This window comes from Aestuarium sp. (assembly GCF_023253315.1).
Taxonomy (GTDB): domain Bacteria; phylum Pseudomonadota; class Alphaproteobacteria; order Rhodobacterales; family Rhodobacteraceae; genus Marivivens; species Marivivens donghaensis.
The window spans coordinates 1-57,671 of record NZ_JALRGW010000013.1 but is presented as its reverse complement, the minus strand read 5'-3'; the positions used below and the strand labels follow the sequence as shown (position 1 = coordinate 57,671).

Annotated in this window: 55 protein-coding genes and 1 tRNA gene (1 of these 56 running past the window's edge); 42 read left to right on the top strand and 14 right to left on the bottom strand. The window is 58.9% G+C overall.

Going from position 1 to position 57,671, the window contains the following annotated elements; translation table 11 throughout:
- The 15 genes from ureG to folD form a co-directional block, all read left to right on the top strand.
- A protein-coding gene (ureG, locus tag AC1QQ2_RS08540; protein ID WP_105235555.1) for an urease accessory protein UreG crosses the window boundary here: on the top strand, positions 1 to 75 show its 3' portion. It extends 558 nt beyond the left edge of the window; 75 of the gene's 633 nt are visible here — the last part of the coding sequence; its start codon lies off the left edge, out of view; its stop codon occupies positions 73 to 75.
- A gap of 39 nt (positions 76 to 114) precedes the next feature.
- On the top strand, positions 115 to 735 hold the full coding sequence (locus tag AC1QQ2_RS08535; protein ID WP_479712821.1) for a hypothetical protein: 621 nt from the start codon (positions 115 to 117) through the stop codon (positions 733 to 735).
- Entirely contained in the window at positions 732 to 1,133 is a 402-nt protein-coding gene (ybgC, locus tag AC1QQ2_RS08530; RefSeq protein ID WP_479712820.1) for a tol-pal system-associated acyl-CoA thioesterase, read from the top strand. Before AC1QQ2_RS08535 ends, ybgC begins: the two co-directional genes overlap by 4 nt.
- Positions 1,134 to 1,292: 159 nt before the next feature.
- Entirely contained in the window at positions 1,293 to 1,967 is a 675-nt protein-coding gene (gene tolQ, locus AC1QQ2_RS08525; protein ID WP_067549662.1) for a protein TolQ, read from the top strand.
- Positions 1,968 to 1,970: 3 nt separating this feature from the next.
- Entirely contained in the window at positions 1,971 to 2,441 is a 471-nt protein-coding gene (tolR, locus tag AC1QQ2_RS08520; protein WP_067549661.1) for a protein TolR, read from the top strand.
- Between the two features lie 4 nt (positions 2,442 to 2,445).
- On the top strand, positions 2,446 to 3,615 hold the full coding sequence (locus tag AC1QQ2_RS08515; RefSeq protein ID WP_479712819.1) for an energy transducer TonB: 1,170 nt from the start codon (positions 2,446 to 2,448) through the stop codon (positions 3,613 to 3,615).
- Positions 3,616 to 3,753: 138 nt separating this feature from the next.
- Complete coding sequence (gene tolB, locus AC1QQ2_RS08510; RefSeq protein WP_479712818.1) at positions 3,754 to 5,070, top strand: Tol-Pal system beta propeller repeat protein TolB; 1,317 nt, start codon at positions 3,754 to 3,756, stop codon at positions 5,068 to 5,070.
- A gap of 79 nt (positions 5,071 to 5,149) precedes the next feature.
- Positions 5,150 to 5,677, top strand: a complete 528-nt coding sequence (gene pal / locus AC1QQ2_RS08505) for a peptidoglycan-associated lipoprotein Pal (protein WP_105235550.1) — start codon at positions 5,150 to 5,152, stop codon at positions 5,675 to 5,677.
- Between the two features lie 24 nt (positions 5,678 to 5,701).
- Positions 5,702 to 6,523, top strand: a complete 822-nt coding sequence (ybgF, locus tag AC1QQ2_RS08500; RefSeq protein ID WP_479712817.1) for a tol-pal system protein YbgF — start codon at positions 5,702 to 5,704, stop codon at positions 6,521 to 6,523.
- Complete coding sequence (gene tilS, locus AC1QQ2_RS08495; RefSeq protein WP_479712816.1) at positions 6,514 to 7,785, top strand: tRNA lysidine(34) synthetase TilS; 1,272 nt, start codon at positions 6,514 to 6,516, stop codon at positions 7,783 to 7,785. The genes ybgF and tilS overlap by 10 nt, the downstream gene beginning before the upstream one ends.
- A 79-nt stretch (positions 7,786 to 7,864) precedes the next feature.
- Complete coding sequence (gene ftsH / locus AC1QQ2_RS08490) at positions 7,865 to 9,769, top strand: ATP-dependent zinc metalloprotease FtsH (protein WP_105235547.1); 1,905 nt, start codon at positions 7,865 to 7,867, stop codon at positions 9,767 to 9,769.
- Between the two features lie 59 nt (positions 9,770 to 9,828).
- Positions 9,829 to 10,551, top strand: a complete 723-nt coding sequence (locus AC1QQ2_RS08485; protein ID WP_479712815.1) for a methyltransferase domain-containing protein — start codon at positions 9,829 to 9,831, stop codon at positions 10,549 to 10,551.
- Positions 10,552 to 11,136, top strand: a complete 585-nt coding sequence (locus tag AC1QQ2_RS08480) for an MOSC domain-containing protein (protein WP_479712814.1) — start codon at positions 10,552 to 10,554, stop codon at positions 11,134 to 11,136. It abuts the gene before it with no gap.
- 127 nt (positions 11,137 to 11,263) lie between these two features.
- Positions 11,264 to 12,940 (top strand): formate--tetrahydrofolate ligase, encoded by a 1,677-nt coding sequence (locus AC1QQ2_RS08475; RefSeq protein ID WP_105235545.1) that lies wholly within the window; start codon positions 11,264 to 11,266, stop codon positions 12,938 to 12,940.
- A gap of 49 nt (positions 12,941 to 12,989) precedes the next feature.
- Positions 12,990 to 13,883 carry a bifunctional methylenetetrahydrofolate dehydrogenase/methenyltetrahydrofolate cyclohydrolase FolD gene (gene folD, locus AC1QQ2_RS08470; RefSeq protein WP_067549642.1) on the top strand — a complete coding sequence of 298 codons (894 nt, stop codon included), beginning with the start codon at positions 12,990 to 12,992 and terminating at the stop codon, positions 13,881 to 13,883.
- Positions 13,884 to 13,904: 21 nt separating this feature from the next.
- Here folD and pdeM read toward each other — a convergent pair whose 3' ends face one another.
- From pdeM to AC1QQ2_RS08445, 5 genes are all read right to left on the bottom strand, one after another.
- Positions 13,905 to 14,552: a ligase-associated DNA damage response endonuclease PdeM gene (gene pdeM, locus AC1QQ2_RS08465; RefSeq protein WP_479712813.1), complete on the bottom strand. Its 648-nt coding sequence runs from the start codon at positions 14,550 to 14,552 to the stop codon at positions 13,905 to 13,907.
- 42 nt (positions 14,553 to 14,594) lie between these two features.
- On the bottom strand, positions 14,595 to 16,985 hold the full coding sequence (locus AC1QQ2_RS08460; RefSeq protein WP_479712812.1) for a ligase-associated DNA damage response DEXH box helicase: 2,391 nt from the start codon (positions 16,983 to 16,985) through the stop codon (positions 14,595 to 14,597).
- A 47-nt stretch (positions 16,986 to 17,032) separates the two neighbouring features.
- Positions 17,033 to 18,145 (bottom strand): CaiB/BaiF CoA transferase family protein, encoded by a 1,113-nt coding sequence (locus tag AC1QQ2_RS08455; protein WP_479712830.1) that lies wholly within the window; start codon positions 18,143 to 18,145, stop codon positions 17,033 to 17,035.
- 74 nt (positions 18,146 to 18,219) lie between these two features.
- On the bottom strand, positions 18,220 to 19,221 hold the full coding sequence (locus AC1QQ2_RS08450) for a hypothetical protein (RefSeq protein ID WP_479712811.1): 1,002 nt from the start codon (positions 19,219 to 19,221) through the stop codon (positions 18,220 to 18,222).
- Between the two features lie 115 nt (positions 19,222 to 19,336).
- Positions 19,337 to 19,420 (bottom strand) — tRNA-Tyr (locus tag AC1QQ2_RS08445).
- 143 nt (positions 19,421 to 19,563) lie between these two features.
- Between AC1QQ2_RS08445 and rlmB the strand changes: the two genes are divergently transcribed.
- Complete coding sequence (rlmB, locus tag AC1QQ2_RS08440) at positions 19,564 to 20,337, top strand: 23S rRNA (guanosine(2251)-2'-O)-methyltransferase RlmB (RefSeq protein WP_067549636.1); 774 nt, start codon at positions 19,564 to 19,566, stop codon at positions 20,335 to 20,337.
- Positions 20,338 to 20,517: 180 nt separating this feature from the next.
- Entirely contained in the window at positions 20,518 to 20,937 is a 420-nt protein-coding gene (locus tag AC1QQ2_RS08435; RefSeq protein WP_479712810.1) for a CoA-binding protein, read from the top strand.
- Between the two features lie 15 nt (positions 20,938 to 20,952).
- Here AC1QQ2_RS08435 and AC1QQ2_RS08430 read toward each other — a convergent pair whose 3' ends face one another.
- Complete coding sequence (locus tag AC1QQ2_RS08430; RefSeq protein WP_479712809.1) at positions 20,953 to 22,326, bottom strand: M20/M25/M40 family metallo-hydrolase; 1,374 nt, start codon at positions 22,324 to 22,326, stop codon at positions 20,953 to 20,955.
- Positions 22,327 to 22,512: 186 nt separating this feature from the next.
- On the opposite strand from AC1QQ2_RS08430, the gene hemA reads away from it, so the two are divergent.
- The 11 genes from hemA to AC1QQ2_RS08375 all read left to right on the top strand — a co-directional run bounded on the left by hemA (position 22,513) and on the right by AC1QQ2_RS08375 (position 35,725).
- Positions 22,513 to 23,736 (top strand): 5-aminolevulinate synthase, encoded by a 1,224-nt coding sequence (gene hemA / locus AC1QQ2_RS08425; RefSeq protein WP_105235540.1) that lies wholly within the window; start codon positions 22,513 to 22,515, stop codon positions 23,734 to 23,736.
- Between the two features lie 113 nt (positions 23,737 to 23,849).
- Positions 23,850 to 25,064 (top strand): helix-turn-helix domain-containing protein, encoded by a 1,215-nt coding sequence (locus AC1QQ2_RS08420; RefSeq protein ID WP_479712808.1) that lies wholly within the window; start codon positions 23,850 to 23,852, stop codon positions 25,062 to 25,064.
- A 93-nt stretch (positions 25,065 to 25,157) separates the two neighbouring features.
- On the top strand, positions 25,158 to 26,279 hold the full coding sequence (gene ispG, locus AC1QQ2_RS08415; RefSeq protein WP_067549627.1) for a flavodoxin-dependent (E)-4-hydroxy-3-methylbut-2-enyl-diphosphate synthase: 1,122 nt from the start codon (positions 25,158 to 25,160) through the stop codon (positions 26,277 to 26,279).
- Between the two features lie 331 nt (positions 26,280 to 26,610).
- Positions 26,611 to 27,924, top strand: a complete 1,314-nt coding sequence (locus AC1QQ2_RS08410) for an NAD(P)-dependent oxidoreductase (RefSeq protein ID WP_479712807.1) — start codon at positions 26,611 to 26,613, stop codon at positions 27,922 to 27,924.
- Between the two features lies 1 nt (position 27,925).
- Complete coding sequence (preA, locus tag AC1QQ2_RS08405) at positions 27,926 to 29,227, top strand: NAD-dependent dihydropyrimidine dehydrogenase subunit PreA (RefSeq protein ID WP_479712806.1); 1,302 nt, start codon at positions 27,926 to 27,928, stop codon at positions 29,225 to 29,227.
- Positions 29,228 to 29,404: 177 nt separating this feature from the next.
- Positions 29,405 to 30,655: a Zn-dependent hydrolase gene (locus tag AC1QQ2_RS08400; protein ID WP_479712805.1), complete on the top strand. Its 1,251-nt coding sequence runs from the start codon at positions 29,405 to 29,407 to the stop codon at positions 30,653 to 30,655.
- Between the two features lie 15 nt (positions 30,656 to 30,670).
- Positions 30,671 to 32,125, top strand: a complete 1,455-nt coding sequence (gene hydA, locus AC1QQ2_RS08395; RefSeq protein WP_479712804.1) for a dihydropyrimidinase — start codon at positions 30,671 to 30,673, stop codon at positions 32,123 to 32,125.
- Positions 32,126 to 32,144: 19 nt separating this feature from the next.
- Positions 32,145 to 32,918, top strand: coding sequence for an ABC transporter ATP-binding protein (locus AC1QQ2_RS08390; protein WP_479712803.1), 774 nt, complete (start codon positions 32,145 to 32,147; stop codon positions 32,916 to 32,918).
- Entirely contained in the window at positions 32,911 to 33,858 is a 948-nt protein-coding gene (locus AC1QQ2_RS08385) for an ABC transporter permease (protein ID WP_479712802.1), read from the top strand. The genes AC1QQ2_RS08390 and AC1QQ2_RS08385 overlap by 8 nt, the downstream gene beginning before the upstream one ends.
- Positions 33,855 to 34,703: an ABC transporter permease gene (locus AC1QQ2_RS08380; RefSeq protein ID WP_479712801.1), complete on the top strand. Its 849-nt coding sequence runs from the start codon at positions 33,855 to 33,857 to the stop codon at positions 34,701 to 34,703. The genes AC1QQ2_RS08385 and AC1QQ2_RS08380 overlap by 4 nt, the downstream gene beginning before the upstream one ends.
- 41 nt (positions 34,704 to 34,744) lie before the next feature.
- Positions 34,745 to 35,725, top strand: a complete 981-nt coding sequence (locus AC1QQ2_RS08375; protein WP_479712800.1) for an ABC transporter substrate-binding protein — start codon at positions 34,745 to 34,747, stop codon at positions 35,723 to 35,725.
- Between the two features lie 39 nt (positions 35,726 to 35,764).
- Here AC1QQ2_RS08375 and AC1QQ2_RS08370 read toward each other — a convergent pair whose 3' ends face one another.
- Positions 35,765 to 36,076 carry a phosphoribosyl-ATP diphosphatase gene (locus AC1QQ2_RS08370; protein ID WP_211096447.1) on the bottom strand — a complete coding sequence of 104 codons (312 nt, stop codon included), beginning with the start codon at positions 36,074 to 36,076 and terminating at the stop codon, positions 35,765 to 35,767.
- Entirely contained in the window at positions 36,073 to 36,831 is a 759-nt protein-coding gene (gene hisF / locus AC1QQ2_RS08365) for an imidazole glycerol phosphate synthase subunit HisF (protein WP_067549611.1), read from the bottom strand. The genes AC1QQ2_RS08370 and hisF overlap by 4 nt, the downstream gene beginning before the upstream one ends.
- 88 nt (positions 36,832 to 36,919) lie before the next feature.
- Here hisF and AC1QQ2_RS08360 point away from each other — a divergent pair, with 88 nt between their 5' ends.
- Positions 36,920 to 37,672, top strand: coding sequence for an SDR family NAD(P)-dependent oxidoreductase (locus tag AC1QQ2_RS08360; protein WP_479712799.1), 753 nt, complete (start codon positions 36,920 to 36,922; stop codon positions 37,670 to 37,672).
- 4 nt (positions 37,673 to 37,676) lie between these two features.
- On the opposite strand, the gene AC1QQ2_RS08355 is transcribed toward AC1QQ2_RS08360, so the two are convergent.
- Positions 37,677 to 37,994, bottom strand: coding sequence for an arginine transporter (locus AC1QQ2_RS08355; RefSeq protein ID WP_105235527.1), 318 nt, complete (start codon positions 37,992 to 37,994; stop codon positions 37,677 to 37,679).
- Positions 37,995 to 38,172: 178 nt separating this feature from the next.
- Positions 38,173 to 38,379: a cold-shock protein gene (locus AC1QQ2_RS08350; protein ID WP_105235526.1), complete on the bottom strand. Its 207-nt coding sequence runs from the start codon at positions 38,377 to 38,379 to the stop codon at positions 38,173 to 38,175.
- Between the two features lie 281 nt (positions 38,380 to 38,660).
- On the opposite strand from AC1QQ2_RS08350, the gene AC1QQ2_RS08345 reads away from it, so the two are divergent.
- From AC1QQ2_RS08345 to AC1QQ2_RS08310, 8 genes are all read left to right on the top strand, one after another.
- A complete protein-coding gene (locus tag AC1QQ2_RS08345; protein ID WP_479712798.1) occupies positions 38,661 to 39,536 on the top strand; it encodes an AEC family transporter in 876 nt (291 codons plus the stop codon).
- A gap of 137 nt (positions 39,537 to 39,673) precedes the next feature.
- Positions 39,674 to 40,546, top strand: coding sequence for an NAD(P)-dependent oxidoreductase (locus AC1QQ2_RS08340; protein WP_479712797.1), 873 nt, complete (start codon positions 39,674 to 39,676; stop codon positions 40,544 to 40,546).
- Positions 40,547 to 40,601: 55 nt separating this feature from the next.
- Positions 40,602 to 41,564, top strand: coding sequence for a 2-hydroxyacid dehydrogenase (locus AC1QQ2_RS08335; protein WP_479712796.1), 963 nt, complete (start codon positions 40,602 to 40,604; stop codon positions 41,562 to 41,564).
- Between the two features lie 153 nt (positions 41,565 to 41,717).
- Positions 41,718 to 42,857 (top strand): TRAP transporter substrate-binding protein, encoded by a 1,140-nt coding sequence (locus AC1QQ2_RS08330; protein ID WP_479712795.1) that lies wholly within the window; start codon positions 41,718 to 41,720, stop codon positions 42,855 to 42,857.
- A 67-nt stretch (positions 42,858 to 42,924) separates the two neighbouring features.
- Positions 42,925 to 43,494, top strand: a complete 570-nt coding sequence (locus AC1QQ2_RS08325; RefSeq protein ID WP_479712794.1) for a TRAP transporter small permease subunit — start codon at positions 42,925 to 42,927, stop codon at positions 43,492 to 43,494.
- 59 nt (positions 43,495 to 43,553) lie between these two features.
- Positions 43,554 to 44,978 carry a TRAP transporter large permease gene (locus tag AC1QQ2_RS08320; RefSeq protein WP_479712793.1) on the top strand — a complete coding sequence of 475 codons (1,425 nt, stop codon included), beginning with the start codon at positions 43,554 to 43,556 and terminating at the stop codon, positions 44,976 to 44,978.
- The gene (locus tag AC1QQ2_RS08315; protein WP_479712792.1) at positions 44,962 to 46,320 is read left to right on the top strand and encodes an amidase; all 1,359 of its coding nucleotides are present in this window, start codon (positions 44,962 to 44,964) and stop codon (positions 46,318 to 46,320) included. Before AC1QQ2_RS08320 ends, AC1QQ2_RS08315 begins: the two co-directional genes overlap by 17 nt.
- A 4-nt stretch (positions 46,321 to 46,324) precedes the next feature.
- Positions 46,325 to 46,486 (top strand): hypothetical protein, encoded by a 162-nt coding sequence (locus tag AC1QQ2_RS08310; protein ID WP_167668775.1) that lies wholly within the window; start codon positions 46,325 to 46,327, stop codon positions 46,484 to 46,486.
- Positions 46,487 to 46,541: 55 nt separating this feature from the next.
- Here AC1QQ2_RS08310 and AC1QQ2_RS08305 read toward each other — a convergent pair whose 3' ends face one another.
- Complete coding sequence (locus AC1QQ2_RS08305) at positions 46,542 to 46,964, bottom strand: GlcG/HbpS family heme-binding protein (RefSeq protein ID WP_479712791.1); 423 nt, start codon at positions 46,962 to 46,964, stop codon at positions 46,542 to 46,544.
- Positions 46,965 to 46,976: 12 nt separating this feature from the next.
- Entirely contained in the window at positions 46,977 to 49,109 is a 2,133-nt protein-coding gene (locus tag AC1QQ2_RS08300; protein ID WP_479712790.1) for a malate synthase G, read from the bottom strand.
- An 89-nt stretch (positions 49,110 to 49,198) separates the two neighbouring features.
- Between AC1QQ2_RS08300 and AC1QQ2_RS08295 the strand changes: the two genes are divergently transcribed.
- From AC1QQ2_RS08295 to glcF, 4 genes are all read left to right on the top strand, one after another.
- Positions 49,199 to 49,969, top strand: coding sequence for an IclR family transcriptional regulator (locus tag AC1QQ2_RS08295; RefSeq protein WP_245918061.1), 771 nt, complete (start codon positions 49,199 to 49,201; stop codon positions 49,967 to 49,969).
- Positions 49,970 to 50,060: 91 nt separating this feature from the next.
- A complete protein-coding gene (locus AC1QQ2_RS08290) occupies positions 50,061 to 51,491 on the top strand; it encodes an FAD-linked oxidase C-terminal domain-containing protein (protein WP_105235517.1) in 1,431 nt (476 codons plus the stop codon).
- Positions 51,488 to 52,564: an FAD-binding protein gene (locus AC1QQ2_RS08285; RefSeq protein WP_479712789.1), complete on the top strand. Its 1,077-nt coding sequence runs from the start codon at positions 51,488 to 51,490 to the stop codon at positions 52,562 to 52,564. Before AC1QQ2_RS08290 ends, AC1QQ2_RS08285 begins: the two co-directional genes overlap by 4 nt.
- 3 nt (positions 52,565 to 52,567) lie before the next feature.
- Positions 52,568 to 53,842: a glycolate oxidase subunit GlcF gene (gene glcF, locus AC1QQ2_RS08280; RefSeq protein ID WP_479712788.1), complete on the top strand. Its 1,275-nt coding sequence runs from the start codon at positions 52,568 to 52,570 to the stop codon at positions 53,840 to 53,842.
- Between the two features lie 26 nt (positions 53,843 to 53,868).
- Here the strand turns inward: glcF and AC1QQ2_RS08275 are convergent, their stop codons facing one another.
- On the bottom strand, positions 53,869 to 54,603 hold the full coding sequence (locus AC1QQ2_RS08275) for an SDR family oxidoreductase (protein WP_067549741.1): 735 nt from the start codon (positions 54,601 to 54,603) through the stop codon (positions 53,869 to 53,871).
- A gap of 26 nt (positions 54,604 to 54,629) precedes the next feature.
- Positions 54,630 to 55,604 carry a quinone oxidoreductase family protein gene (locus AC1QQ2_RS08270; protein WP_479712787.1) on the bottom strand — a complete coding sequence of 325 codons (975 nt, stop codon included), beginning with the start codon at positions 55,602 to 55,604 and terminating at the stop codon, positions 54,630 to 54,632.
- A gap of 266 nt (positions 55,605 to 55,870) precedes the next feature.
- Between AC1QQ2_RS08270 and lepA the strand changes: the two genes are divergently transcribed.
- Positions 55,871 to 57,670 carry a translation elongation factor 4 gene (gene lepA, locus AC1QQ2_RS08265; protein WP_249946507.1) on the top strand — a complete coding sequence of 600 codons (1,800 nt, stop codon included), beginning with the start codon at positions 55,871 to 55,873 and terminating at the stop codon, positions 57,668 to 57,670.
- Position 57,671: the final 1 nt, after the last annotated feature.

The following is a 57,671-nucleotide window of genomic DNA, read 5'->3' as shown; positions in this document are numbered from 1 at the left end:
GGGATCGGACCGAAAGAAATCGCAGAGTTCATCATCCGCGAGGGTGGGATCACTTTGCGGGATGCGGCGGCCTAGCCCATTGATCCCAAAGACGGCTCAGGCTATCGACGGGGCATGACGCCAGACGATATCATCCCGCTCTTCACCCGTGCCGATGGCAGCTTTCTCTGCGCCCGTTGGGGGCGCCCGATCGTGCCTGTCATTTTCGGCGTCGAAGAAGAAACCCTCTCTGTCCTGAAAGGCGCGATTGAGGTCGTTGTCGCGATGTCCGGTCACAAAATGGCCGAGACAGATCCAGAATTGGGCGCGAACCTGATGATCTTTTTCTGCCGTGAGTGGGCGGAAATTTCGGGCGTGCCCAACCTTGAAAAGTTGGTCGATGGGCTGGACGGAATTGTTGAGCGCCTAGAGGCGTCGAACGCCAACCAGTTCCGCACGTTCAAGTTCGACGCTACGGGCGCGATTTCGGCCTGCGTGGTGTTCATCCGTATGGACGCACAGATGGCGAAACTACCCGCCGAGGATATCGCGCTGGCGCAGGCCGCGCAGATGCTGCTGACATGGGGTGACGGGGCCTTTGCCACGAAATCGCCGCTGGCGCTGGCGAATGGCGTGACCGTTTTGCGCCCTGACATCGCTGCGGTGATCGCTGCCGCCTATCATCCGGTCTTGCCTGCCTGCGACCGTGATCCCAGCCACGCCTACCGCCTTGCCGCCAGAACGGAGCTGTCATGACCCACCGTTTTACCTGCCGCGTTTATTACGAAGATACTGACCTCGCGGGGATCGTCTACTACGCGAACTACCTGCGGTTCATTGAACGGGCGCGGAGCGAATGGGTCCGTGGGCTTGGCATCGATCAGGCGCGCATGAAAGACGAGGATGGGATCGTCTTTGCCGTGCGTCGCGTTGAGGCTGATTACTTGCATCCGGCGAAATTCGACGACGAACTTACCATCGAAACGACGGTGGATCACATGGGCGGGGCGAGCATGGTTCTGCGTCAGGTCGTGACCCGAACGAATGACCCTAAAGCCGCCCCATTGTTCACGGCACTTGTAACACTTGTCGCGATTGGGCGGAACGGAACTGCGGTGCGATTGCCCGCAATTCTGCGGCGTCCGCTGCATTAAACCATATCTTTCCGTGGGTTGGGATCGCTGACCCCTGCCGTCCGCGTATTTCCGCCTGATACAAAGCCGTGATCGGCGGACCCTTGGCAGAATACCCGCATATGCTGTAAAGAGTTATGCAAATCGCGGAACGAACCGCGGCGGCAAACGAGCAGGCAGATGGAAGCAGCAACCGACTACACGATGTGGGCGTTATTCGCCCGCGCGACAATTCTTGTTAAACTCGTCATGATCATGCTCGTGATGGCATCGGTCTGGTGTTGGGCAGTGATCGTGGACAAAATCGTCCAATATCGCAAAGCACGCGCCGAGGCTGCTGTCTTTGACCGTTCGTTCTGGTCGGGTGAGCCGCTGAACGATCTGTTCGACCAAATCGGCACCAATCCCCAAGGCCCGAGCCAGCGCATTTTCGTCGCGGGTATGCTCGAATGGCAGCGCAGTTTGCGAGGGGACGGTGGGTTCATCGCCAACGCACATGCGCGGATTGACCGATCCATGGATGTTGCCATCGCCAAAGAAGCTGCCGCCCTGCAAAAAGGCCTTCCTGTTCTGGCAACCGTTGGGTCGACCGCGCCGTTCGTTGGCCTCTTTGGGACCGTTTGGGGGATCATGAACTCCTTCATCGAAATCGCCGAGGCGCAGACGACAAACCTCGCCGTTGTGGCTCCTGGTATTTCCGAGGCGCTATTGGCGACAGGTCTGGGCCTTCTGGCCGCGATCCCTGCAGTTATCTTTTATAACAAACTGTCCAACGACAGTGACCACGTCATCGCAGGCTACGAGGCCTTTGCCGACGAATTCTCGACCATCCTTGGTCGTCAGCTGGATAGCTGATCCATGGGTGCGGGCGTCATGAAAAAGGGCGGGGGCGGCGGGTCACGCCGTCGTCGTCGCGTGAGCGGCGGCAATGCTGCCATGTCAGAAATCAACATCACGCCGTTCGTGGACGTGATGTTGGTGCTTCTCATCATCTTTATGGTCGCGGCCCCGTTGATGACGGTGGGCGTGCCTGTTGAGCTTCCGAAAACGCAGGCCAGTGCGCTGCCGACGGACGACGAAGAACCGCTGACGGTGACAATCACCGCAGAGGGTGCCGTTGCCATCCAGAACAGCGAAACTGATGAGGCGGAACTGGTCACCAAACTACAGGCCATCGCGGCAGAGCGGACCTCTGACCGTATCTATCTGCGTGCAGATGGGGCCAACAATTGGGACCGCGTGGCGCATGTCATGGGACTGCTGAACGCGGGCGGATTTTCCAACATCGGTCTTGTGACCGACATCGCAACTCCGGGATCGGGCGGTTAAGGTCGTGAACCTACAACGCTACAGCATCGGCACTTGGGTGTCGGGGATCGGCCATACAGGGTTGATCCTCTGGCTGATTGTTGGCTGGGGCATGCACAACACGCCGATGGATTTCGAGGTCACGCAAGTGTCTGTCGTTTCTGGTGCGGAATACGAGGCGATGGTGGCGGCAACCTCGCCCAACCCTGTCGCTGAACCGATTGGCGAGATGGTGACGCCTGACGTTCCCGTGGACACGCCTGCGCCCGTCGCCGAAGAGGTCGCGCCTGTTACACCTGCGCCGACCCCAGCGCCTGAAGCCCCTGTTGAGGACACGCCGCCTCCGCCGCCACCTGCGCGGCCTGAACCTGTTGCGCCTCCTGCGGATACGGTCGTGGAACCGACACCGCCTGAGCAACCCGCTGGTGCCCCTGATATGCCCGTGAGCGATCGCCCCGTTGAGCGTCCCGCGGACCGTGTTGCATCGACTCCAACGCCGCCCCCACCGCCCGAGGCCGAAGTCTCGCCACAGGCGCAAACGGCTGTTGTTGAGGATGCACCGACCGAAACCACTGATCCGGTGGTCGAAGAGCAAACCCCGACCGCGCCCGAAGAAACCGCGACCCGCATCGTGTCCCCAGACGAAAAGCCGTCGTCTGCGCCGACATCGACCCCGCGTCCGCCATCGCGGCCATCGGCGCTTGTCCCGCCAACGCCTGCACCCTCGCAGACACCAGAGCCAGAGACACAAACCGCGCAGACCCCTGCACCTGCAGAGACGCCTGCGCCAAGCACCGACACTGAGGCTGCGAATATCGCGGCGGCCTTGGCTGCGGCCTCGGGTGCTGCGGTGAACGAAGGCCCCGCGACCTCTGGTCCGCCGCTCACCGGCGGCGAAGAGGACGGGTTCCGTCGTGCCGTCAGCAGCTGTTGGGTGGTCGACAACGGCGCACAATGGGCCAGTGTCACGGTCACCGTCGGCTTTAGCATGACCCAAGAGGGTAAAGTTGCAGGCGATGTGGAAATGTTGAACTTTACTGGCGGCGATGCAGCCACGGCACGTGCCGCGTTCGAGGCCGCACGCCGTGCGATCCTTCGTTGCCAGTCGTCGGGCTACCCGCTTCCGGCAGATAAATACGAACATTGGAAAGACGTCGAACTGACGTTTGACCCGTCGACAATGAGGCTCCGCTGATGGCTTGCGCGCTTCACTGCTCACGCTTGTTCACGAATTGGCGTCTTTCCGCGTATTTTTCCGATCTTTGTTACGGAAATCTGGTAAAGACAGCGCTAACACCCCAAGGCTGCGACATGCAGGCACATGAGGATACGAATGTTTAAGAAGTTTATGGCCCTTCTGCTGGTGGTTTTTCTGGGCGCACCTGTTGTGGCTGAACCCCTGCGTCTGACCATCACCGATGGTGTCATCGAACCGCTCCCCTATGCGATCCCGACATTCCAAGCGGAGATAGCTGGGTCCGAGGATATGGCCGCGAATATCACTCGTGTGATCGCAGAGGATTTGTCGGGCACGGGGCTGTTTCGTCAAATCCCGTCCTCGGCCTTTATCAGCCAGCACATCTTTGACACCACGCCCGCCTATCCAGATTGGCGCGCCATCAACACCCAAGCCCTGATCACAGGTGCAGTTGCGGTGCAGGGCGGTCAGGTCGTCGTGAAGTTCCGTCTCTATGACGTGTTCACAGGGGCTGAGATGGGCGAGGGGCAGCAGTTGGTCGCTGGTGTCGACGGCTGGCGTCGTCTGGCGCACAAGGTTGCCGATCAGGTCTATTCCCGTATCACGGGCGAGTCTGGCTACTTTGATAGCCGCGTGATCTATGTCGCGGAAAGTGGTCCGAAAGATAACCGCCGCAAGGTCATTTCGATCATGGACTACGATGGGCAGAACCCTCAATCGCTAACCCAAGGCAACTCGTTGGTGCTCGCTCCTCGGTTCTCGCCTACGGGGGATCGCGTTCTGTATACCTCTTACGAGTCTGGCAGCCCGCGCATCTATATGCTGAACGTGTCCTCTGCCGTTGCGCAGCCGATCACCACCGCTCCGGGTAACATGGCGTTTTCGCCGCGCTTTAGCCGTGACGGTCAGCGCGTGATCTATTCGCTAGAGACGGGCGGGAACACCGACATCTGGATGACCGACATCGCAACAGGCCAGCACAACCGCCTGACCAATGCGCCGTCGATCGAAACAGGTCCGTCCTTGTCGCCTGATGGCAGCCAGATCGTATTTGAATCCGACCGTTCGGGCACCCAGCAGCTTTATGTGATGCCAGTGTCTGGCGGTGAACCGCGCCGCATTTCCTTTGGCGAAGGGCGCTATGGCACTCCGGTTTGGTCGCCGCGTGGTGACCTCGTTGCCTTTACCAAACAGAACGCGGGTCGTTTCCACATCGGCGTTATGCGCACCGATGGCAGCGAAGAGCGCCTCTTGTCCTCTGCCTCTGGTGGCTTCCTCGATGAAGGTCCGACATGGGCACCCAACGGCCGTGTGATCATGTTCTTCCGCGAAGCGCTCGGCGCGGGCGGTGGTCCATCGCTCTACTCGGTAGATATTTCTGGTCGGAACCTGCGTCAGGTCCCCTCCAATGGTTTCGCATCTGACCCCTCGTGGGGCCCGTTGCTTCGCTAATATTATGGACGGATTCCCAATAGGGGTCTGTCCATGCTATACATGACCCAAGAGCAGTCAAAAACAGGATAGAAAATCCATGCAAACCCTTACCAAAGCGGCCCTTATCGTTCTGGCCCTGTCCACCGCCGCCTGTACCCGCCCCGACCGTTTCGGCGCTGGGAACTCGGTCGATCTTAACGCTGCTGGCGGTGCTGGTGGCATCGGCATGTCGGGCCTTGGCGATGTGAACGACCCAACAAGCCCAGCTTATTTCCAGCAAAACGTTGGTGACCGCGTTCTGTTCGCTGTTGACCAGTCGACCCTCTCTGCCGAAGGCCGTGCGGTTCTGGACGGTCAGGCACAGTGGCTGATGACCAACAACGACTACCTCGCTGTGATCGAAGGTCACGCTGACGAACAGGGCACCCGCGAATACAACCTTGCGCTCGGTGCACGTCGTGCGAACGCCGTTTACGAATATCTGATATCCAAAGGCATTTCGGCCTCGCGCATCCGCACCATTTCCTATGGTAAAGAACGCCCACTGGCGACCTGCGCATCGGAAAGCTGCTACAGCCAGAACCGCCGCGCTGTGACCGTGATCAGCATCGGCCAACTGGGCTAAGACGACGAACTTTGGGGGCGTGATATGATCCGCAACACTTTCCTTGCCGTGGCTTTTGCCTGTGCGACAGCCGTTCCAGTAGCGGCGCAGGACGCGCAGACCTTGGCTGATGTGCGCCAACAGCTTTCTGCGTTGTATGTTGACGTGCAATCGCTGCGGGCTGAACTTTCGGCCACGGGCGGCATGACAGCAGGTGTTGCGGGTGCCACGCCCCTTGATCGTCTGAACGCGATTGAGGCAGAGCTTCAGCGTCTGACCTCGAAGAGCGAAGAACTAGAGTTCCGCATCGGGCAAGTTGTCCGTGACGGCACGAACCGCATTGGCGACCTAGAGTTCCGCCTCTGCGAATTGGAAGAAAGCTGCGATATCGGCGCCTTGGGCGACACACCGACCTTGGGTGGCGTGGACGTGGTCCCTGTCGCACCGCAGCCTGCGCCAACGACCTCGATCGAACCGCAGCTCGCTATCGGTGAACAGGCCGATTTTGAGGCCGCGCAAACCATGATGGAAGAGGGCGATTTCGCTGGTGCTGCCATCGCGTTTGACAACTTTACCGCCGCATACCCGGGTAGCCCGCTAAGTCAGCAGGCCCATTATCTGCGCGGTGAATCCTATGAGAGCCTTGGCGAAATGACCAACGCTGCACGCGCCTACCTGTCGGCATTCTCTGCCGATCAAACGGGCGAAGGTGCGGCGGACGCGCTGTTCAAACTGGGCTTCTCGCTCGGCGCGATTGGGCAGACGCAGGACGCTTGCGTGACGCTTCAGCAGGTTGGGAACAAATTCCCCAATAGCGAAGCGGCCTTGGATGCGCAGAGCGCGATGCGCAACTTCGGATGTTCCTAAACCCTGAATGGCTGATGCAGCAGGGCGAAGATGCCATGCTGCTGCATCAGGTGCATTCGGCCTATTCTGACCATCCATCTCATATTGCGGTGGCGGTATCTGGCGGCGGGGACTCCGTCGCCCTTTTGCATTTGGCCTATCGTGTTGCAGCGCAGACGGGGCAAACGCTCTCTGCTGTAACTGTCGATCATGGGCTAAGGGCGGAGTCGGCGGCAGAGGCCGCAACAGTCGCTCAGTTTTGCCAAAGTCTGAACATTCCCCACACCACCCTGCACTGGAACGGCACAGAAGCCCAAGGCAACCTCATGGCCGCTGCCCGTGACGCGCGGTATCAACTGATCGGCGATTGGGCCAAATCCAACGGGATCGGGCATGTTATGCTGGGCCACACCCGTGATGACGAGGCAGAGACGTTTCTTATGCAGCTTGGCCGTGGGGCAGGGGTGGATGGCCTGTCGGCGATGGATTGGCGGCCGCATCGGTTGAGTATTCACTGGGGCAGGCCGCTGCATCAATCCATGCGATCTGAACTGCGCGACTACCTGACCCGTCAAGGGATCGAGTGGATCGACGATCCAACCAACGAAAACCCGAAATACCTTCGTAGCCGTATTCGCGCAGCGATGCCGCAACTGGCTGATCTGGGCCTGACCGTTGATGCCATCGCGACCAGCGCCTTTAACCAAAAGATGGCTCGCGCCGCACTCGACCACTACGCCGCGAAAGAAGCCGATACTCACCTGACCATTCAGGGCGGCGATGTGATCCTGCCGCGTGACCTCGACCATCTGATGGTGCCGCAAGACATCCAACGCAGACTCTGGCTCGCGGCTGTGATGTGGATCGGCGGCGGAGATCATGCGCCACGGCAAAGCGGCCTGTCGCAGATCACCCACGCCATCCGCGACGGGCGCGATGTGACGCTGAACGGCTGCGCGATCCTCGTGAAACGGGACCACATCCGCTTTACCCGAGAACTGAACGCTGTGCGTGATCTGCGGTGCTCCACCACCGAATTCTGGGACGGACGCTGGCAACTGACGGGTCCTCATGCGTCTGATCTGCACATTTCCGCCGTGGGCGAAGAGGGGATTCGCCAGTGTTCCGACTGGAGAGCCACAGGTTTCCCACGTCCGTCGATTATTTCTTCGCCCGCCGTTTGGCGCTCAAACACCATAATAGCAGCGCCATTGGCAGGTTTCGGCACAGAATGGACCGCGCAGATCGTCGCGCCATTCAGTATGGGTAAGAACGTCCATTGAACCTCCTCGTTTGATCCCTATTTTAAGGTACAAATCTGACTTGCCGTAATGCAGGTCGGGAACGTCAAAGGAGTCCCCCTTGGGCAACGCACGCAATATCGTATTTTGGGTCGTCCTGTTTTTGCTGGTCGTCTCGCTCTTCAATGTTTTCTCGTCTGGTTCGTCGAGCCTGCAATCCACTCAGCGGAGCTATTCCGAATTCATCCAAGCGGTGAATGACGGCAGCGTCCAAAAGGTAACGCTGGATGGCGAACGTGTCCTCTACACTGGAACTGACAACCGCGAATACGTCGCGATCCGTCCGACCGATGCGCAGGTCACAGACATGTTGATCGCACGCGATATTCCGGTGACCGCAGACGCGCAGGAACAATCCACGTTCCAAGCTGTGCTACTGAGCCTTCTGCCTTTTGTTCTGCTGATTGGCGTCTGGATTTATTTCATGAACCGTATGCAGGGCGGTGGCCGTGGTGGTGCGATGGGCTTTGGCAAATCCAAGGCGAAACTGCTCACCGAAAAGCATGGCCGTGTGACCTTTGATGACGTGGCTGGCATCGATGAGGCCAAAGAAGAACTGCAAGAGATCGTAGAGTTCCTGCGCAATCCGCAGAAATTCAGCCGCCTTGGCGGTAAGATTCCCAAAGGTGCGCTTCTTGTTGGCCCTCCGGGTACGGGTAAAACGCTTCTGGCACGCGCAATTGCGGGCGAGGCCGGCGTTCCGTTCTTCACCATCTCTGGTTCTGACTTTGTTGAGATGTTTGTTGGTGTGGGTGCATCCCGCGTCCGCGATATGTTCGAACAGGCGAAAAAGAACGCACCCTGCATCGTGTTCATCGACGAAATCGACGCTGTTGGCCGTGCGCGTGGCGTTGGCATGGGCGGCGGTAATGACGAACGTGAACAGACGCTCAACCAGTTGCTCGTTGAGATGGACGGCTTTGAAGCGAACGAGGGCGTGATCATCGTTGCGGCAACCAACCGCCGTGACGTGCTCGACCCTGCGCTGCTGCGTCCGGGCCGTTTTGACCGTCAGGTCACTGTTCCGAACCCAGACATCAAAGGCCGCGAGAAAATCCTCGGCGTCCACGCTAAGAAAACCCCGCTCGGCCCTGACGTTGATCTGCGCATCATCGCACGCGGCACCCCAGGGTTCTCTGGTGCGGACCTCGCCAACCTCGTGAACGAGGCGGCCCTAACTGCTGCCCGCGTTGGTCGTCGCTTTGTCACTATGATCGACTTTGAAAACGCTAAGGACAAAGTCATGATGGGCGCGGAACGTCGTTCTATGGTTCTGACCCCCGATCAAAAAGAGAAAACCGCCTATCACGAGGCTGGCCACGCTGTTGTTGGTCTGTCGCTGCCTGAATGTGACCCCGTCTATAAGGCGACGATCATTCCGCGTGGCGGTGCCTTGGGCATGGTTGTGTCTCTGCCAGAGATCGACCGCCTGAACTGGCACAAGGCTGAATGTCAGCAGAAACTCGCGATGACGATGGCAGGTAAGGCTGCTGAGATCATCAAATACGGCGCGGACAACGTATCGAACGGCCCCGCTGGTGACATCCAGCAAGCCAGCCAACTGGCCCGCGCGATGGTTCTGCGTTGGGGTATGTCGGACAAGATCGGCAACGTGGATTATTCCGAGGCCGCTGACGGCTACACGGGCAACACCGCTGGTTTCTCTGTTTCGGCGCACACCAAAGAAGCGATCGAAGAAGAAGTTCGCCAGTTCATTCAGGACGGCTATGACACCGCGTTCCGCATTCTGACCGAAAAGAATGAGGAATGGGAACGTCTGGCCCAAGGCCTGCTGGAATACGAGACCCTCACGGGCGAAGAAATTCAGCGCGTCATGAAAGGCGAACCGCCCCAAGGCAACGGCGACGACGATGCAGGCAATGCGCCGTCCGTGGTCGCGATGCCCAAGGCTGGCAAGGCCCGCAAGCCCAAAGACGACGGGCTAGAGCCGGAGCCTACCGCTTGAGCGGAGAGCTAAAGAACGACTGGAACCCCGAAACCTATTCAAGGTTTCGGGGTTTGCGTTTGCGCCCCGCTATTGACCTGCTGCAACAGATTAATGGCGAAATTGATGGCGACATCATCGACCTCGGTTGCGGCAATGGTGCCGTGGGCGAACCGCTCGCGGAACGCTTTGCAGGTCACAAAATCATTGGCGTCGATGCTTCTGAGGCGATGCTGGTGCAGGCGTCAGAAACTCGCGCCTATGACGACCTCGTTCATGCGCACATCGACCATTGGCAACCCGCCCGTCCACCTGCGGTAATCTTTTCCAACGCGGCACTGAACTGGCTCGGTGATCATCAAACGCTGATGCCGCGCCTTGCGGGGCAATTGGCAGAGGGCGGTATCCTCGCCGTGCAAATGCCGGGACAGCACAACGGCCCGTCCCATGCGCTCGCCCGTGAAATCGCGGTCGAGATGTTCCCAGACCGCCTTGCCAACGGCGGCTGGAATACGGATGTTCTGGACCCAGCAGCCTACCACCGTATCCTGTCCCGCCTCGGCACTGTCACCGCGTGGGAGACGACCTACCTCCAACCACTCGCTGCCGTGGACGATGGCCATCCCGTGCGTCATTTCACCCAGTCCACCTACCTGCGTCCGATCCTCGATAAACTCGATGCAGAGGAACAGGCGAGCTACCTCGCGGCCTATGAGGCTGGGCTGTCTGTGGCTTATCCTCTTTTGCCCAACGGCGGTGTTTTATTCCCGTTCCGCCGTATCTTCTTTGTTTTGGAAACGTAAATGCCTGCTCTGATTAAGACCAAATATTCTGGAACGATTACTCACCTTGGCTACATGCCCACGTTGTCGGATGGCACGGTCACGTCTCATGCGGTCGATCAGATGGCGATGGACTTCGGTGGTTATGACAAGGACGCCCACTACGGCCTAACGCGCCCGTCGTGCAGCCGTGTGACCCAGCAGTATCCCAAAGGCACCGACATTCGAAACACCCGTCAGGTTTCGATCCTCTCCGCCAATGAGATGGCAGAGATTGCTGCCGACCTCGGGCTAGAGGCGCTGGACCCGCTATGGCTCGGCGCGACCATTGTGATCGAAGGTATCCCTGATTTTTCCCACATCCCGCCGTCCTCGCGGCTGCAATGCGAACGCACTGGCCTGACGCTGACGGTCGATATGCAAAACCGTCCCTGTCACGTCGTGGCTAACACCATCGAAGAGGCAGAGCCGGGCCATGGGAAAACCTTCAAAAGTGCTGCAAACGGCAAACGTGGTGTGACGGCTTGGGTCGAACGGATCGGAGAGATTCAAGTCGGCGATCAACTCACATTGCACGTGCCAGATCAACGCGCGTGGGCCCCTTAGGTTTCCGATCGGCAACCGCGCTTTCCCCTTGGCGGCGATTTCAAGGCTGAAAAGGTCGGAAACGCATACATACCCCACTTCCTCCCGCGATAGCCTTGCCGCAAATAACAGGGAAGAGGAATGACCCGTGACCTTCAAGACTGACATTCAGATTGCCCGTGAGGCGAATAAGAAACCGATCCAAGAGATCGGTGCCATCCTTGGTATCGAGTCCGCTGATTTGATCCCATATGGTCACGATAAGGCAAAAGTCTCTTCTCGTTTTGTAGAAGAGGTCAAATCCCGCAAGAACGGTAAACTGATCCTCGTCACTGCGATCAACCCGACCCCTGCGGGCGAAGGTAAGACCACCACGACCGTAGGTCTGGGTGATGGTCTGAACCGTATCGGTCAGAAAGCTGCGATCTGTATCCGCGAAGCGTCCCTCGGGCCGAACTTCGGGATGAAGGGTGGCGCGGCTGGCGGCGGTTACGCGCAGATCGTTCCGATGGAGGACATGAACCTCCACTTCACGGGCGACTTCCACGCGATCACCTCGGCGCACAACCTTTTATCGGCAATGATCGATAACCACATCTACTGGGGCAACGAGCTCGAGATCGACGAACGTCGTGTGTCGTGGCGCCGCGTGCTGGACATGAACGACCGCGCACTGCGTGACACCGTAACCTCGCTCGGTGGTGTGTCGAACGGCTTCCCGCGTCAGACGGGCTTTGACATCACCGTAGCCTCCGAAGTTATGGCGATCCTCTGCCTCGCAAACGACATCGACGACCTTCAGGAACGTCTGGGTTCGATGATCGTGGCCTACCGCCGCGACCGCACCCCGATCTATTGCCGCGACATCAAAGCGGACGGCGCAATGACCGTTCTGCTCAAGGACGCAATGCAGCCGAACCTCGTTCAAACGCTCGAAAACAACCCTGCTTTCGTGCACGGTGGACCGTTCGCAAACATCGCGCACGGCTGTAACTCTGTTGTTGCAACCACCACTGCGCTGAAACTCGCAGACTACGTTGTAACGGAGGCTGGTTTTGGTGCTGACCTCGGCGCTGAAAAGTTCATGAACATCAAATGCCGCAAGGCTGGCCTCGCACCTGACGCAGTTGTTGTCGTGGCAACCGTTCGCGCGATGAAAATGAACGGCGGCGTAGCGAAAGCGGACCTCGGCGCGGAAAACGTTGCAGCGGTCGAAAAGGGCTGTCCGAACCTTGGCCGTCACATTGCCAACGTGAAATCCTTCGGCGTGCCTGTTGTCGTTGCGATCAACCACTTCGTCACCGATACCGAAGCCGAAATCCAAGCGGTCAAAGACTACGTTGCCAAGCAAGGTGCCGAAGCCATCCTGTCGACCCACTGGGCTGACGGCGGCAAAGGTGCAGAAGCACTGGCACACAAGGTCGTGCAACTGGCGAACTCAGGCGCGGCTCACTTTGCGCCGCTCTATCCTGATGAAATGCCTTTGTTCCAAAAGATCGAAACCATCGCAAAACGCATCTACCATGCGGACGAAGTTCTCGCGGACAAGAAAATCCGCGATCAACTGCGCGAATGGGAAGACGCAGGTTACGGCAATCTGCCGGTCTGTATGGCAAAGACACAATATTCGTTCTCAACGGACCCGAACCTGCGTGGTGCTCCGACCGGACATAGCGTTCCGATCCGCGAAGTGCGCCTGTCTGCCGGTGCTGGTTTCGTTGTGGTAATCTGCGGTGAGATCATGACCATGCCCGGTCTCCCGCGTGTGCCGAGTGCGGAAAACATTCGCATTGGTGACAATGGGCAGGTTGAGGGGCTGTTCTGATCAGGGTAACGGGTCAGCAACGCCACCAATTGAAAAAGAGGGGAGCCGTATGTCGGCAACTGTGATTGACGGAAAGGCCTTTGCGGCCTCAGTGCGCGAAAAAGTGGCGGGTCATGTGGCCCGCCTGAAAGAAGAGCAAGGGATCGTGCCGGGCCTTGCTGTGGTGTTGGTTGGCGAAGATCCCGCGAGCCAAGTCTACGTGCGCTCTAAGGGCAAACAGACCGTCGAAGTCGGTATGAAGTCGTTTGAATATAAACTGCCTGATACCACGACCGAAGACGAACTGTTGGCCGTCATCGACAAACTGAACAATGATCCGCAGGTTCACGGGATCTTGGTTCAGTTGCCGCTGCCGTCGCATATGAACTCTGACCTCGTGATCAACGCGATTGATCCGGCAAAGGACGTGGACGGTTTCCACATCTCGAACGTCGGTCTGTTGGGCACGGGGCAGAAATCGATGGTGCCGTGCACGCCGCTCGGCTGTCTGATGATGCTGCGCGATCACCACGGATCGCTGTCGGGTCTGAACGCTGTTGTGATCGGTCGTTCGAACATCGTTGGTAAACCAATGGCGCAGCTGCTGCTGGGCGATAGCTGCACCGTCACCATCGCGCACAGCCGCACCAAAGACATCGAAGCTGTCGTCCGTCAGGCCGACATCGTTGTCGCGGCTGTTGGCCGTCCTGAAATGGTCACAGGCGACTGGATCAAACCGGGTGCGACCGTCATCGACGTGGGCATCAACCGCATCGACGCAGGCGAGGGTAAAACCCGTCTGGTTGGTGATTGCCACTACGACAGCTGCGCTGAGGTTGCTGGGGCGATCACCCCTGTTCCAGGTGGCGTTGGCCCGATGACCATTGCGTGCCTGCTGGCAAACACTGTGACCGCATGTTGCCGTGCGAACGGTCTGCCAGAGCCCAAAGGCTTGACCGCTTAAAACCAATAGCCCTTGCCGTGATTACGGCAGGGGCACCACCAAGGCCCGCGGTCCCGTCAGTACCGCAAAGGCCCGCGCCGCAAAGAGATCCCTGATCGGGGATTTGACCGCAGGAATCCCACCCGTGTAGGTCCCGAAGGCAGGCATAATCAGTCGATTTTCATCATAGACGAAACAGGCCCGCGCAGGTCCGCTGAGGCTGTGTTTCGGGTGGTAGTGGCCCGACACTTCGGCCTGTGCGCCGTTTTCCGCGATATGGCGGAAGGTCAGCGATCCCGCTGTCACTTCGTCCACATATTCCCCGCCCAACTCGACTGGCCCCGCATCGTGGTTCCCTGCAATCCAGACCCATTCGCGTCCCGCCTGCATCCGCGCAAGCCACAGTTTCTCCGCGTCGGGCATATGTTCGATCGCCTCAACATCGTCGAAGCTATCGCCCAGACAAATCACCCGCGCGGGCGACACCTCGTCCAACACAGCATCTAACCGCGTCAGCGTATCGCGCGTGTCAAAGGGCGGCAGAAGGGCGCGCCCCTTGCGGGCAAAGCGTTCGGACTTGCACAGGTGCAGGTCCGACACGACCAGAGTGTTATGATCGGCCAGCCACAACGCGCCATCGGCACGCGCGGTCAGTTGGGTGTCACAGAGGGAAAAATCGTGATGCGTCATGCCAGCGTCTTTGGCCGCAGCAGGGAAATGCGTCAAGTGGACTTAGCCCAATCCCGCCTCTTTCATCAGGGCCTCGGCGCGTTCAGCCTCTAGCCGTTCGCGGGCGACCCCTTGGACGGGTATCTTTCCGACTTCTAACAACAACGGTGCGGCCAGTGGCGGCAGACGGTCGAGCGCGAGATGATCAATCCGCCCGCTCGTCCGCGTCAGCATTTCCTCAATCCGTCCAAAGTCGACCAAACCGCGCATGGCCTCTTCGCGGGTGATGCGCAGCATCAGGTGGTCAGGGTCGTATTTCGCTAGCGTGTCGTAGAGGATATCGGACGACACCGTTGCCTGCCGCCCCGTCTTTTTCGACTGCGGCGTGTTGCGCATCATCAGCATGGCGATGGTGGCCGCCGTGCGGAACGTGCGCTTCATCACCATGTTCGATTGCAGCCAGCGATCACGCCCTTCGCGCAGCCCGTCTGCGGTGAGGAGGGGTGCGACATCCTCAACAGGGTCCAGCCCCCAGACAAGCGTCGCATAATCCGTCGCGACAAAGCCTAAGGGCGCGAGGCCCGCTTCTTCCATCCGTTGCGTCAGGATGAGGCCCAGTGTCTGCTGCGCGTTCCGCCCCGCAAAGCCGTAGACGCACATGAACTGCCGCCCGTCATGCGGAAATGTCTCGACCAGCAGCCGATCCGCGCGGGGCAGGTGCGAGACCTCCCGCTGGAGGTGCAGCCATTCCGCCGTGTGACGGGGCAACTCGGGCCAATCGGTCTGCTGGAACATCGCCAAAACGCGGGCCGAAAGCTGGGTCGATGTAGCGAATTTTGTCCCGTTGAATACCGCCACTCGCGGGTTCTGGGCGGCAGAGCGCGTGACCTCCACCACCATTTCTTTGATCCCTTGATAGCGGACGATTTGCCCGCCGATCAGGAAGGTATCCCCAGCGGTCAGCGTCGCGGCAAAGCTCTCTTCGACCTCGCCCAGAGGTTTGCCCGCCCCCCGCATGCGCACTTTCAGCGTCTCAGTATCCTGAATGGTGCCGATATTCATGCGGATCGATTGCGCGGCCCTTGGATCACGAAGCTGCCAAAGCCCGTTCCGTTCCATCAACCGTTGCCATTTATCATAGGCCCGCAGCGCATAGCCGCCCGTCGCCACGAAATCCAAACAGTCGTCAAACGCCGCCCGCGATAGCCCCGCATAGGCGCCAACGGATTTGACCTCGTGAAACAGCTCTGTCGCATCAAATGGTCCTGCACAGGCGCGGATCAGGATGTGCTGGCACAGAACGTCACGCGGTCCGTCGCCTTTGGGGTCGCCATCCAGATCATGATCCCGTGCGGCGGCAAGGGCTGCAACACACTCGATCACCTCGAACCTATTCGCAGGAACCAAGAGCGCCTTGGACGGCGCGTTATACCGGTGATTGGCCCGACCGATCCGCTGGATCAACCGTTTCACGTTCTTGGGTGCGCCGACCTGAATGACGAGATCGACGTTGCCCCAATCGATCCCCAGATCGAGGCTCCCCGTGCAGACCACCGCCCGCAAATCCCCGCGCACCATCACCGCCTCAACCGCATCGCGCTGATCCCGTGAGAGGCTCCCGTGGTGGATGCCAATCGGCAAATCGTCCGTATTGGCGAGCCAGAGGTTGTGAAAGAATATCTCTGCCTGCGCCCGCGTGTTGTGGAAAATCAGCGTGGTCTTGTGGAGTTTGACCTCTTCCAACACGGCTGGGATCGCATAGCTCGCACCCCCTCCAGCCCAAGGCGGCGGGGCGTCTGTGACCAACATCCCAATGTCAGGCGCAGGCCCTGGGTCCGCATTGAGGATCGCGCAGCCAGTGGAGGACAGTTCCCGTGCGAGGGCCTGAGGGTCCTCAACGGTCGCCGACAGACCCACGCGCCGCAGGTCAGGGCACATCGCCTCTAGCCGCGAGAGGGCCAGCATCAACTGATCGCCGCGTTTGCTCTCTGACAGGGCGTGGATTTCATCGACGATCACACGTTTCAGGCCGCGAAACATCCGATGCGCGTCTTCATACGAGGTCAGCAGCGCAAGGCTCTCTGGCGTGGTCAGCAGGATGTGCGGCGGATCAACCCGCTGCCGTTTCTTGAGCGTGGCACTGGTGTCGCCGGTCCGATCCTCAATGCGGATCGGTAATGCCATATCCTCAACAGGCCGCCGCAGGTTCCGCCCGATGTCCGCCGCCAATGCTTTGAGCGGCGAGATATAGAGCGTATGAAGCCCCTCGTGCGTGCCATCCGCCAGTTCCACCAAGCTCGGCAAAAACCCAGCCAGCGTCTTACCACCGCCCGTCGGGGCAATCAGCAGCAACGCCTTTTCCGACGCCCGCTCCAGCATGTCGCGCTGATGCGGGTGGATCTGCCAGCCACGGCTGGCGAACCAATCATCGAAAACTTGGGGTAGGGCGGTCATACGGCCAATCTGCCTTGGTTCGAGGCCACGTCAACCCCAGCAACAGCTTAGAGCGCCGATGGTCTTGCATTTGCGCGGTCGGCAAGCTCTGCGCGGATTTCATCGCTGTGCTCCCCACGGTGCGGAATGGCGGCGGGCGACCATGCGGGTTGGCCTGAAAACCGTGGCGCTGGGGCAGCTTGCAGGGTTCCGTCAACCTCGTGCCACGCGGACCGCGCAGCGTTCAACGGATGCGCCATCGCCTCTTCTGGGCTGAGTATAGGGGCCACGCAGGCATCCGTTCCCGCAAAAACAGCGGCCCAGTCGTCACGGCTGCGTGTCGCGAAAATCCCTGTCAGTCGGTCGGTCAGATTGGGCCACGCGTCACGATTGAATTGGTCCTGAAACGCGGGATCATCGCCCAACCCAAGAAGGTCGAGGAAGATCGCGTAGAATTTCGGCTCTAGGCACTGGACGCCAATAAACCCACCATCGGCGCAGCGATAGGTTCGGCTCCAATGCGGCCCGTCCAAAAGGCCCTGCCCACGAGCCGTTGGGAACATGCCTGACTGTCGCAAGGTCATCAGAAGGTTCATCATATGCGCCGTGCCGTCATAGATCGCGGCATCGACAACGGTGCCTTGCCCCGTGGCGCGGGCCTTGAGGATGGCGGCCAGCATACCGACGGCCAGATACATCGCACCGCCGCCAATATCGCCAACCAAGGTCGGGGGCGTCATCGGCTGCGCCCCTGTTTCGCCCGCATACCACGCGCCGCCCGCCAAAGAGATGTAGTTCAGGTCATGACCCGCCGTATGCGCCAGCGGTCCGTCTTGGCCCCAGCCCGTCATGCGCCCGAACACCAGCGCTGGGTTCACCTGATGACAAACCTCTGGCCCAAGGCCGAGTTTCTCCATCACGCCGGGGCGGAACCCTTCGATGAGGCCGTCCGCGCTCGCCACCAGTTGAAGCGCGGTCGCCACATCGACAGGCGACTTGAGGTCGAGAGCGATAGACCGTTTCCCACGGTCCAGAACGGCGCGTTCGGGCATCCCCGGCGTCACGCCGCCGCCCTTGCGGTGAATGACGATCACATCAGCGCCAAGATCGGCCAAGAGCATCGCTGCAAAGGGACCGGGGCCAAGCCCTTCGATTTCGATAATCCGCACGCCATCCAACATCATCGCTGGCTCCTCCCCGCCTAAATGTCCCCCAAGTAAAGTTATGAGGGGCGAGGCGGACAAAGACCAGCGCGTCAGCGCATCCAGAATCCGTTGGCTTTGATCCGATTGCGAATCTGGCGCTCTTTCCGCGGAAGGTCGTTCTGATCGAACAGGTCTCGAATTTTTGCCCCGCGTCCCTGATAGACCAACCGTTTGATCGGCTCATAGAGTTTGAGGATCTTTTTCACCTTATTCGGCGTCGCGACTTCTTCGAGCACCTGAACCACACGGTCGCTTTCGCGCGCGTAGAGCAGCGGGAACATGCGGTAGTGACAGGTGACATCCCCATCCAGACCGTCCAACTCTGGCCCAGGCCTGCCGCCGCCAAAGGAATGGATGACCAGCGGCAGGATTGCTTGGTCTAGCCAAGGGTCGAGCGACTGAACCGCCAATTCATCAGGACGATTGTCGCGTAGCTCTACCGCCCATTCGGTGAACCGTTTTCCGAATTCCGCAGGATCGCGATAGAAAAACCAGCCCGCGTTAAAATAGAGATACCGTTTCCAGTATTCATCGGGTTCGGTCAGGTCGAGCGTGCTTTCGAACTCCAACCCGAATTTGTCGTAGAGCGATTTCCAGACGCCCGTATAACCGGGCCAGTAGAGCTCTTCTTCAGGCCATGTCCCTTCGCGCCGCATGGATGCCGAGGGACGGTCGAAATCGAACGCCACCTTGGAAATATCGCCCGTGATCAACGTGTCAGTGTCGAAAAATACGAACGGCTCGCCAGCGGGCAGGGCGCTGAGGCCTTCGATTTTGTTGCCATAGGGGTAGGCCTGCCCGAAATGCTTGCTCTCGAACGGCACGATTTCCGCGCCCAGTTCGATGAGCGCTTCCTTGACCGAAATGTCCATCGTTGGGTCGGATTTCCACAGCGGCCCCATTTGCGGCTCTGCAACGATCAAACGACCTTTGAACTCTGGGGAATTCGCCCGCAGCGAAGCCGCAAACAGCAGGGCCTCATACTGAAGCCGTCCCGATTGTCCGACGATCATAATATTGAACGGCGGAGTGGTTTTCGATTTTCGCGCCATAGCTGCCTCAGGTCTTTTGCAACCACTATAGGGGGAAGTCGTGACCTGCGAAACCCGAACACGCCAAAGGATGCGCGGAAATCGCGGTGTGCGGTGCATCGACATGTGGGGGAAGTGGTGGGCGACCCTGGAATCGAACCAGGCGTGGGTCTCCCCGGCGGAGTTACAGTCCGCTGCCGCACCTTGCAGCCCGTCGCCCGAACCTAGGCAATGCCTCGTTCGTGGGGGGCTGAATATGGGTCTTGGCCGAGGGCGTCAACAGGAAAAATGATCGTTTTTCGACACACTTGTGTAAACTGCCAGTTTGGCCCATTGAGAGGGCTAGGATATAAGGGGTTCGCCATGCAAAAACCGAAGTGGGTCATCGAAAAAGAACAGGCCAAACGTGCAGCCGCACAAGAAACTGTTTGGCTGTTTGGTCTCCATGCGGTGCGCGATGCGCTGATGAACCCCCGTCGCAAGCGTTTGCGGCTGGTTGTGACCAAGAATGCTGAGGCAAAACTGGCGGATGCGATCGCAGCCAGCGGCATGGTTCCCGAAATTTCGGACCCACGCAAATTTGCAGCCCCCATCGATCCCGACTCGGTCCACCAAGGTGCCGCTCTCGAGGTGAAGGCCCTCGAATGGGGCACTTTGACGGATGTTGTCATGGGGCCAGGCATCGATCCTGCCCGGATTATCCTGCTCGACCGTGTGACCGACCCGCATAACGTCGGTGCGATTCTCCGCTCTGCCGAGGTGTTTGGTGCCCGCGCTGTGGTTGGTGTGCAACGTCACTCTGCCCCTGAAACGGGTGCGCTGGCGAAAACCGCGAGCGGCGCGCTAGAGCGTCAGCCCTATATCCGCGTGCGCAATTTGGCGGATGCGATGGAAGAGTTGAAACAATTGGGCTTCATCATTCTGGGCCTCGCAGGTGAGGCGGATCAAACTATCGAAGCTGCACTGGAAGGTCGCAAGGATCGCCCTGTTGCTCTCGTTCTCGGTGCAGAAGGCCCTGGTTTGCGTGAAAAAACCCGCGAAACTTGCGATGCGCTGGTGCGGATCGACTTTGCGGGCGGGTTCGGATCGCTCAACGTGTCGAACGCTGCGGCGGTGTCGCTTTATGCGTCCCGTTAAGCCTCTGTTCACGTTTTTCTGAACAGTCTTTTCTTAGGCAAATCAGTGCCTATCTTTCTTTCATGAGGCAAGCCTCGGAACAGGCTTGCAATATCTCACTGTCCCTCGTTCCATACTAGGCGTTCGGGTCCCAATCCCCCGAACGCCTTTTTTCTGCGAAAATGCTGGGTAATCCGCACCATGACGATCCAAGACGACATCATCGAAACCGTTCTACGCCAAACCAAAGTCATTGCTCTGGTCGGGGCGTCTTCAAATCCGGAACGCCCATCTTATCAGGTGATGGCCTATCTCATGGCCAACGGATACCGCGTGATCCCCGTGAATCCGGGCCTCGCTGGGCAGGAATTGATGGGTCAGTTGGTCTATCCTGACCTGACCTCGATCCCTGATGAGGTCGATATGGTCGACATTTTCCGTCAATCCGACGCGGTACCTGCCATCGTCGAAGAGGCGCTCTTGCGCTGGCCCACGCTCAAGGTCGTTTGGACCCAGTTGGGCGTTGTTCACGACGGAGCAGCAGCCATGGCAGAGAAGCGCGGCGTCACCGTAATCCAAGACCGCTGCCCAAAGATCGAGATTGCGCGCCTCGGGCTCTGACGGGGGCGAACCCCCTCAGTTGCTCAGAGCATCCAAGATGCGAGCCCAGCTACGGATGCCTTTGTGGAAACTCCGCAGGTCGTATTTTTCGTTGGGCGAGTGGATGGAATCATCCTCCATCGCGAAACCGATCAGCATCGAATCCATGGCGAGGATGGTTTTGAAATAACCAGCGACGGGAATCGATCCGCCTGACCCTGTGAACGCCGCAGGGTTGGGCCACTCATCGGTCAGGGCCGCACGTGCAGCGGCAAAGGCGGGGTTCGTCGTCGCCATCACGCTCGCAGGGCCCGCGCCATGGTCATGGAATTCGACCGAACAATCGGGCGGAAGCTGATCGCGCACCCATTGGCGGAAGTTATCACGGATTTTCAGCGGGTCTTGGGTCCCGACAAGGCGGAAGCTGATCTTTGCCTTGGCGACAGAGGGCAGCACGGTCTTGAACCCGTCACCCGTGTAACCGCCCGTAATCCCGTTCACCTCTGCCGTCGGCCGTGCCCAAATCTGTTCGAGGACGGTTTTACCCGCTTCGCCCGCAGGGGTGCTGAGGCCCACGTCGGCGAGGAACGCTTTGTCGTCAAAGCCCAAAGCCTCCCACTGGCTGCGCAATTCGTCGGATAGCTCTGGCACGCCGTCATAGAAATCAGGCACCGTGATGCGGCCAGTGTCGTCGTGCAGATTGGCGACGATGTTCGACAACACGCGGATCGGGTTGATCGCGGGGCCACCATACATGCCCGAATGCAGGTCTTTGGACGGACCTGTGATGACCACCTCTTCACCCAAAAGACCGCGCAGCATGGTGGTGATCGCAGGTGTATCGGCATCAAACAGGTCGGTGTCGCAGATTAGCGCAACATCGGCGGTGAGGTCCTTGGCGTTCGCCTCCATGAATGGGACGAGCGAAGGCGAACCGCTCTCTTCCTCGCCCTCAAGGAAAATCGTGATCTTGCACGGCAGCTTGCCCGTTTCCGCAACATAAGCACGGCATGCCTCGATAAAGGTCATCAACTGGCCCTTGTCATCGGATGCACCACGGGCGCGAATGACCTTGCCTTTTTCGGTCTCCTCGATCGCAGGATCAAAGGGATCGCGGTGCCAGAGGTTCAGCGGATCAACGGGCTGCACATCGTAATGCCCATAGAACAGAACATGCGTTCCGCCTTCGCCACCATGCGCCACGACCATCGGATGACCGGGGGTAGGGCGTGACGCCGCGTCAAAGCCGATGCTCTGTAGATCCTCAACCAGCCAATCCGCGGCCTTCGCACAGTCTGCCTTATACGCAGGGTCCGTGCTGATCGACGGAATGCGGAGCAATTCCATCAAACGATCCAAGGCGTTATCCAGATCAGTGTCGATACGGGTGAGGATGGTGGACAGGGTCATGATCGCTCCGGCTGTGGTTTCCGATAGGAGACTACGCCGTTCCGATAGGGTGTCCAGTAGTGGAAAAGGTCGTTTTTGTCGCTGGCGTGTCAAAAGGTAGCGTATTGTTAGAACCAGTCTAAGGCTATATGGACCCACGAACCTGCCGTTAGCGTATTCGCGCTGCCTGACGTGAAGGATAGACATTTGGACTACAACGCCCACCTCGACGCTGCACTTGGTAAACTCCACGAAGAAGGCCGGTATCGGACCTTCATCGATATCGAGCGAAAAAAGGGACATTACCCTCACGCGCTTTGGCGCAAAGAGGACGGTAGCGAACAGCCGATCACAGTGTGGTGCGGCAATGACTATCTTGGCATGGGTCAACACCCTGTCGTTCTGGCGGCTATGCACGAGGCGCTCGACGCAACGGGCGCTGGCTCTGGCGGGACACGCAATATCTCTGGCACGACCGTTTATCACAAACGGCTCGAGGCCGAGCTGGCCGACCTCCACCAGAAAGAAGCGGCACTTCTCTTTACCAGCGCTTACATCGCGAACGATGCGACGCTGTCGACGCTGCCGAAATTGTTCCCCGGTCTGATCATCTATTCGGACGAGCTGAACCACGCGTCGATGATCGAAGGCATCCGCCGCAATGGTGGCGCGAAACGCGTGTTCAAACACAACGATCTAGCCGATCTGCGCGCCAAACTGATGGCCGACGATCCTGCAGCGCCGAAACTGATCGCCTTTGAATCCGTTTATTCGATGGACGGTGACTTTGGCCCGATCAAAGAACTCTGCGATCTGGCAGAGGAATTCGGCGCGCTGACCTACCTTGATGAGGTGCACGCCGTTGGCATGTATGGCCCGCGCGGTGGCGGTGTGGCTGAACGTGACGGTCTCTTGGATCGCATCGACATCGTGAACGGCACCTTGGGCAAGGCCTTTGGCGTTCATGGCGGCTACATCGCGGCGTCGGCCAAAATGTGTGACGCGGTGCGCTCTTACGCGCCGGGCTTCATCTTTACGACCTCGCTGCCGCCTGTTGTGGCGGCTGGCGCTGCCGCCTCTGTCGCGCATCTGAAAACCGATCAGGCGCTACGCGATCTGCATCAGGAACGCGCTGCGGTTCTGAAACTCCGTCTCAAGGGCATGGGCCTGCCGATCATCGACCACGGGTCCCACATCGTGCCTGTGATCGTCGGCGATCCCGTCCACACCAAAAAGCTGTCCGACATGCTGCTGAGCCAGTTCGGCATCTACGTTCAGCCAATCAACTTCCCCACCGTTCCACGCGGCACAGAACGTCTGCGGTTCACCCCGTCGCCTGTGCACGGACCGAAGGAAATTGATGCTTTGGTGAGCGCAATGGACAAACTCTGGAGCCATTGTGCGCTGAATCGTGCCGAAATGGCTGGTTAACTTTTTTCTGCCTGTGCACTGCTCTTTAGTATATGCTAGGGGCAATCAAAGGCATCGTGATTGGGACGAATCGTAAAGCGATGCCGCTAATTTGAGGCGGTGGGACGGCCCTAATGATCGTTAAAGGTTTCCGGCGTAAAGCTGCACCTGAGGCTGAAGAAAACAAAGGCTTTGACGCCTTTGATCTGCGCCTTGGTGACCTCATGCGTGGCGAACGTGCCACCATGGGCAAGAGCCTTTTGGACGTTCAACGCGAACTCAAAATTAAAGCGGCCTATATCGCGGCAATTGAGAACGCTGACCCCTCTGCATTCGATACTCCGGGCTTCATCGCGGGCTACGTGCGCTCTTACGCGCGGTACCTGAACATGGACCCCGATTGGGCTTTCACGACATTCTGCCGCGAAAGCGGATTTGCGACCGCGCATGGCATGTCCAAAGCGGCCTCCAGCACAAAGACCAACCGCACCTTGGCGACCGACCTTGCGTCCCAGCAGTCGAAACCCAAGGATATGTTCTCGACCCCATCGACCCCGTTCGTTCCTGCGGGCGAGGGCTTCTTTGCCAAGATCGAACCGGGCGCGATTGGCTCGCTCGCTGTTCTCGTGGCTCTGGTCGCGGGCTTGGGCTACGGCGGCTGGACTGTTCTGAAAGAAGTGCAAAAAGTCCGTTTCGCACCTGTTGAAAACACCCCCGTTGTTGTGGCCGACCTCGACCCGCTGGCAGGTCTTGGCACTGTTGCGGATGACGCTGGTGCCTATGCCGCTGCGTTTGAACCGCCTGCGGCTGATGGCCTCGACCGTGTATATCGTCCTCAGGCGCTCGACGTGCCTGTGATGATCGCCCGCGACGGCCCGATCTCTGCGCTTGACCCGTCGTCGATTGGTGCGCTCGCCCCCGAGGTAGAGCAAGGCCCGACCATCATGGCGACTGCACTACCGACAGAGACCGCAACACCGATCACGGGCACTGTTCAAGTGACCGATGGCCCTGCGCCTGAACTGGCGATGGTTGCTGTGCGTCCGTCGTGGGTGCGTGTGCGTGCCGCCGACGGTGCCGTCATCTTCGAAGGTATCATGAACGCGGGCGATACATGGGCTGTGCCCGCGATGGCCGAACCGCCTGTCCTGCGGACGGGTGAATCAGGCGCTGTCTATTTCCAGATCAACGGCACGATCCACGGTCCGGTGGGCGAACGCGGCGTGGTGACGTCGAACCTCGCGCTGTCGGCTGATGAACTGGCACAGACCTTTGCGGTTGCTGATTTGTCGGCTGACGATGATCTGGCTGCGATGGTGAATGTCGCGCAGGCTGAAATCACTCAGTAATCCGCCTTTCCGATCACATCTTTTCGTTGACCCGTTGCCTGTCGGGGTGCCGCGCTTTAGGTAAAGCGCCGAGGCTTATTTCAAAGGTGTCCCATGTCGCACAACCCGATCCGTCCGTGGCGCAATATTGACCGTCGTAAATCGCGCCAGATCATGGTTGGCAATGTGCCTGTGGGTGGCGATGCGCCGATCACGGTGCAGACCATGACGAATACCTTGACCCATGACGTAAAGGCCACGCTGGACCAAATCATCCGCGCAGCTGAGGCGGGCGCTGACATTGTGCGCGTCTCTGTGCCGGACGAGGCATCCTCTGCCGCGATGAAAGAGATCTGCCGCGAAAGCCCCGTTCCTATCGTGGCCGACATCCATTTCCACTACAAACGCGGCATCGAATCCGCCCTCGCGGGCGCGGCCTGCCTGCGCATCAATCCGGGTAACATCGGGGATGAAGCGCGGGTCAAAGAAGTGATAAAAGCCGCCCGTGATAACAACTGTTCGATCCGCATCGGCGTGAACGCGGGTTCGCTGGAAAAGCACCTCTTGGATAAATACGGTGAACCTACCCCCGACGCGATGGTGGAGAGCGGCCTCGACCACATCAAAATCCTTCAGGACAACGATTTTCACGAGTTCAAGATCAGCTGCAAAGCCTCTGACGTGTTCATGGCGGCGGCGGCCTATCAGCAACTGGCAGAGGCGACCGATGCCCCCATCCACCTCGGCATCACCGAGGCGGGCGGCCTGACCTCGGGCACGATCAAATCGGCGATTGGCCTTGGGAACCTTTTGTGGATGGGCATCGGCGACACGATCCGCGTGAGCCTCTCGGCGGATCCCGTGGAGGAAGTCAAAGTCGGCTATGAAATCCTGAAATCTCTCGGTCTGCGCCACCGAGGTGTGAACATCATCTCCTGCCCGTCCTGTGCGCGTCAGGGCTTTGACGTGATCAAAACCGTTGAAGCGCTAGAGGACCGTCTGTCTCACATTAAAACCCCGATGAGCCTCTCGATCATCGGCTGCGTGGTGAACGGCCCCGGTGAGGCGCTGATGACCGACGTTGGGTTCACTGGCGGCGGGGCAGGGTCGGGCATGGTCTATCTGGCCGGTAAGCAGAGCCATAAACTCGGCAACGATCAGATGATCGATCACATCGTCGAACAGGTCGAAAAAAAAGCTGCAGAGATCGAAGCGGACCAAGCCAAGGCCCTCTGATCGACGCGTCAACGCTTTGCGATCCGCATAAAAACTGGGCAAACGCCTCTATTTTTGACCAAGAGTGCAAAAAATTTAAACCGTCGATTTCGTGCTGCATTGCAGGAAATCGGCGGTTTTTTCGTATACCCGCTTCCCTAAGGTCATCCTGCAATCCACTGTTTTGGAACGGTTTCCATAGTTTTCCTGCGGACGATCACTGCTTTTCTGCATTGCGCGAAGGCACTGCGCCCGTGAAATCCCATGCGTTTTTGTCGGATTATTTTACCAATTGATAAAAAATAAAACCTTGGCAGTCTTTCGGCAAAACCAATGACAACAGGGACCACAAATGACCACGCCGATGACCCCCGGTATCCAATCCGGCCGTTTGTCAGCCGACGCGCTTACGCGGAACTTTGAAGACCTCCATGCGCCGCTCGATGCGCATGAGGCCCGCGTTGCTGCCGACCGCTGTTATTTCTGTCACGATGCGCCGTGTATGACGGCCTGTCCGACGTCGATCGATATTCCGCTGTTTATTCGTCAGATACAGACGGGCACGCCCGAGGCGGCTGCGAAAACGATCCTGTCGCAGAATATCCTTGGCGGCATGTGCGCCCGTGTCTGCCCGACAGAGACGCTCTGCGAAGAGGCCTGCGTGCGCGAAGAGGCCGAAGGCAAGCCCGTCATCATCGGTCAGCTTCAGCGTTATGCGACCGATACGCTGATGGACAAGGGTGTGCATCCGTTCACCCGCGCCGCCCCCACGGGCAAATCCATCGCCGTTGTCGGGGCAGGGCCTGCGGGTCTGTCCTGTGCGCACCGACTTGCCATGAAAGGCCACGATGTCACCCTCTATGACGGTCGCGCAAAGGCAGGCGGTCTGAACGAATACGGGATCGCCTCCTATAAATCGACCAACGACTTTGCAGCGCGCGAGGTCGCTTGGCTCTTGGAAATCGGCGGCATCACCGTTGAGACGGGCAAGATGCTAGGGCATGATCTCACCCTTGATGGGCTGAAAGCCGACCATGATGCGGTGTTCCTCGCCGTTGGCTTGGGGGGCGTGAACGCTCTGCGCATCGAAGGCGAAGACCACGCGACCGCCGCCGTTGATTTCATCGAAGACCTTCGTCAATCCACCGACCTGACGACACTCCCCGTGGGTCGGAATGTGGTGGTGATCGGCGGCGGCATGACCGCCGTCGATGCTGCTGTTCAATCGAAACTGCTGGGCGCGGATACGGTGACAATCGCCTATCGCCGCAGCCGTGCTGAGATGGCGGCAAGCCCATTTGAACAAGACCTCGCCGCCGCCAAAGGTGTGCGCCTGATGTTCAACGTCATGCCGACCGCGATTGCCGATGGGGCGATCACGCTGGAATACACCGCGACAAAGGATGGCAAACTCTCTGGCACGGGCGAAACCGTGACCTTGCCCGCCGATCAAGTGTTCAAAGCCATCGGTCAGACCCTCACCACGGATGCTGGCCTCAAACTTGAGGGCGGTAAGATCGCCGTTGATGCCACAGGCCGTACGAGCCTCGCAGGGGTTTGGGCGGGTGGCGACTGTGCCACGGGTGGCGAAGACCTCACCGTAACGGCCGTCGCCGAAGGACGCGACGCCGCCGAAGATATCCACGCTGCAGTGATGGGAGCGTAACATGGCCGATCTAACGACAAACTTCTTGGGTATTACCTCTCCGAACCCGTTCTGGCTCGCCTCTGCGCCGCCGACCGACAAGGAATACAACGTTCGCCGCGCCTATGAGGCGGGTTGGGGCGGTGTCGTTTGGAAAACGCTCGGCTCCGAAGGCCCGCCCGTCGTGAACGTCTCTGGCCCGCGCTATGGCGCGATCTGGGGTGCGGATCGCCGTCTCCTCGGGTTGAACAACATCGAACTGATCACCGACCGCCCGCTGCAAACCAACCTCGAAGAAATCACCCGCGTGAAAAAGGACTACCCCGACCGCGCGTTGATCGTATCGCTGATGGTTCCTTGTGATGAGGACTCGTGGAAAGCGATCCTCCCGATGGTCGAGGAAACAGGCGCCGACGGGATCGAGCTGAACTTTGGATGTCCGCACGGCATGGCCGAACGCGGCATGGGCGCTGCCGTGGGGCAGGTGCCTGAGTACATCCAGATGGTCACGGAATGGTGCAAGAAATACTACTCCAAACCGGTGATCGTAAAGCTGACGCCGAACATCACCGACATCCGCAACCCCGCCCGCGCCGCCAAGGCAGGTGGCGCAGATGCGGTTTCCTTGATCAATACGATCAACTCGATCACCTCTGTGGATCTCGACCTGATGGCCCCGCAGCCGACCATCGGCGGCAAGGGCACCCACGGCGGCTACTGCGGCCCCGCAGTGAAACCAATTGCGATGAACATGGTGGCCGAAATCGCCCGCGACCCGCAGACCGCTGGCCTGCCCATTTCGGGCATCGGTGGTGTGACCACGTGGCGCGACGCGGCAGAGTTCATGGCGCTTGGCGCGGGCAACGTGCAGGTCTGCACCGCCGCGATGACCTATGGCTTTAAGGTCGTCCAAGAGATGATCAGCGGTCTGTCGGAATGGATGGACGACAAAGGCTATACCTCGACCGCCGACTTTATCGGCATGGCCACGCCGAACGTCACCGATTGGCAGTATCTCGACCTCAACTACGTCACTAAGGCTAAGATCGACCCAGATGCCTGCATCAAATGCGGCCGCTGCTACATCGCCTGCGAAGACACCAGCCACCAAGCGATCCTGATGAAAGAGGGCCGCGTGTTCGAAGTGGACGACAGCGAATGCGTCGCCTGTAACCTCTGCGTGGATGTCTGCCCCGTTGAGGACTGCATCACCATGGTCGAACTGCCCAAGGGCGAAATGGATGAACGCACAGGTCGCAAACGCGGAGACTATGCCAACTGGACGACCCACCCGAACAACCCCTCGGCGCAGGCTGCGGAGTAAGGAAAATCGTTGCGCGGCTGCCTGTTTCTTGGGCAAGTTGCCAGAAACCTGCCGCGCAACGGTTCAGAATTGGGCTTACGCTCGAAATTTTAGCACTTTGTTTTGATCAAAAAAGCGGTCAGCATGAGGATGCTTTTACCGCTTGGTCAAAAGAGACTCGGACATCAGGAGACAGGAATGGCTGCACTTACCGGCAATCTGACCGTAAATGGGGATCGACTTTGGGACAGCTTGATGGAGATGGCCAAGATCGGTCCAGGGATCGCCGGCGGATGTAATCGCCAGACCTTGACCGACGAAGACGCCGAAGGCCGCGCGCTGTTCAAATCGTGGTGCGATGCGGCGGGTCTGACGATGGGCGTCGATACCATGGGCAATATGTTCATGACCCGCGAAGGCACCGACCCTGATGCTCTGCCGATCTATGTGGGTTCTCACCTCGACACGCAGCCCACGGGCGGGAAGTACGATGGCGTTCTAGGCGTGCTCGGCGCGCTAGAGGCCGTTCGGACGATGAATGACCTTGGCATCAAAACCAAACACCCGATTGTCGTGGTGAACTGGACCAACGAAGAGGGCGCCCGTTTCGCGCCCGCCATGCTCGCTTCAGGCGTTTTCGCAGGGATGCACACGCAGGACTACGCCTATGCGCGGACCGACCTCGACGGCAAATCCTTTGGCGATGAACTCGCGCGGATCGGCTGGAAGGGCGACGAAGAAGTCGGCGCTCGCAAGATGCACGCCTATTACGAACTACACATCGAACAAGGCCCGATCCTAGAGGCAGAGGGCAAAGACATCGGTGTCGTTACCCATTGTCAGGGCCTGTGGTGGCTCGAATTCACCCTCACGGGCAAAGAGGCGCACACGGGCTCTACCCCGATGCCGCTGCGTGTGAACGCGGGCCTCGCCATGTCGCGCATTCTGGAAATGGTCCAAGAGGTCGCGATGAAAAACCAGCCCAATGCCGTGGGCGGTGTGGGCCAGATGCGGTTCTCTCCGAACTCGCGCAACGTGCTGCCGGGTAAGGTGGTCTTTACCGTCGATATCCGCACGCCCGATCAGGCCAAACTTGACGCGATGCGGGCCGAGATCGAAACCCGCGGCGCTGAAATCGCTGCCGAACTGGGCGTCGGTTGCTCGGTTGAGGCAGTTGGCCATTTCGACCCCGTCACCTTTGCCCCTGACCTCGTCACCAATGTCCGCAACGCGGCAGAGCGGTTGGGCTACAGCCATATGAACATCATCTCTGGCGCTGGGCATGACGCCTGCTGGGCCGCCCGTGTTGCCCCCGCGACTATGGTCATGTGTCCTTGCGTCGATGGCCTGTCGCACAACGAGGCCGAAGAGATCAGCCCAGAGTGGGCCAAGGCGGGCACAGATGTCCTGCTCCATGCCGTGCTCGAAAGCGCGGTCATCGTCGAATAAGAGGGAGATCAGACCATGACCACAGTCATCAAAAACGGCACCATCGTCACCGCCGACCTCACCTACAAGGCCGACGTCCAGATCGAGGGCGGCGTCATCACCGCAATCGGGCAAGGGCTCAAGGGCGATAAGGAACTGGATGCTACGGGCTGCTACGTCATGCCGGGTGGCATCGACCCCCATACCCACCTCGAAATGCCGTTCATGGGCACCTATTCCTCGGACGATTTCGAAAGCGGCACCCGCGCCGCGCTCGCTGGTGGCACGACGATGGTCGTCGACTTTGCGCTGCCATCACCGGGGCAGGGTCTCCATGATGCGCTGCAAATGTGGGACAACAAATCGACCCGCGCGAACTGTGACTACTCGTTCCACATGGCGGTTACATGGTGGGGCGAACAGGTCTTTAACGAAATGGAATCCGTGATCCGTGATCGCGGCATCAACACGTTCAAACACTTCATGGCCTATAAGGGCGCGTTGATGGTGAACGATGACGAAATGTATGCCTCGTTCCAGCGTCTCGCCGAACTGGGCGGCATCGCGATGGTGCACGCTGAAAACGGGGACGTTGTCGCCGAACTCTCGGCCAAGCTTTTGCGTGAAGGCAACACAGGCCCCGAGGCCCACGCCTATTCCCGTCCGTCTCAGGTCGAAGGCGAAGCCACGAACCGCGCGATCATGATCGCCGACATGGCGGGCGTGCCTCTCTACGTCGTGCACACCTCCTGCGAAGAAGCCCACGAGGCCATCCGCCGTGCCCGCATGAACGGCAAACGGGTCTGGGGTGAACCGCTGATCCAGCACCTGACACTGGACGAAAGCGAATACTTTAACCCCGACTGGGACCACGCAGCACGCCGCGTGATGTCCCCGCCATTCCGCAATAAGAAACATCAGGACAGCCTCTGGGCGGGCCTGCAATCTGGGTCGCTCTCTGTCGTGGCAACCGACCACTGCGCCTTTACCACGGATCAAAAACGCTATGGCGTCGGTGACTTTACCAAGATCCCGAACGGTACAGGTGGGCTCGAGGATCGTATGCCGATGCTCTGGACCCACGGGGTCAACACAGGTCGCCTAACGCCAAATGAATTTGTCGCTGTAACCTCAACAAATATCGCGAAAATTCTGAACTGCTACCCGAAAAAAGGCGCGGTTCTTGTCGGTGCCGATGCCGACCTCGTTGTCTGGAACCCAGAGAAAGAAAAGACTATCTCGGCCTCTTCGCAACAGTCGGCAATCGATTATAACGTGTTCGAAGGACAGACGGTGAAGGGCCTCCCACGTTTCACTTTGACCCGTGGACATGTGGCCATCCATGATGGTGAAATCCGCACCCAAGAGGGTCATGGCGAGTTCGTGAAACGCGGTCCAAACACCGCCGTGAACAAGGCCCTGTCCACGTGGAAAGAACTGACCGCACCGCGTCCTGTTGAACGCAGCGGCATCCCGGCAACGGGCGTTTAAGAAGAAAGAAGAAGACCTGATGAGTGTCATCGAAGCCAAAGGCCTCAACCTTACCTTTCAGACCAACGACGGGCCCGTTCATGCCCTTCGCGACGTCAACCTCACCATTGAGAAAGGCGATTTCGTTTCATTCATCGGGCCTTCGGGTTGCGGAAAAACGACGTTCCTGCGCTGCATCGCGGGGCTGGAACATCCCACGGGCGGCACGCTCTCTGTCAACGGCATGACCCCCGACGAGGCTCGCAAGGCGCGGGCCTATGGCTACGTGTTTCAGGCGGCGGGCCTTTATCCGTGGCGCACAATCGGCGGTAACATCCGTCTGCCGCTAGAGATCATGGGCTTTTCCAAAGAGGAGCAATCCCAGCGGGTGAAAAAGACGCTCGATCTTGTGGACCTCACAGGGTTCGAAAAGAAATTCCCGTGGCAGCTTTCTGGTGGGATGCAGCAGCGGGCGTCGATTGCCCGTGCTCTGGCCTTTGATGCCGACATTTTGTTGATGGACGAACCCTTTGGCGCACTCGACGAAATCGTCCGCGATAAACTTAACGAAGAGCTTTTGAAACTCTGGGCCCGCACGGAAAAAACCATCGGCTTCGTGACCCACTCTATCCCAGAGGCGGTCTATCTCTCGACCAAGATCGTCGTGATGTCGCCCCGTCCGGGTCGGATCACTGATGTGATCGAAAGCACCCTGCCGCGCGAACGTCCCTTGGATATTCGGGACAGCGCAGAGTTCATCGAAATCGCCCACCGCGTCCGCGAAGGCCTGCGTGCGGGGCATATTGATGACTAAGGTTGGCCCCATCCTGACTGTCGTCCTCGCGATCATGGCGCTCTGGTATGTCGCCTGTATCCCGATGAACGTGCAGGAAACCCTCACCGCTGCAGAACGGGCAGGGGCCGTAGTGACCCCCGACAACGCCCGCGCCCGCGCAGAGGTTGGACGGTTTTCCCTGATGCTGCAAAACACCGATACCCTAGCTGGGAGCTGGTCGGTCGAACGCGCCCGTCTACCCGCACCACATCAGATCGTGGCCGAGCTTTGGGATAGCACATGGACCGAAGAGGTCTATGGTCGCCGTGGCATCGTGAACTCGGGCAGCCTGTCGAATAAATCGCTGATCTATCATGGCTGGGTCACGCTCTCGGCGACCGTCGTTGGTTTCGCCATCGGCGCGGGCCTCGGCGTGCTGCTCGCGGTGGGTATCGTGCACAGCAAAACCATGGATATGTCGGTGATGCCTTGGGCGATTGTCAGCCAGACCATCCCGATTGTGGCGCTGGCCCCGATGATCATCGTCGTGCTTTATTCCTTTGGCATCCAAGGCCTGATCCCCAAGGCCGTGATCAGCGCCTATCTGTCCTTCTTCCCTGTCGTTGTCGGCATGGTCAAAGGTCTGCGTAGCCCTGATGCGATGCAGTTGGACCTCCTTCACACCTATAACGCGGGCCAAAGCGCGACCTTCTGGAAACTCCGCCTGCCGTCCTCGGTGCCGTATCTCTTTACCTCGCTCAAGGTCGGCATCGCGGCATCGCTCGTCGGTGCTATCGTCGGTGAACTGCCTGTGCAGCGCGGTGGGCTAGGCGCGCGCATGCTCGGCGGGTCGTATTACGGGCAGACCGAACAAATCTGGGCGGCGCTGTTCTTTGCCGCTGGCATGGCCGCGCTCTTGGTCGCGCTGATTGGCTGGGTTGAGGCCCGCACCCTCAAACGGATGGGAGTGCAGGCATGATCTACGTCCTCTTTGCCGCGCTGATCTGGGCTATGGGCTGGGGCCTAAACGCCGTGATCGCCAATGGTCGCGCCGCCAAAACGCCTGCCGCGCAAATCGGTGTTCCGCTGATTTTCGGGGCAACCGTTCTGATCATCTGGGAGCTTTTGGTCACGGGTCTGAACATCTCCGCCGTGATCCTGCCTGCCCCCACCGCCATCGCAGCGGCCTTTGGCGCAAACCTCGCGATCCTCTGGGGCGATTTCTTCCAGACCTTCGTCAAAGGCGCGTTCAGTGGTTATGTCATCGGCTGTGGCGCGGCCTTCCTCGTGGCGATTGTCGTCGACCGCTTTGATTTCCTGCGCCGTGGCCTTTTGCCCGTCGGGAACTTTGTCGCGGCCCTGCCCATCGTGGGCACCGCACCCATCCTCGTGATGTGGTTCGGCTTTGATTGGCAGTCCAAGGCCGCGGTCGTCGTGGTCATGGTGTTCTTTCCTATGCTGGTGAACACGGTCGCGGGTCTGCGTGATACGTCCACGATGCAGCGCGACCTGATGCGCACCTATGGCGCGTCCTACACTCAAACCCTTTTGAAACTCCGCATCCCTGCCGCCATGCCCTTTGTTTTCAACGGGCTCAAAATTGCGACATCGCTGGCGCTTATCGGCGCGATTGTAGCCGAATTTTTCGGCTCACCTGTTTTGGGGATGGGGTTTAGAATTTCGACATCGGTCGGTCAGTTGGCCCTTGATATGGTCTGGGCAGAGATCGTTGTCGCGGCAATTGCGGGCAGCCTGTTCTACGGGCTGGTCGCCAAGATCGAGCAATGGGTGACCTTCTGGCATCCATCGCAACGAAAACACTAACCGGCGCAAAAGTCGGATCACCACCAACAAGGAGTAACCCTATGAAGACCTATATGATCGGCGCAGTGGCCGCCCTTTGCACCGCCACCACAGCCTTTGCAGACGATGTGACGCTTCAGTTGAAGTGGGTCACCCAAGCCCAGTTCGCAGGCTATTACGTCGCGCTGGACCAAGGCTTTTACGAGGCCGAAGGGCTGAACGTGACGATCCTCGCAGGTGGCCCCGACATCGCACCGGGTCAGGTGCTCGCAGGTGGCGGCGCTGACGTGATGATCGATTGGTTGCCGTCGGCATTGGCGGCCCGCGAAAAAGGCCTGCCGATCGTCAACATCGCACAGCCCTATAAATCCTCGGGCCTCATGCTGACCTGCTGGAAAGACAGCGGCATCACGGGCCCCGCCGACTTCCCTGGTCACACCATCGGCGTTTGGTTCTACGGCAACGAATATCCGTTCCTGTCGTGGATGAGCCAAGAGGGTATCGCCACTGATGGTGGCGAGGGTGGCGTGACCGTCCTGAAGCAGGGCTTTAACGTTGACCCGCTCTTGCAGCGTCAGGCCGACTGTATCTCTACCATGACCTACAACGAATTCGGTCAGGTGCTTGAGGCTGGCGTTTCGCCCGACGAACTCGTCACCTTCAAATACGAAGACGTGGGCGTCGCAACCCTCGAGGACGGTCTATATGTCCTCGAAGAGAACCTGAACGATCCGGCCTTTGCTGACAAAATGGTCCGCTTTGTGCGTGCATCGATGCAGGGCTGGAAATGGGCTGAAGAGAACCCAGAAGACGCAGCTATGATCGTTCTCGACAACGACGAGACAGGCGCACAGACCGAAGAGCACCAAATCTATATGATGGGTGAAGTTGCGAAGCTGACCGCTGGTTCGAATGGCGCGCTGGATGTTGCGGACTATGAACGCACCGTTGCGACCTTGCTGGCTGGCGGTTCTGATCCTGTGATCACTGTTGAACCGTCGGGCGCATGGACCCATGCGATCACTGACGCAGCGCTTCAGTAAAACGAAAACGGGCAGGAGAGTGATCTCCTGCCCAACCTTTTATCCGCGTGATGCCTTTTCGGCGATGCCAGACTGCGACGTGCGTTTGTCCAGCTCTGCCTCAATATCAGCGAGCGTCACATCGCGGGCCGCACACATCACCAGCAGGTGATAGAGGCTATCCGCCGCTTCCCCGATCAGCTTTTCACGGTCGCCTTTGACCGCTTCAATGATCGCCTCCACAGCTTCTTCGCCAAACTTTTCAGCGCATTTTTCAGGGCCTTTGGAAAACAGTTTTGCCGTCCAAGAGCTCTCTGGGTCCGCGCCTTTGCGCGACTGGATGGTTTTATCGAGATCGTAAAGCGACATCAGAGCCTCACTGGAATGCCGGCAGCGGCCATGTGTTCTTTGGCCTCACCGATTGTGTAGGTGCCGAAGTGGAAGATCGACGCCGCAAGAACAGCCGACGCACCACCCTTGGTCACACCTTCAACAAGGTGATCAAGGTTCCCCACACCGCCCGACGCGATCACAGGAATATCCACCGCGTCCGAAATGGCTTTGGTCAGGGGCAAGTTAAAGCCCGCTTTGGTCCCGTCGCGATCCATTGAGGTCAGCAGGATTTCCCCTGCGCCTTTCTCCATCGCAGTGATCGCAAATTCGACCGCATCAATGCCCGTGGGTTTGCGTCCGCCGTGGGTGAAAATCTCCCAACGGCCAGGTTCAACGGTTTTCGCGTCAATCGCACAAACGATGCATTGTGACCCGAACCGCATCGCCGCGTCTGTCAGCACATCAGGGTCCGCCACAGCTGCCGAATTGAACGACACCTTATCCGCACCCGCCAACAAAAGCGCCCGAACGTCATTGTGCGTCCGAACACCGCCGCCCACCGTCAGGGGCATGAAACAGGCCTCAGCCGTGCGGGTCACCAGATCGAACATCGTGCCACGGTTTTCATGGGTCGCATGAATATCGAGGAAACACAGTTCGTCCGCACCTGCGGCGTCATAGGCCTTTGCGGCTTCGACGGGATCACCGGCGTCGATCAGGTCAACGAAATTGACGCCCTTGACCACGCGGCCATCAGCGACATCTAGGCAGGGAATGATACGGGTCTTTAGCATGACCTTTCCTTACGCGGGCAGGGCGCATCGGGCAAGTTGTCGTTTGCGCCGTGGTGTGAAATGGTCCGCACAAATAAGGAGAATACGAATGACATTCGCAAACTACCCGAGCCTAAAAGACAAAGTCGTTTTCGTCACAGGCGGTGCGTCAGGCATTGGTGCGGATATTGTGCGGGCTTTTGCAGCCCAAGGGGCGCAGGTTGGCTTTATCGATATTGATGAAGACGCGGCCATTAAACTGATGGACGAAGTCGACGGTGATCTGACCTTTGCAGCGGCAGACCTGACGGATATCGAGGCCCTGCGTGTGGCCTTTGCCGCGCTAGAGAACGAGGTCGGTTATGCAGACGTTCTGGTCAACAACGCTGCCCGCGATGACCGTCACGATTGGCGCGATGTAACGCCTGAATACTGGGACCAGCGTCAAGCGACGAACCTGCGCCATATGTTCTTTGCGATCCAAGCCGTGGCCGACGGCATGATCTCCAAAGGGGGCGGGTCGATCATCAACATGGGGTCAAACAGCTGGTGGGAAGCCGCAGGCGGTATGCCCTCTTACACCACCGCAAAGGCCGCTGTGCACGGTATGACCCGTGGCATGGCGCGTGACCTCGGCCCGCATCGCATCCGTGTGAATACCGTGGTTCCGGGTTGGATTATGACCGAACGGCAGAAGCAGCTTTGGGTCACGCCCGAAGGCATCGCGAAACACAAAGAGCGTCAGTGCCTGCCCGATCTGATCGATCCGATCTACGTTGCACGAATGGTACTGTTCCTTGCCTCTGACGACGCAAAGATGTGCACGGCGACGAACTACGTTGTGGATGCGGGATCGATTTAATCGATCACGCACGGCACATGGTTTCGGCGGTCTGAGCGAAGTTCTTGTAGCGCAGCCAAAACGCCTCGGTCGCGGGGTTATCGGATTGGCGCGTATCTTGGGCTTTTTGCGGATCGCCGAAGAGTTCCGCCGCGCGGGTCTGGTCCGACCCACGTAGGGTCTGGTTCGCCGCCCGCTGGATGCAGGAACACAGCGCAGGGTTCGCAGCGGTGCGGTGGCTCGACATACAAGCCTTCGAAATATCGCCAGACGCGCCCGATCGTCCACCACCACAGGACATCAGTGCCAAACAAGCCATTCCGGCCATCACAAAACGGACCATAAAAACCTCTGCCGATTAAACGCCCCACCCATCAACGTGGGCTTTGCTGGGCTGATTTGCCTCTCAGGTGCAGAGTGCCAGAGAGGGGGCCGAATGTCCACGCGGCATAAGGCTCAAACGAAAACAGGGCGCAAAACTGCGCCCTGTTCCGGTCCCGAAGGACATATTCGATCGGCGATTATGCCAGAGCGAGGTTCGAAGCCGACTCGCGACCGTCACGGCCGGATTCGATGTCGAAAGTAACCGCTTGACCGTCTTTCAGACCGGTCAGGCCAGCGCGCTCAACAGCAGAGATGTGAACGAAAACGTCGTTACGTGCGCCTTCAACTTCAATGAAGCCGAAGCCTTTGGTTGCGTTAAACCATTTTACGGTACCATTAGCCATGGTGTAGTTCCTTTATGTTAAGGCGCCCGCAAAACGCGACGCCGCCGGCAGCTCAACGTCGAATAGCTGGGCCGGGTAAGGAACAGTGTCGAAATTCAGATTGCATCCGCCGTGTAACAGAGTGTCCCCCTTTACGCAAACGAAAACGGGGACCGCCGTGGCGGGGCATCCTTGCCCGACCGTTTGCCCGCTCTAGTTCAGCCAAGTTGGCGCCTTGACTGCAAATGAAAGTCCGCTGCCTTTTGAAACCAAAGCGAGCGGTCTAAAGAAATGCGGGGCACATGATTTTCCAAATTCTCGAAGTAGTCCTGCCCATCTTCATAATCATCTTGGTAGGATTTATTTACAGCCGTGCGGTAAAGCCCGATTTGTCTGGCATTAACCGCATGATCGTCGATATCGCGCTACCCGTTTTAATTTTCACGTCGCTCTCGAATAAAGACTTCGATCCGCTGTCAGCGGCGATGTTTGCAATGGCCTCTGTGCTGCTCATCCTCGCCAGTGGTTTGTTGGCCTACCCCTTCGCTCGGTTCTCGGGTGCAAATTGGCGATCCCTTTTGCCCTGCGTCATGTTCGGCAATGTCGGACCCGTTGGTATTCCGTTGATCGTGCTCGCTTTTGGGCCAGAAGGACTCCCGATTGCGGTGGTTTTACTGGTCCTATCGAACATCCTCCATTTCACAGTCGGAGCAGGTGTGATGAGTGGTCGAACCCATTGGCGGATCGTGTTCACCAATCCTCTGGTTTGGGCGACGGTTACGGGAATAGCCGTTTCACAGTTTGGTCTGACCTTCCCGAAATGGGTGGATACACCGCTGACGATGATCGGGAATATCCTTGTTCCGACGATGCTCTTGTCACTCGGTGCGCGGCTGGCCACCAGTGCAATCAGCGATGTCGGGGTAGGCGTGCGCGGCACCGCACTGACCACGCTGGCGCGGATTTTTGCTTGCTACATCATACTGTTGTTCATTCCGCTCGAAGGGATCGAACGCGGCGCGCTGATCCTGTTTGCCTGTCTACCGTCCGCTGTGTTCAACTACATGCTCGCCGACAAATACGATGCAGAGCCCAACAAGGTCGCCTCCATGGTCGTCACAGGTCATTTCGGCAGTCTGATCGTTTTGCCTTTCGGGCTATGGCTGGCCTTGATGTGACGATGGGGCCGAAAATTCTGCGGTGGAGGGCGATCAGAAATGACGCCCTAACCGCCGCAAATGCAAAAAGTTTTGTGCTTGCAAAATTAGACCTAACTATTCACCAATTCCAAGAATTCGAATGAGGGAGGATGTCGATGACAAAGGTAGCATTTTTAGGGCTTGGCGTGATGGGTTACCCGATGGCGGGCCATTTGCAGGCCAAGGGGCATGACGTCACCGTCTATAACCGCACCGCGGCCAAGGCCGAAAAATGGGTCGCCCAGCACGGCGGCGCGATGGCAGCCACCCCGCGCGAAGCGGCTGAGGGTGCGGACATCGTATTCGCCTGCGTTGGCAACGATGACGATCTGCGCGGCGTCTGCACAGGCGCTGATGGTGCCTTTGCGGGCATGTCAATGGGCGCGATTTTTGTCGACCACACCACCGTGTCTGCCGCTGTGACACGCGAGCTGTTCGCCGCGGCTGAGGCGCTCGGCCTCGGGTTTGTGGACGCGCCCGTTTCGGGTGGACAGGCGGGTGCCGAAAATGGCGTCCTGTCGGTCATGTGCGGCGGTGTTCAGGCGCAATATGACACGGCTGAACCTGTGATTGCCTCTTACGCGCGCATCTGCCGGCGCATCGGCGACTCTGGCGCGGGTCAGATGACCAAGATGTGCAACCAGATCGCCATCGCAGGCCTCGTTCAGGGTCTGTCAGAGGCGCTGCATTTCGCGGAAAAAGCAGGCCTCGACGGGGCATCCGTGGTCGAAGTGATCAGCCAAGGCGCTGCGGGCAGCTGGCAAATGTCAAACCGTTACCAAACCATGATCGACGACCATTTCGAACATGGCTTTGCCGTGGATTGGATGCGCAAGGACCTTGGTATTTGTCTGTCGACTGCAGATGAAACAGGGGCGAGCCTGCCCGTCACAGCGCTGGTCGATCAATTTTATAAGGACGTTCAAAAAATGGGCGGCGGACGTTGGGATACGTCATCGCTCATCAAACGTCTTCGTGCGGCGGGGTAATCGCTCGCGTCACATGTAACGAAACGAACCGCCGCGCCCCACGAAGGAGACGACCGTGACCAAGCCGAAACTGCTGATTACGCGTAAACTACGACCCGACGTGGAGGCGCGCGCGGCGCGTGACTATGATGTGACCTTTAACCCCGAGGACCGTCTGTTCACGCGCGATGAATTGATCGCGGCCTGTCGCACCGTTGACGCCGTTTTGCCCTGCCATTCCGAACTTTTCAGCGCCGATGTGATCGCTGAGATCGGCGCGGGGCTAAAGATCATCGCCAACCATTCGGTCGGCACCGATCACGTCGACCTTACTGCTGCTAAAGCGGCGGGCATTGTCGTCACAAACACCCCTGATGTGCTGTCGGATGCGACCGCTGAAATCGCGATGCTCTGCATGCTCGGCGCTGCGCGGCGCGGGGCCGAAGGGGACGCGATGGTGCGTTCTGGTCAGTGGAATTTCTGGTCGCCCGCCTTCATGGTTGGGCGTCAGGTGACCTCCAAACGGTTTGGCGTTCTGGGCATGGGGCGGGTCGGCCAAGTCACCGCTGAACGGGCGCGCGGGTTTGGAATGGAAATCCATTACCACAACCGCCGTCGTCTGCCCGAACACCTCGAAAAAGGGGCGATCTACCACGACACCATCGAAGGCCTTTTCGCCTGTTCGGATGTGTTGAGCCTTCATTGCCCATCCACGGCTGAAAACGCTGGAATCATCAACGCTAAAACCCTCGCGCTTTTGCCAGATCGGGCGATCTTGGTGAACACGGCGCGGGGCGCATTGGTTGATGAAACCGCTCTCATTGACGCTTTGACGTCAGGTAAATTGTTCGCGGCAGGGTTGGATGTTTTCCAAACAGAGCCGGGCGGAAACCCAAAGCTCGCTGCCTTGCAGAATATATTCATGTTGCCGCATATTGGCTCGGCAACCGAAGAGACACGGGATGCCATGGGCTATCGTGCACTCGACAATCTGGACGCCTATTTCAAGGGTGCAGAGCCCCATGACCGCGTGGCATAGTATTAAAAATAAAGGATAATCGTTTCTTTTTCATTTCGATTTCCATCTGGTGGAAAAGATAAATTTATTTGCTTGATTTTGATGAAAGGCCTTCTACCGTATTAGATAGATTAACGACACATGATGTGTCCGAAATCGTCTGGGAGGACATCAATGACTAAGAAAACTGACACTGCGCGTTTGTCGCGCCGTTCCTTTATTCGTACCGGTGCCCTAGGTGGTTCGGCTGCTGCCGCAACCGTTCTGGCGGCTCCGCCGGTATTGGCCCAATCTCCGATCGTAATGAAAATGCAGACATCTTGGTCTGCGTCGGACATCTGGATGGATTTCGCGCGCGAATACGTTGACCGCGTTGAGGCTATGTCCGGTGGCCGCATTAAGATCGACCTTCTGCCCGCAGGCGCAGTTGTTGCCGCGTTCCAGGTGATGGACGCTGTGCATGACGGCGTTCTCGACGCTGCGCACACTGTGCCCGTGTACTGGTACGGTAAATCCAAAGCGGCGTCGTTCTTCGGAACCGGCCCTGTTTTCGGTGGCTCTGCTACAACAATGCAGGCCTGGTTCTATCAGGGTGGCGGCGCAGAACTGTATCGCGAACTGACCCAAGATATCCTCGGCCTGAACGTCATCGGTATGATGGGTATGCCGATGCCTGCACAGCCGTTCGGCTGGTTCAAACAGGAAGTGAACACTGTTGCTGACCTCAACGGCTTTAAATACCGTACTGTGGGTCTGGCTGCTGACCTTCTGCAGAGCATGGGTATGTCTGTTGCACAGCTTCCGGGCGGCGAAATCGTTCCCGCAATGGAGCGTGGCGTGATCGACGCGTTCGAATTCAACAACCCGTCGTCGGACCGTCGTTTCGGTGCGCAGGACGTAGCTAAGAACTACTACCTGTCGTCCTATCACCAGGCGTCGGAATCGTTCGAATTCCTCTTCAACAAAGACTTCATGGAAGACCTGCCAGAAGACCTGCAGGCCATCCTCAAGCACGCAGTTGAAGCGTCGTCGACCTCGAACACCGCTCTGGCGATGCGCGAATACTCCAAAGACCTTGCAGAACTTCAGTCGGATGAGGGCGTCACCGTCCACCGTACGTCCAAAGAAATTCTCGCGGGTCAGTTGGCCGCTTGGGACACGCTGATTGCTGATCTGGAAACGGATGAGTTCAACGCACGTGTCATGGAAAGCCAGCGTGCTTGGACCGAAAAAGTTGCGTACTATGAACTGATGAACGCACCTGACCTCGGCCTCGCATATGACCACTATTTCCCGGGTAAGCTGAAGCTCTGATCATCAGCAAAAAGGCGCGGGGGACCGCGCCTTTTTCACCTAGGATTGGTCCGGACTGGAGTTACGAATGCTAAAATATATCCGATTTGCCGATACTTTATCTGCGTGGTTCGGCAAGGCTTTTGGATGGCTGATCATCCTGATGACCCTTGGCATGAGCTACGAGGTCTTCGTTCGGTATCTGTTGAACAGCCCCACACCGTGGTCGCTGGACATCAGCTTTATCATGTATGGGACGTTGTTCATGATGGGCGGCGCCTACACCCTGTCGCGTGGCGGGCACGTGCGCGGCGACTTCCTCTACCGGCTGTGGCGGGAACGGACTCAGGCGATTGTCGACCTGACACTCTACATCCTGTTCTTCTTCCCCGGTATCCTCGCGCTCATCTTTTCGGGCTGGAAATACGCAAGCCGGTCGTGGAGCTACACTGAGGTTTCTGTGAACAGCCCCGCAGGCATTCCAATCTATCAGTTCAAAACTGTGATCGTTGCGGCAGGCCTTTTGCTCTTGATCCAAGGTATCGCGCAAGTGTTCCGCTGCATCATCTGCATCAAAGAGGGCAAGTGGCCCCCGATGGCGTCGGACGTAGAGGAAACTGAAACCCTACTTATGAAACAGGCATCTGAGGGCAAATAATCAGGTCCCCATCTGGCTGAGACCTACTCATCTGCCGTCCTATTACTGGAGTTCACACCGTGACCGATCCGCAAATCGCTCTTACCATGCTGGGCATCTTTATTGCCTGCGTGTTTTTGGGCTTCCCGATTGCCTATACGCTCATGGCGATTGGCCTAGGCTTTGGCTACTACGCCTATTTTGACGCTGACCGCATGTGGCGCAGCTTTAACCGACTGACCGAAGACGCTGGTTGGTGGGACTCGACCTCTCTCTGGCTAGAGGGGTTCTATAACAACCGTATCTTCGACCTCTTCATCAACCAAACCTACTCAGTCATATCAAACGAAGTTCTCACGGCGATCCCGCTGTTCCTCTTTATGGGCTACATCGTGGAACGCGCGAACATCGTTGATAAGCTGTTCAGCACGCTTGCACTCGCATCGCGCAACATTCCGGGTTCGCTCGGCGTGGCCGCTCTGATCACCTGTGCGCTCTTTGCGACCGCAACGGGTATCGTGGGCGCGGTTGTGACCCTGATGGGCCTCTTGGCGCTGCCGCAGATGCTCAAGATGCGCTACGATCACAGCTTTGCGGCTGGCATCATCTGTGCGGGCGGTACGCTGGGTATTCTGATCCCGCCGTCGATCATGCTGATCGTGTACGCAGCATCGTCGGGTGTTTCGATCGTACGCCTCTACGCTGCGGCTCTGCTGCCGGGTCTCGTGCTGGTTGGCCTCTACATCACTTACATCGTTGTGCGGTCGGTCCTGAACCCGAAACTCGCGCCGAAACCGACCAAGGACGAACTGCCAGAAGTTCCGACAGGCAAGATGCTCTGGATGCTGGCGACCAGCTTCCTGCCTCTTGCGCTCCTGATCCTCTCGGTTCTTGGTTCCATCCTCTTTGGTCTGGCAACCCCGACCGAGGCAGCCTCTATCGGTGCGCTGGGTGGTATGGTTCTGGCGATTGCCTACCGTGCGATGACCTTTGATCGTCTGCGCGAAAGCGTCTATCTGACCGTCCGCACCACCGCGATGGTGTGCTGGCTGTTCGTTGGCTCTTATGTGTTCTCGGCTGTGTTCAGCTACTTGGGCGGTGAGCAGGTGATCGCAGAGTTTGTGACCCACCTCGATCTGACACCGATCCAGTTCCTTATCATCGCTCAGTTGATCATCTTCCTTCTCGGCTGGCCGCTGGAATGGTCCGAAATCATCATCATTTTCGTACCAATCTTCCTGCCGCTTCTGCCGATGTTCGGGATTGATCCGCTGTTCTTTGGTGTGCTCGTGGCGCTGAACCTTCAGACCAGCTTCTTGACCCCACCAATGGCGATGAGTGCGTACTACCTCAAAGGTATCGCTCCGCCGCAGGTCAAACTGCTCGAGATCTTCAAGGGCGTGCTGCCGTATTGCGGTATGGTCGTGATAGCCATGTTACTCATGTACACCTTCCCGCAGATTGTCTTTAGCCTACCGGATGCCGTCTATGGTCCGCAGCGCTAAGATACAGGCCATACTCGGTTTGGGGGCGGTCGCTTTGCGCGACCGCCTCGCATCGGGTGAATTCACGGCCGTCGATGTGGTCGAGGCCTGCCTTGACCGCATTACCGAATATGAACCGCAGGTTGGCGCTTGGGCGTGGCTCGATGGCGATCACGCCATTCAACAGGCGCAGCGTCTGGATCAATGGCGGCAAATGGGACGTCCCTTGGGTCCGCTTCATGGGCTACCTGTTGGTCTCAAAGACATCATCGACACCAAAGGCATCCCGACCGAAAACGGAACCCCCATCGACGCGGGTCGTGTCCCGTCCGAGGATGCTTGGATCGTCGCACGCCTGCGGGCTGCGGGTGCGATCATCTTGGGCAAAACGGTCACGACTGAGGCTGCGTTCATGCACGCGGGCAAAACCCGCAACCCACATAATCCCGATCACACCCCCGGTGGGTCATCCTCTGGCTCTGCTGCGGCTGTCGCGGCGGGCATGGTGCCTTTCGCCATCGGCACGCAAACGGGCGGCTCTGTCATTCGGCCCGCTTCGTTCTGCGGGATCGTTGGGTTCAAACCCACCTTTGGCCTCATCCCGCGCACGGGTATCCTGCCGCAATCGCCACACCTCGATACCGTTGGCGTCTTTGCCCGCTCCGTCGAAGATTGCGCGCTGTTGACTGAGGTCATCGCAGGCCATGACCCGCTGGACCGCGCGACGTCCCCAGTTCCAATGCCACGGATGCTCGACGTGGCGTTGTCGAAACCACCCGTGCTGCCCGACTTTGCCTTGGCCCGTATCCCGGGATGGGATCAGGCTGATCCGCAAATGACCGCCGCCATCGAAGAACTGGTCGACCTCTTGGGCGACAAATGCATTGATGCCCCGCTGCCCGAACTGAGCCAAGCCGCGAAAACCCGCGAGCTGATCAACTTCGCTGAAATGGCGAAATGCTACTACCACTTGGAGGCCCGTGGGCGGGATCAACTGTCGGACAAACTCCGCACAGCCATCGACAAGGGCAAAGACGTCATGGCCCGCGACTACATCTCTGCGCTCGACTGGCGCGAGGTGTTGAACGCTGGGTTCGAGGCGATCTTTAACCGTGCAGACGCGATCATCTGTCCTGCCGCCCTCGGCCCTGCGCCCGAAGGGTTAGAGGACACAGGTAACCCGATCTTTAACGGGCTCTGGACCTTGGCAGGGATGCCCAGCGTCACGATCCCGCTCTTTGTCGCGGAAAACGGAATGCCAATGGGGGTCCAGCTTGTTGGTCGTCGCAATGATGATGCGCGGCTCTTGCGGACAGCCAAATGGCTCAACTCACATATAGAAACACTCGAAACAGGGAACTGAGACTATGAACAATACGATTGCTGTATTTGCGTTTTTGGTGGTCATCGCCTTCTTGTCGATCCTTGTGATCCATGTCCCGCGCGTTGACTTGATATCAGTGATTGCAATCACGGTGGCACTGGGCCTTTGGGACCTCTACACCACCTGCTTTGCCAAAAAGAGCTAAGCACATAAAAAACGGGCGGCCCTAGAGCCGCCCGTTTTCGTTTAACTATCTGACCTCAGAGCGTGGCGAGGAAGTGATCAATGCCCGCCTGTGCGACCTCGCGGTCTTGGGCTGGGGTGCCTGACGACACACCGATGCCGCCCACAACGTCCCCGTCTACGATGACGGGCAAGCCCCCACCGACGACCATCAAACGACCCCCGATTGCAGAGTCGATGCCATAGGTCGGACCACCGGGTTGGCTAATCGCGCCGTAATCATGCGTCGCCTTTTTCGCCGCCGACGCGGTAAAGCTCTTGTCGATGGCGATAGTGATCGACGTGACCTTGCCGCCGTCCATCCGTTCAAAAGCCACCAGATTGCCGCCTTCGTCTGTGATCGCGATGCACATCGGAACGCCAATCTCACTCGCTTTGGCCCGCGCACCCTCAAGGAGGATGCGCGCGTCGTTCAGGTCTAGTCGCTTAATAAGTTGCATGACGCTCTCCGATCACTTCGCAGCAGCTTTGACGCGCAGGCGCGCCTTATACAGAAGCGGCTCAGTGTAGCCCGACGGCTGCGAAATACCTTCGAGCACCAGCGCCCGCGCCGCATTGAACGCTTCGCCATCGAACGACGGTGCCATTGGTTTGTATGCCGGATCGCCCGCGTTCTGCGCGTCTACCTTCGGTGCCATACGGCGGAATGCCGCTTCGACCTGATCAACGGTGCAGATGCCATGCTCGATCCAGTTGGCGAGGTATTGCGACGAAATACGCAAGGTCGCACGGTCTTCCATCAGGGCCACATCGTCGATGTCAGGCACTTTGGAACAGCCGATGCCCTGATCAACCCAACGCACCACATAGCCTAGAATGGACTGGCAGGCGTTGTCCAACTCGCGGGTCACATCCTCGTCCGACACATTGCGGCCGATCATGACAGGCGGTGTCAGCAGCGCGTTCTGCGAGGCATGGTCACGCGACCGCAGCTCGTTTTGAACCTCGGACACATTCACATGGTGGTAATGCGTCGCGTGCAGGGTCGCAGCGGTGGGCGAGGGGACCCAAGCGGTGTTGGCACCCGCCTTCGGATGGCCGATTTTCGCCTTGAGCATATCCGCCATATCGTCCGGACGCGCCCACATGCCTTTGCCGATCTGCGCCTGACCCGTGAGTCCAGCCGCCAGACCCGTGTCCACGTTGCCGTTCTCATAGGCACCGAGCCACGAGCTCCCCGCCATTTCACCACGCGGGATCACAGGGCCCGCCTGCATCATCGTGTGGATCTCATCGCCCGTACGGTCGAGGAAGCCGGTGTTGATGAACACGCAGCGCGTCTTAACCGCGTTGATACAAGCCGCGAGGTTCGCCGAGGTGCGGCGCTCTTCGTCCATGATGCCGAGCTTTACGGTATCGCGCGGCAGGCCGAGCATATCCTCAACCCGACCATAGAGCGTGTTAGCAAAGGCAACCTCTTCGGGGCCATGCATCTTTGGCTTCACGACATAGACCGACCCGCTGCGCGAGTTTCGCATCCCGTCGGTCTTCGCCAAATCGTGCATCGCGCAAGCCACGGTGATCACCGCGTCCATGATGCCTTCGGGGGTTTCTTCGCCGTTCATCAGAACCGCGTTGTTGGTCATCAGGTGACCCACGTTGCGCACCAGCATCAGCGCACGACCGGGGTGGGTGACGGCCTCACCGTTCGGTGCCGTATAGGTCACGTCATCGTTCAGACGACGGGTCATGACCTTACCGCCCTTGTCAAAGCTCTCTTCCAGCGTGCCTTTCATCAGGCCCAGCCAGTTCGCATAGACAACGCATTTGTCCTCAGCGTCGACAGCCGCGACAGAGTCCTCGCAGTCCTGAATGGCGGTCAGTGCGCTTTCCAGACGGATATCCGAAATGCCAGCAGGATCAGTCGCACCAATCGCGCTCTCACGGTCGATCTTAATCTCGATCAGCAGGCCGTTGACGCGCAGCATCACATCGCCATTCGCACGGTAGCCCGCGTATTGGCTCGCGTCTTTCAGAGTGGTCGCAGCACCACCAACGGTGATCGACAGAGCCTCACCTGCGTCCAGCGCCTCAACATTCGCCCACGACCCATTGGCCAGCGGTGCAACCTGATCCAGATGCGCACGCGCCCAGGCAACAACCTTTGCGCCGCGCTCAGCGTCATAGCCTTTGCCAGCGGGCTTTCCTTCGATCGCGTCCGTGCCGTAGAGCGCATCATAGAGCGAACCCCAACGTGCGTTCGCCGCGTTCAGCGCAAAGCGTGCATTCATCACAGGCACAACCAGCTGCGGACCCGCAATGCTTGCGATCTCTGGGTCTACATTTTCGACCTTGATCTCGAACGGTGCAGGTGCGGGCTGAAGATAGCCGATCTCGCGCAGGAAAGCGTTCGCCTCTTCGACGTCAAAGTCCTTTCCCTTCTGCGCCTTATACCACGCATCGATCTGCGCCTGCAGGTCCTCGCGCTTTTCAATCAACGCGCGGTTCACGGGCACGAGGTCTTTGAGAAGGGCGGAATACCCATCCCAGAATGCATCAGCATCAATGCCAAGCAGGATTTCGTTTTCAATGAGAGCCGCCAGATCAGCAGACACCTCAAGTTCAGAGCGTTTTACATAAGTCATAGCGGCCTCCATTTTTTAAAAATGTAGACCGAGGGCAGGCGGGGTGTTAACCATCGACGAAATAGTTTTTCACGATGCGGAAAATGTCGATGAAACAGAAAGTCGGATCAGTTCAATCGGTGCAGCGGGCCATGACCCTGCTCAAGGCCCTTGCGGCCTCGGATGAAGGTCACCGTGTCAGCGACCTTGCCAAGGGTGCGGGCCTCGCTGTGTCCACCACCCACCGTCTGTTGACCACGCTTGAGATCGACAACTTTGCCTACTTCGATCCAGAGCGTGCGCTTTGGCATATCGGGCGCGAGGCCTACTCTGTCGGGTCGGCATATGTACAGAAATATAACTTCGTCACACCGGCCTTGCCCTACCTGCGCAAACTGCGGGACGAGACACGCGAAACCGCGAATCTCGGCGTGCTGGACGGTGAGCAAATTGTTACTATTTCTCAAGTAGAAAGCCGCGAAATCGTCCGCGCTATTTCCCCTACGGGCGGGCGCGTTCCGGCCTTTTGTTCGGGCATGGGAAAGGCCATTTTGGCCACGTGGTCAGACAATCAAATCGAACGCTTCGCAGAGCGGGCAGGGTTCCACCCAATGACCCCTCGGTCGCACCGAAACCTCGATACTTTAATGACCGAAATTCGCCACATCCGCGAGGTCGGATATGCCGTTGACGACGAAGAACACGCCGCGGGTCTGCGCTGCGTCGCGGCGGTGGTTCTGTCGCGGGCAGAGGATGCTGTCTGCGCGATTTCCGTCTCCGCACTCTCCTCGCGTCTTTCCCCTGATCGCATCAGCGAAGTCGGCGTTCGCATCCGCGATATGGCACAATCATTGACAGAATCGCTGCGCGGAACCGCATAATCACCCACTTTTCCACTAGATGGAAAAACTGGAAAAAGTGCGTTGGTCTTTCCGCGTTTCGGCCTATTGTTAAGTCAGGGAGGACGAACCGATGGACATGCCAATTCCAAGCGCAGAGATTTTGTCGCGCCGCGCAGATCATATAGCCGCGCTCAAATCCGTGGTGCCTGCGGACCGCGTGATTGAGGACGTGATTGGCCTGCGTGCCTACGAATGTGACGCACTCACCGCCTATCGCTGCACGCCCCTCGCCGTGGTTCTGCCCTGCAACACCGAAGAGGTCGCCGCCGTCCTGAAACTCTGCCATGACCGCGGTATTCCTGTTGTCCCACGCGGTGCGGGCACCTCGCTAGCCGGTGGGTCGCTACCGACTGCGGACGCTGTCGTCGTGGGTGTCGCCCGCCTGACGGACGTGCTCGAAGTCGACTACGACGACCGCATCATGCGCATCCAAACGGGCCGCACGAACCTCTCTGTCACCGCCGCAATCGAAGAGGACGGCTGGTTCTACGCCCCCGATCCATCGTCGCAGCTCGCCTGCGCGATCTCTGGCAACATCGGCATGAACTCGGGCGGGGCGCATTGCCTCAAATACGGGGTGACGGTGAACAACCTGTTGGGTCTGCGGATGGTGCTGATGGACGGCACGATCATCGACCTTGGCGGCGCACATATGGACGCGGGCGATATCGACCTTCTGCCCGTGGTCTGCGGCGCCGAAGGCCAGTTGGGTATCGTGACCGAAGCCACGCTCCGCATTCTGCCTAAACCCGAAGGCGCACGCCCTGTTATGGTGGCCTTTGGTTCCTCCGCCGTCGCGGGCGCTTGCGTGTCCGACATCATTCAGGCAGGCATCGTCCCCGTCGCCATCGAATTCATGGACCGCCCCTGCATTGAAGCCTGCGAAGCCTTCGCCAAAGCGGGCTACCCCGATTGCGAGGCGCTCTTGATCATCGAGGTCGAAGGTTCTGACCGCGAAATCGACCATCAACTTGCCCTGATCCGCGAGATTGCCGAACGCCATAACCCTGACGAAATCCGCGAAAGTCGTTCCGCCGATGAATCCGCCCGTATCTGGTTAGGCCGTAAATCGGCCTTTGGCGCGATGGGTCAGATCAACGATTACATGTGCCTCGACGGCACGATCCCTGTGTCCGAACTGCCCTACGTCCTCGAACGGATTGGCGAACTGTCCAAGGAATACGGCCTCGGCGTTGCGAACGTATTCCACGCGGGCGACGGCAATATGCACCCGCTGATCCTCTTTGATGCGAACAAACCCGGTGACCTCGAACGGTGCGAGGCGATGGGCGCTGATATCCTCCGCCTCTGCATTGAGGTTGGCGGCTGTCTCACGGGCGAACATGGCGTTGGCATCGAAAAACGTGACCTCATGCACGCGCAGTTCAACGCCCAAGACCTAGAGGCGCAGATGATCGTTAAGGATGTGTTTGACCCGAAATGGCTCTTGAACGCGGCAAAAGTATTTCCGCTTGATGCGTCAGAGGCCCGCCGCGCATGACCCAAACGACATTCACCCCGACGACCGAAGGCGAACTGTCCGACATCATCGCGTCTGCCTCTGGGCCGTTCGACATCGTCGGCGGCGGCACGCGCCATACGCCTGCGGGCCATCAGCGTCTTTCGACCGCTGGGCTATCGGGCGTGCGCCTTTATGAACCTGGTGCACTGACCCTCGTGGCTGGAGCAGGGACCACGATGGCAGAGATAAACGCGCTCTTGGCCGACAACGGTCAGCGTCTGCCATTTGAGCCAATGGATCACCGCGCGGTTCTTGGCACCACAGGCGAACCAACACTCGGCGGGATGATCGCGCTGAACCACTGCGGCCCGCGCCGCGTTCAGGCAGGGTCGGCTCGTGATATGCTCTTGGGCCTGCGGTTTGTCGACGGCAGCGGGCGCATCGTGAAAAACGGTGGCCGCGTGATGAAAAACGTGACGGGCTATGACATTGCCCGCCTTCATTGCGGGGCGCGTGGAAAACTCGGCGTGATGACCGAAATCTCGCTCAAGGTGCTGCCGCTGCCCGAACGCACCGCCACTATGGCACTGGCCGAACCATCACCCATCGCAGCGGTTGCGGGCTTGTCCAAAGCGCTAGGTTCCCCGTTCGAGGTTAATGGGGCCGCATGGCATCAGGACCGTATTCTCCTTCGGATAGAAGGGTTTAACGACTCCGTCAGCTACCGCGCCGACCAACTCGCGCGCCAGTTACCAGGTCTCACCCTCGTCGATGAAAACCCATGGGATGATCTGCGCGACGCGCGTTTTGCGGCCACCACAGATCGCGACATCTGGCGCGTGTCCCTGCGGGCCAGCAATGGCGCGAAAGCGGCTGAGCGTCTGATGGGCATGGGCGTCGATGTGACCTTGGACTGGGGCGGTGCGCTCCTCTGGGCGAGCACGGATAACGGCTTTGACCTGCGTTCCGCCCTCGGCGGACTGCACGGACACGCCACGCGTCTGCGCGGGGCAGGGGATGCGCCCGCGCTCGAACCCGCCGCTGACGGCGTTGCCCAACTGACCACTGCATTGCAAAAAGCCTACGACCCACGCGGGTTGTTCAACGGGTGATCCATGAAAACTGAATTCACAGCAGAACAGCTCGCCATTCCCGCCATCGCGCGGTCTAACGAAATCCTGCGGTCTTGCGTCCATTGCGGGTTCTGCACGGCGACCTGTCCGACCTATCAAATCCTTGGCGACGAAATGGATAGCCCTCGTGGGCGTATCTACCTGATCAAGGATATGCTGGAAAACAACCGCCCTGCGGACGCGGAAACGGTCAAACACATCGACCGTTGTCTCGGCTGTCTGGCTTGCATGACCACTTGCCCGTCGGGGGTGCATTACGCGCACCTTTTGGACCACGCCCGCAGCCATATTGAGGCGACGTATAAGCGCCCGCTCTTTGATCGGGTGCTGCGTTGGACGCTGGCGCGGATCATTCCATACCCGTCGCGGTTCCGCCTCGCACTGCGTGCGGCCCGTATCGGTCGCTTCCTCGGCCCGCTTATGCCTGACCCACGTCTACGCGCCATGCTCGCGTTGGCCCCTGACCGCATCGTGCCGCCCGCCGATCACGACCGCCCGCAAACCCACGCGGCCCAAGGCGCGGCTCGGAAACGCGTAGCCCTGATGACGGGCTGTGCGCAAAAGGCGCTCGATTCAGAGATCAACGCCGCCACCATCCGTCTCCTGACCCGCCTCGGCGTCGAAGTGGTCATTCCAGAGGGCGAAGGCTGCTGCGGTGCCATCGTCCACCACATGGGCCGCGAGTCCGAGAGCCACAGCTTTGCCCGTCAGAACATTCGGACTTGGGCGCGTGAGATGGATGGCAAAGGGCTCGACGCGATTATCATCAACACCTCGGGCTGCGGCACCACGGTCAAGGACTACGGCCACACCTTCCGCAACACCGATCTGGCCGAAGATGCCGCACGTGTGTCAGGCATCTGCCGCGACATCACCGAATTCCTCGCCACGCTAGACCTGCCCGAACAGCCCAAACAAAACATGCGCGTGACCTACCACGCGGCCTGTTCGCTCCAGCACGGTCAAAAGGTCAAAGACGCGCCCAAGGCGCTCTTGACCCGCGCAGGGTTCGACGTGGCAACGCCCAAGGACTCCCACCTCTGCTGTGGGTCTGCAGGCACCTACAACCTCTTGCAGCCCGAAATCGCGAATGAACTCAAGGCTCGCAAGCTGGCGACGATCAACGACACGAAACCCGACGTGATCGTGGCAGGCAACATTGGATGCATGACCCAGATCGGATCAGGCGCAAACGTGCCCGTGTTCCACACCGTCCAACTGCTCGACTGGGCCTACGGCGGACCAAAGCCAGAGTAGGGGACTACTCTGGCCTTTTTACCCGTTTACCCGCGTCCGATGAACGGCATCGCGGTCGCCATGATGGTCATGAACTGAACGTTCGTCTCGAGCGGCAGTCCCGCCATATACATCACGCTCGTCGCGACTTGCGCCACGTCCATCGTCGGCTCGACCTTGATCGACCCATCCGCCTGCGCAATGCCCTTGGTCATCGGTGCAGCCATTTCCGTCAGCGCATTGCCGATGTCGATCTGACCGCAAGCAATGTTGAACTGCCGCCCATCAAGGCTCAGCGTCTTTGTCAGCCCCGTCACCGCGTGTTTCGACATGGTGTAGGGCACCGATCCCACCCGTGGCGCATGGGCAGAGATCGACCCGTTGTTGATGATCCGTCCGCCCTGTGGCGACTGGTGCCGCATCATCCCATAGGCTGCGCGGGCGCACAGGAACATGCCCGTGATATTGATGTTCGACAGGTTGAGCCAATCCTCGACCTTAATCTCGTCGATATGCGCCGCAGGAACGCCGACGCCTGCATTGTTGAACAACACATCAAGCCGGCCCCACGTGTCGCGCAGCGTCGCAAAGCCCGCCTCGACCTCGCTCGGCACGGTCACGTCAAACGGCAGGACGAGCGCGTTCTCATGCCCCTGTGCCGTCTCGGTCAGCGTTTCCGCGCGGCGACCGACCAGAGCCACCCGCCAGCCGTTTTCCAGGAAATGACGCGCCGTGGCCCGTCCGATGCCACTACCGGCACCTGTGATCATGATTGTTTTCATCGTGTTATCGCCCAAGTCAGCCCCCATTACACCGTCAGCAACACTGCGCCCGTTACACCGCCTGCTTCAATCGCGGCATGAGCCTCTGCGGCCTGCGTCAGTGGGAACCGACGCCAGACGTTTGGCTTGATCACACCGCGCTCTGCTGCATCGAACACGGCCTTTGCCCGCATGCGATATTCGGACTCTTCCACCGCATGGTTGGCAATAGTCGGGCGGGTGATGAACAGCGATCCCTTGGTGTTCAGCGTCGACATTTCGACCGCAGCAGGCGCGCCAGAGGATGCCCCCATCGACACCATCAACCCACGCGGGGCGAGGCAGTCGATGGACGTGTCAAACGTCGCACGCCCCACGCCGTCATAAACCACCTGAACCTTCGCGCCCTTGGTAAAGGTGCTCACCTCGTCAACGATGTTATCCGTGCCCCAGATCAACACCAGATCACAGCCCGCGGCCTTTGCCGTCTCAACACTATTCGCACCAGACACAACGCCGATCACCGTCGCGCCGATCTCTTTGGCGAGTGCGGTCAGGATCTGACCCACGCCGCCCGCAGCCCCGTAAACGAGGATCGTATCGCCCGCTTTGACTTCACCCGTGGCGGTCAGCAGATATTCCGCCGTGATCCCCTTGAACAAAATCGCCGCCGCGTCCTCAAAACTCAGCGCGTCAGGGATTTTCACGGCCCGCGCCGCAGGGATATTGCGGGCAGAGGCATAGGCCCCAACAGGCCCCAGAATATAGGCGATCCGATCCCCGACGCTGTAGCCCGTGACACCTTCGCCAATCGCCACAACGCGTCCAGCGCCCTCAAGGCCGAGCCCATTAGGAACTGCAAACGGCACTGTGCCCTTGCGCTGCATCACGTCGAGATAGTTGATCCCAATCGCCTCATGTTCGATCCGCAACTCCCCCGCTGCGGGGGCCACTGGCTCTACCTGAACGGCGTGCAAAACCTCGGGCGCACCGGTTGTCTCCAACCTGATCACTGTATCCATCGTCGGGCTCCTCCTCCCTGTCTTTCGGAAACGCTAGTGACCGTTTGAACGGTTCACAATCATTTCCCTGAGGGAACTGGCGCAGCCCGCCACGATTGCCAGCGATTTCCAAAAATTGGTTCAGATAGGGCGCCCCATCCACCGCTTTCGCACGACATTCCGCCCATGGGCCCCTTGGCTATGCGGTTGGGGATATCTCCCCCCTTGCAAAACGGACCTTTCCCCTACATAGACAGGCGCTGAACCCCACATAGGCTGCCTTTTCCATGACCGACCTGTCCCACATCCGGAACTTCTCGATCGTTGCTCACATTGACCACGGTAAATCCACGCTTGCGGACCGTCTGATCCAGTCGACGCAAACCGTTGCTGACCGCGATATGAAGGCGCAGCTTCTCGACAGTATGGACATCGAACGCGAACGCGGCATCACCATTAAGGCGAACACCGTCCGCATCGATTACCTCGCTGACAATGGTGAGAAATACGTTCTCAACCTGATCGACACTCCCGGACACGTCGACTTTGCCTATGAGGTATCCCGCTCCATGCGCGCGGTTGAAGGCTCGCTCTTGGTCGTGGACTCGACCCAAGGCGTTGAGGCGCAGACCCTCGCCAACGTGTATCAGGCCATCGACGCGAACCACGAAATCGTGCCCGTCCTGAACAAGATCGACCTCCCCGCAGCAGACTGCGAACGCGTGGCGGAACAGATCGAAGACGTGATCGGCATCGACGCCTCTGAGGCGCTTCAGGTCTCTGCGAAATCTGGCATCGGTATCAAAGAAACGCTCGAAGCCATCGTCCACCGTCTGCCCGCCCCCAAAGGCGACCGCGATGCTCCGCTCAAGGCGATGCTCGTGGACTCGTGGTACGACAGCTACCTCGGCGTTGTGGTCCTCGTCCGTATCGTCGACGGCGTTCTGCGCAAGAACGACAAGGTCAAATTCATGTCCAACGGCACCGTCCACCACGTGGACCGTATCGGCGTCTTCAAACCCGCCATGCTCGCCGTTGATGAACTTGGACCGGGCGAGATTGGCTTCCTCACCGCATCGATCAAACAAGTGCGCGACACCCGCGTGGGCGACACCATCACCCACGACAAAAAGGGCGCCGACACACCGCTTCCGGGCTTTAAGCCGTCGATCCCTGTGGTCTTCTGCGGCCTCTTCCCCGTCGACTCCTCCGAATTCGAGGACATGCGCGACGCGATCGAAAAACTCGCCCTCAACGACGCTTCCTTCTCCTACGAGATGGAATCCTCTGCCGCCCTCGGCTTTGGTTTCCGCTGTGGCTTCCTCGGCCTTCTCCACCTCGAAGTGATCCGTGACCGCATTGAGCGCGAATATAACATCGACCTGATCACCACTGCGCCTTCTGTGGTCTATCACCTGCACATGAAATCGGGCGAAGTGCGCGACCTGCACAACCCCGCTGACATGCCCGACCAGACCCTCATCGACCACATCGAAGAGCCCCGCATCAAAGCGACCATCCTCGTGCCCGATGAATACCTCGGTGACGTGCTCAAACTCTGTCAGGACCGCCGCGGCATCCAGCTGAACCTCACCTACGCAGGTTCCCGCGCGATGACCGAATACGACCTGCCCCTGAACGAGGTCGTCTTTGACTTCTACGACCGCCTGAAATCCGTGACCAAGGGCTATGCCTCCTTCGACTACCACCTTGTCGGCTACCGCGAGGATAACCTCGTCAAAATGTCGATCCTCGTGAACGAAGAACCCGTGGACGCGCTCTCCATGCTGGTCCACCGTGACCGTGCCGAAACCCGTGGCCGCGCCATGTGTGAAAAGCTCAAGGACCTGATTCCGCGTCACATGTTCAAAATCCCGATCCAAGCGGCCATCGGCGCCAAGGTGATCGCCCGCGAAACCCTCTCCGCCATGCGCAAAGACGTGACGGCCAAGTGTTACGGCGGCGACGCCACCCGTAAACGCAAACTTCTGGATAAACAGAAGGCGGGTAAGAAGAAGATGCGTCAGTTCGGCAAAGTCGAAATCCCGCAGGAAGCCTTCATCTCTGCGTTGAAAATGGACGATTGAT

Coding starts and splice junctions, on each gene's coding strand:
- AC1QQ2_RS08420 (WP_479712808.1), top strand. CDS start 23,850: ATGATCGTTAAAGGTTTCCGGCGTAAAGCTGCACCTGAGGCTGAAGAA.
- AC1QQ2_RS08375 (WP_479712800.1), top strand. CDS start 34,745: ATGAAGACCTATATGATCGGCGCAGTGGCCGCCCTTTGCACCGCCACC.
- AC1QQ2_RS08450 (WP_479712811.1), bottom strand. CDS start 19,221: ATGGCGCGAAAATCGAAAACCACTCCGCCGTTCAATATTATGATCGTC.
- folD (WP_067549642.1), top strand. CDS start 12,990: ATGTCGGCAACTGTGATTGACGGAAAGGCCTTTGCGGCCTCAGTGCGC.
- AC1QQ2_RS08340 (WP_479712797.1), top strand. CDS start 39,674: ATGACAAAGGTAGCATTTTTAGGGCTTGGCGTGATGGGTTACCCGATG.
- AC1QQ2_RS08285 (WP_479712789.1), top strand. CDS start 51,488: ATGACCCAAACGACATTCACCCCGACGACCGAAGGCGAACTGTCCGAC.
- AC1QQ2_RS08430 (WP_479712809.1), bottom strand. CDS start 22,326: ATGACCCTGTCCACCATCCTCACCCGTATCGACACTGATCTGGATAAC.
- AC1QQ2_RS08325 (WP_479712794.1), top strand. CDS start 42,925: ATGCTAAAATATATCCGATTTGCCGATACTTTATCTGCGTGGTTCGGC.
- lepA (WP_249946507.1), top strand. CDS start 55,871: ATGACCGACCTGTCCCACATCCGGAACTTCTCGATCGTTGCTCACATT.
- AC1QQ2_RS08275 (WP_067549741.1), bottom strand. CDS start 54,603: ATGAAAACAATCATGATCACAGGTGCCGGTAGTGGCATCGGACGGGCC.
- pdeM (WP_479712813.1), bottom strand. CDS start 14,552: ATGACGCATCACGATTTTTCCCTCTGTGACACCCAACTGACCGCGCGT.
- glcF (WP_479712788.1), top strand. CDS start 52,568: ATGAAAACTGAATTCACAGCAGAACAGCTCGCCATTCCCGCCATCGCG.
- pal (WP_105235550.1), top strand. CDS start 5,150: ATGCAAACCCTTACCAAAGCGGCCCTTATCGTTCTGGCCCTGTCCACC.
- AC1QQ2_RS08310 (WP_167668775.1), top strand. CDS start 46,325: ATGAACAATACGATTGCTGTATTTGCGTTTTTGGTGGTCATCGCCTTC.
- tolQ (WP_067549662.1), top strand. CDS start 1,293: ATGGAAGCAGCAACCGACTACACGATGTGGGCGTTATTCGCCCGCGCG.
- AC1QQ2_RS08455 (WP_479712830.1), bottom strand. CDS start 18,145: ATGTTGGATGGCGTGCGGATTATCGAAATCGAAGGGCTTGGCCCCGGT.
- AC1QQ2_RS08385 (WP_479712802.1), top strand. CDS start 32,911: ATGACTAAGGTTGGCCCCATCCTGACTGTCGTCCTCGCGATCATGGCG.
- AC1QQ2_RS08270 (WP_479712787.1), bottom strand. CDS start 55,604: ATGGATACAGTGATCAGGTTGGAGACAACCGGTGCGCCCGAGGTTTTG.
- AC1QQ2_RS08380 (WP_479712801.1), top strand. CDS start 33,855: ATGATCTACGTCCTCTTTGCCGCGCTGATCTGGGCTATGGGCTGGGGC.
- ybgF (WP_479712817.1), top strand. CDS start 5,702: ATGATCCGCAACACTTTCCTTGCCGTGGCTTTTGCCTGTGCGACAGCC.
- AC1QQ2_RS08305 (WP_479712791.1), bottom strand. CDS start 46,964: ATGCAACTTATTAAGCGACTAGACCTGAACGACGCGCGCATCCTCCTT.
- AC1QQ2_RS08435 (WP_479712810.1), top strand. CDS start 20,518: ATGACGATCCAAGACGACATCATCGAAACCGTTCTACGCCAAACCAAA.
- AC1QQ2_RS08345 (WP_479712798.1), top strand. CDS start 38,661: ATGATTTTCCAAATTCTCGAAGTAGTCCTGCCCATCTTCATAATCATC.
- AC1QQ2_RS08350 (WP_105235526.1), bottom strand. CDS start 38,379: ATGGCTAATGGTACCGTAAAATGGTTTAACGCAACCAAAGGCTTCGGC.
- AC1QQ2_RS08410 (WP_479712807.1), top strand. CDS start 26,611: ATGACCACGCCGATGACCCCCGGTATCCAATCCGGCCGTTTGTCAGCC.
- AC1QQ2_RS08535 (WP_479712821.1), top strand. CDS start 115: ATGACGCCAGACGATATCATCCCGCTCTTCACCCGTGCCGATGGCAGC.
- AC1QQ2_RS08355 (WP_105235527.1), bottom strand. CDS start 37,994: ATGGTCCGTTTTGTGATGGCCGGAATGGCTTGTTTGGCACTGATGTCC.
- hisF (WP_067549611.1), bottom strand. CDS start 36,831: ATGCTAAAGACCCGTATCATTCCCTGCCTAGATGTCGCTGATGGCCGC.
- preA (WP_479712806.1), top strand. CDS start 27,926: ATGGCCGATCTAACGACAAACTTCTTGGGTATTACCTCTCCGAACCCG.
- AC1QQ2_RS08295 (WP_245918061.1), top strand. CDS start 49,199: ATGAAACAGAAAGTCGGATCAGTTCAATCGGTGCAGCGGGCCATGACC.
- AC1QQ2_RS08390 (WP_479712803.1), top strand. CDS start 32,145: ATGAGTGTCATCGAAGCCAAAGGCCTCAACCTTACCTTTCAGACCAAC.
- hydA (WP_479712804.1), top strand. CDS start 30,671: ATGACCACAGTCATCAAAAACGGCACCATCGTCACCGCCGACCTCACC.
- AC1QQ2_RS08400 (WP_479712805.1), top strand. CDS start 29,405: ATGGCTGCACTTACCGGCAATCTGACCGTAAATGGGGATCGACTTTGG.
- AC1QQ2_RS08300 (WP_479712790.1), bottom strand. CDS start 49,109: ATGACTTATGTAAAACGCTCTGAACTTGAGGTGTCTGCTGATCTGGCG.
- AC1QQ2_RS08315 (WP_479712792.1), top strand. CDS start 44,962: ATGGTCCGCAGCGCTAAGATACAGGCCATACTCGGTTTGGGGGCGGTC.
- AC1QQ2_RS08330 (WP_479712795.1), top strand. CDS start 41,718: ATGACTAAGAAAACTGACACTGCGCGTTTGTCGCGCCGTTCCTTTATT.
- AC1QQ2_RS08360 (WP_479712799.1), top strand. CDS start 36,920: ATGACATTCGCAAACTACCCGAGCCTAAAAGACAAAGTCGTTTTCGTC.
- rlmB (WP_067549636.1), top strand. CDS start 19,564: ATGCAAAAACCGAAGTGGGTCATCGAAAAAGAACAGGCCAAACGTGCA.
- ispG (WP_067549627.1), top strand. CDS start 25,158: ATGTCGCACAACCCGATCCGTCCGTGGCGCAATATTGACCGTCGTAAA.
- AC1QQ2_RS08290 (WP_105235517.1), top strand. CDS start 50,061: ATGGACATGCCAATTCCAAGCGCAGAGATTTTGTCGCGCCGCGCAGAT.
- tolB (WP_479712818.1), top strand. CDS start 3,754: ATGTTTAAGAAGTTTATGGCCCTTCTGCTGGTGGTTTTTCTGGGCGCA.
- AC1QQ2_RS08460 (WP_479712812.1), bottom strand. CDS start 16,985: ATGACCGCCCTACCCCAAGTTTTCGATGATTGGTTCGCCAGCCGTGGC.
- tolR (WP_067549661.1), top strand. CDS start 1,971: ATGGGTGCGGGCGTCATGAAAAAGGGCGGGGGCGGCGGGTCACGCCGT.
- ybgC (WP_479712820.1), top strand. CDS start 732: ATGACCCACCGTTTTACCTGCCGCGTTTATTACGAAGATACTGACCTC.
- tilS (WP_479712816.1), top strand. CDS start 6,514: ATGTTCCTAAACCCTGAATGGCTGATGCAGCAGGGCGAAGATGCCATG.
- AC1QQ2_RS08480 (WP_479712814.1), top strand. CDS start 10,552: ATGCCTGCTCTGATTAAGACCAAATATTCTGGAACGATTACTCACCTT.